Here is a 55,780-nt window from a genome sequence, read left to right as displayed (position 1 = left end):
CCAGGAGGCGAGGAAGCCGAAGGCGAGGCGGCCGCCCGCGGGGACCGAGGTGTTGTAGGCGGTGGCCGTGGCGGTGGCCCGGGGGCCGCTCTGGGAGTGGTCCGCGTCCCACATCTGGCTGATTCGCTGGCCGTCGGGGAAGGTCCAGGCGACGTGCCAGGAGTCGAGGGCGCTGCGGGTGGTGACGGTGACGGTGGCCTGGAAGCCGTCGGGCCACTGGTTGACGAGGTCGTAGCGGACGCGGCAGGTGGCGGGGGCGGCCGTGCCGGGGTCCGGGGCGGGGTACCGGTCGTGGCCCGGCGGGTCCTCGGTGCTCGCGGTGGGCGTGGCGGTGCCCTGGGGTTCCGGGTCGGGTGGGCCGGGGTCCTCCCGCCCCCGGGTCCTGCCGGCCGCGGGGGTGGTGCTGTCGGCAGGCGGTCGTGACGCGTCCGGCGGCGGCTGTGCGTCCGTCGTCGACTGCGGGTCCGCCGTCGGTGCGCGGTCCGGGGCGGCGGGCGGGCGGCGGTCCACGGTGTCGGTGGGTGCCGCGGTGTCCTCGGTGGTGTCGCCGAAGGGCATCAGGGAGGCGGTGAGCGCCAGCAGGGAGACCAGGACGGCGGTGGCGAGGAGGCCGCCGCTGACGACGCGGGCCTTGTGGCCGCCGTCCGGCGGCTCGTCGGCGCGGTCGTCTTCGGCCGGTGCGGGGCGCCCGGCGCCGAGGCGTACTTCGGCGGCGCGGCGGCGGCGTTCCAGGTAGGCGAGGCCGCCCCAGCCGATGACGCCGGCGGCGAGGGCCGCGGGCAGGCCGCCGCCGTGCGGGCGCAGACAGGCGGCGGCCTCGGCGCAGTCGGGGCAGGTGGCGAGGTGGCGGGAGAGGTCTTCGGGGGTGTCGGCGGCCGGCGACCTGGTCACCGCGTCCAGCAGCCGGGCGTAGCCCCGGCACCGCGCCTCCGGCGGCGCGTCGAGGTGGCCCCGGCGGCAGCGGTCCCGGAACAGTTCACGCACCTGGGCGAGTTCGTCGGACGCGGTGGCCGGGTCGAGGCCGAGCCGGCGGGCCACCACGGGCAGCGGCAGGGCCTCCACGTCGGCCAGCCACAGCAGTTCCGCGTCCGGTGCCTGCATGTCCTTGAGGCCGCGCAGTGCGAGCGGCCGGCGCGGCGGCGGTCCGGCGTAGCGGGCGGCCCGGTCGGAGCCCAGCCACAGCCGCAGCTCGGAGTCGAGTTCGTGGCCCCGTCCGTCGTCCTCCCAGGCCGTCGCGGTGGTGCGTACGGCGGTCAGGAGCAGCGGGATGCGGGGCAGCCGGGACGGGCGGCGGGCGGTGCTGCGCGCCTCGGCCGCGTCGGCGGCGCGGACCTCGCGCATGCCGTGGGCGAACGCCTCGGTGGCGAGCCGGACGGCGGCCTCCGAGCCGGCGGTGCACAGGTCGGCGTAGGAGAGCACCGTGTCCCAGCACTCGTCGAGCAGCGCGGCCTCGGCGGCGTCCCGGGAGCTCGGCAGGTCGGGCATCGGACTCCTGCATCCACTGCGGCCACGGGCGGGGCCGACTCACCGCACCGGCGAGGGAGTTGGGGCGGGGCCGCACGGCAGGCGCAGAGCTTCGCACGTCTCCGGCGCAACTGACAAGCGCCGTGTTCACAAGCGGCGCCCGAGGCGCGGGGCCGCCGGCCGGGAGCCCGCCCGGCCCCCTGGGGAGTCATACGGAAGCCGGGCCCGGACGTCTCGACTCGCGGCTCACACCTCGACGGGTTCGTCCTCCGGCAGGCTGTCCATGAAGGAGCTCACCGAGAAGACCGCACGGCCGGCGCCGGGCAGGCCGTAGCCGGGGGGCGAGGACAGGCCGAACTCGTCCATCGTGGCGCGGTAGGCCTCCAGCAGCCGGATGTGGTACTCCAGCGGCGCGCCCTGCGGGTTGGCCTTGCCGAGCGGGGTGGTGGGCTCGGGGCACCAGGTGGTGAAGCGGGGCGTGATGCCGTGCGACATGAAGAAGCGCAGGCCCTCGGTGGTGGAGGCGATGGCCTCGTCGACCGTCTTGAAGCCGAAGGGCTCGGCCATCTCGACGCCCGCGACGAAGTTCGGGATGACGTTGCGCGCGCCGAAGACGTCGGTGGAGTCCAGGATGCGCTTGTGCCACTCGTCGCGGCCGACGTACCGCTCCTTGCCGGGGCAGTACATCTTGAACAGGTACTCGTCCCACACCTCGTAGTTGGGGTGGTAGATCTGGACGCCGTAGTCCTTGAAGCGCTGGACGTCGTCCTTGGGCAGGGCCTGGGCGACGACCTTGCCGATCCATCGGCCGGGGAAGTGCTCCTCGATGGCCTTGGCGTAGCGCCCGTAGAAGTCCGCCTCGTCCAGGCCCTGGACCTTCGACGTGATGGCGCCGCCGGTGAGGGTGTAGGCGGTGGACGTCCTGGCCGTGTCGTAGGTGTTGATGATGTCCAGTGCCTCGAGGACCTCGTCGACGTCCTTCACGCCCGTGTACGGGCGGCCCGCCGCCTTGTGCTGGCGCCAGTTGTGGTTGATGTCGCAGTACTGGCACTCCTCCTTGGCGCCGAAGTACTGGCAGACCCGGAAGGCGGTCAGGTAGATCAGGTAGCCCCACTGGATGGTCGGGGCCACCTCCATGACCGACTTCCCGTTGGCGAGCTTGTGGCGGTAGTACTCCGGCATGGGCGGCACGCCGACGTCGGAGATCCGCTTGCCGTCGAGGTAGAGACCGAGCTGTCCGTGCTCGTCGGCGGCGACCCGGTAGGGGGAGGCCGGGTTCACGCGGACCGAGACGACGGTGCGGCGCAGGTCGTAGGGGCCGCCGGTGAGGATGATCTCCTCGGGCGGGCGGCGCAGCGCGGCCTCGCCCAGCTCCGGCAGGGTGCCGTGGTCGAAGGAGAAGATGAAGTACGACTTCGGCTTGACCTCGCCGTCCTCATTGTCACTGAGTGCGGAGGGGTCGAAGGCCACCCCGCCGCGGAGCAGGTCCTCCTTGAAGACGGCTTCCCGCGGCACATGCGGAAAGCGCTCCATAAGATCCTCGACCAGCGCGGTGCGGCTGCCCATCCGTGTCTCCTCCCGGCTCAGGCGTTCGACTTCTCACGGTATGCCCCCGCCCGTGCGGCTTCCCGCCCGGGGGCCCCTCAGGCGCGCCGGGTAGGTTTCCGCGGTATGACCGACATCACCGTGACCAATTGGGCCGGCAACATCACCTACACGGCCAAGGAGCTGCTGCGGCCGCACTCACTGGACGCGCTGCGGGCCCTGGTGGCGGACAGCGCGCGGGTGCGGGTGCTGGGCAGCGGGCACTCCTTCAACGAGATCGCCGAGCCGGGCCCCGAGGGCGTACTGCTGTCGCTGGCCGCGCTCCCGGCCGAGGTGGACGTCGACACGGCGGGCCGTACGGTGCGGGTGGGCGGCGGCGTCCGGTACGCGGAGCTGGCCCGGCTGGTGCACGGGCGAGGGCTGGCGCTGCCGAACATGGCGTCGCTGCCGCACATCTCGGTCGCCGGGTCGGTGGCGACCGGCACGCACGGTTCCGGGGTCGGCAACGGCTCGCTGGCGTCGGCGGTGCGCGAGGTGGAGCTGGTCACGGCGGACGGCTCGACGGTGACCGTCGAGCGCGGCGACGAGCGGTTCGGCGGTGTGGTGACCTCGCTCGGCGCGCTGGGCGTCGTGACCGCGCTCACCCTCGACCTGGAACCGGCCTACGAGGTGGAGCAGCACGTCTTCACCGAGCTGCCGCTCGCCGGACTGGACACGGTGACCTTCGACACGGTGATGGCGGCGGCGTACAGCGTGAGCCTCTTCACGGACTGGCGGGCCCCGGGATTCCGGCAGGTGTGGCTGAAGCGGCGCACCGACCAGCCGCTGCCCGGCTTCCCGTACGCCGTTCCGGCCGCCGAGAAGATGCATCCGGTGCCCGGCATGCCCGCCGTGAACTGCACCGAGCAGTTCGGGGTGCCGGGGCCCTGGCACGAGCGGCTGCCGCACTTCCGCGCCGAGTTCACGCCCAGCAGCGGCGCCGAGCTCCAGTCGGAGTATCTGATGCCGCGCGAGCACGCGCTGGACGCCCTGCGCGCGATGGACGCGATACGGGAGACCGTCGCGCCGGTGCTGCAGACCTGCGAGGTGCGCACGGTGGCCGCCGACGGGCAGTGGCTGAGCCCGGCGTACGGGCGGGACACCGTGGCCGCGCACTTCACCTGGGTCGCGGACACGGCGGCGGTGCTGCCGGTGGTGCGGCGGCTGGAGGAGGCGCTGGCCCCGTTCGCGGCCCGGCCGCACTGGGGGAAGGTGTTCGCGACGCCGACGGGCGAACTGCGCGCGCTCTACCCGCGGCTGGCCGACTTCCGGGCGCTGACCGAGGCGCTGGACCCGGCGGGGAAGTTCACCAACGCGTTCGTGCGCGGGGTGCTGGCGGGCTGAACCCGGCCGCCCTCCTTTGGCGGCGACGGCGCGTGCGCCCTCGCGCCGTCCTCGCAGCTCGCACCGTCCTCGCGGCCCTCGCATGCCGGTCGCCTCCCCCTCCTGCCGGGTCGGCGACCACCTTGCGGACGGGTCAGTGGTCCGCGCAGCACGGCGTCGGGTCGGGGTCCTCGAACGGCACCAGGGTGCCGCCCGCGGCGGGCATGGCGGCCAGGACGAGGCGGCCGTTCTGCCATTGGGGGCGGACGTGTTCCCGGGTGACCAGCCGGGCGTCCGGGGCCGGTTCGTCCGCGGTGCCCAGCACCGTCACCCGGTCGATCGCGGAGCGCGTGAGCAGTTCCGCGAGTGTCAGCGTGCCGGTGAGGGCGTCCGCGCCCGGGTAGAGGACGGCGCGGCCGACCTCGTCCGGGGCGCCGTCGCGGACCTCGTACCCCTGGGCGGTGAGCCGGTCCCGGGCGGTGCGCAGGACCGGCTCCGCCGCCACGGTCTCCGCCGCGAGCGACAGGGCGACGCGCGGACGGCCGTCCCGCACCAGGTGTGTGCAGCCGAAGACGCCCTCGGGGAGGCCGAGTTCGGCGGCGAGCGCCTGGAGCAGGTGATCGGCCTCGCGCAGCGTCGTGGCGTCGGTGTCGATGCCGATGGCGTACGGCACGGAGGGCGGCGTCACGACGGCAGGATCCACACCGGGTTGGAGTAGAACCACAGGTCGCGCCACGGGTCGGCGTCGCCGACGACGTCGATGGCGGGGCCCGCCGGGTCGACCTTCGCGCCCAGGGCGCCGACGGCGGACCGGTTGCCGTCGGTGCCGCGGGTGCGGAGGTAGACGGGGTGGTCGACGCGGCCGAGGTCGTAGGTGAGGCGGACGGTGCCGGTGTCCTTGTTCACCTCGTACGACTTGACCACCCGGGCCGTCGGCGCGGTGAAGGTGTCCTTGTCGGCGACCGTGCCGGTCACGTCGCCCTGGATGACGTCGACCCGGGCCAGCTTCGGGGTGAACCCTGCCCAGTTGGGGCCGCCAGCCAGGGCCACGTCCATCGACAGGGTGACCCGCGTGCCCTTGCGGACGTGCAGGGCGCCGCCGAGGGTGGCCCAGCGGCCGCCGCCGGAGACGCGGACGTCGAGGCCGCTGATGAGCCGGCCGTGGTCGACCCAGATGCGTCCGGCGCGGATGCCGTCCATGACGGCGCCGTAGGAGAAGCCGTCGGAGCCGACGTGGGTGCGGCTGTACTGGCCGGGCCAGAAGTCGCCCTGGGTGACGTCGATCCGTCCGGCGTAGACGGGGTCGTCGTAGCGGCCGTTGGCGTTGAAGTCGCCGCCGCCGCGGGCGGCGGTGTCGGCGTACACCTGGTGTGAGTCGGAGTTGGCGGTGATCCACCAGGGGCGGCCCTCGGCGATGAGGCTGTCCCAGAGGCCGCCGACGGTGGCGGTCATCCAGTCGAAGCCGCCCCAGGTGCGGTAGCTCTCCAGCGGGTAGCCGGGGAAGGAGTTGGCGCCGGGGCTGCCGTCGTAGATGCCGCGGGCGCGGCCCATGCCGAGCGGCTCCGGGAGGCCGGCCGCCTGGTGGCCGGGGGCGCCCTCGAAGCCGACGGCGATCTGGCGGCGCTCGGGGGTGGCGTCGCGCCAGGCGCGGATCTCGTGCGGGGAGTCGATGCCCTTGCGCGCCGGGTGGTTGGCGAGCATCAGGGCGTCCTTGACCTTGCGCCGCTTGACCTGGTCGGCGAGGAAGGAGAGTCCGGCGACGGCGAGGGCCTCGTTGGCGGGCGTGGAGTCGCCGGCGCCCTTGACGCTGCCGTCGTAGTCGGTCTCGAACTGCTTGAGGACGGAGACCTCGTGGCGGCCGGGGTGGACGAAGACGGTGCCGTGCTCGGCGGCCGGGATGTTCCACTCCAGGCCCTGGAAGACGAGGGTGTCCTCGTGGGCGTCGCGGGCCTCGCGGATGTCCGGGTTGACCTTCTCGACACCGATCTTGGCGTGGGTGACGTTGCCGTGGTCGGTGATGACCAGCCAGTCCATGCCGTGCCGGGCGCCCTGGCGGACCTGGTCGACGACGCGGTACTTGCCGTCGCTGCTGTACTGGGTGTGGATGTGGTGGTCGCCGGCCAGCCAGAGGAAGCCCTTCCTGCGGCTGCCGTTGCCCGCGGCCTGCGCGGGGGCGGCGGTCGCGGTCTGGGCGAGGACGGTGCCGGCGGCGAGTCCGGCGCCGAGCAGGCCCGCGCGGCGCAGCAGGCCACGGCGCGACTGCTGTTCGGGGCTCAGGGCCTCGTCGGGGACGCTGGTGTCGAAGGCGGAGGGCAGGAGCTGCGCGGCCTCGCGGTCGTGGTCGTGGTCGTGGGTGTGTGCGTGTCCGTGGTGGTGATGGCCGTGCGCGTGCCCGTGTCCGTGCCCCATGAAGTTCCTCCTGGATACCGCCGCCGTGCGCGGCTGTGAGGAGAATCGAGGCAGAAGATGAACGTTTAACGACTCAGAGGTGAGCCCCGACTGCCGCCCGGCCTGCCCTAGCATGAAACCTAGGAGCCTTAGGAAGCCGGGAAGGTGGCCCATGCCCCGAGCGGGTCTCACAACCGGCCGCGTCGTCGCGGCCGCCGCCGACCTCGCCGACGCGGCCGGGTTCGAGAGCGTCACCGTCTCGGCGCTCGCCCGGCACTTCGGGGTGAAGGACGCCAGCCTCTACACGCACGTCAGGAACCTCCAGGACCTGCGCGTCCGGGTCGCGCTGCTGGCCGGCGGCGAGCTGATCGACGAGATCGCGACGGCGGTGGCCGGCCGGGCCGGGAAGGAGGCACTGGCCGCCTACGCGGGCGCCTACCGGGCGTACGCCCTGCGCCACCCCGGCCGCTACGCCGCGACCCGGATCCGCGTCGACCAGGCCCTCGTCGCCGACTCCCCCGCCCTGCGCCGCACCGCCGAGATCACCTACGGCATGCTCCGCGCCTACGGCCTGGCCGAACCCGACCTCACCGACGCGGTACGCCTGCTGCGCAGCACCTTCCACGGCTACTGCGCCCTGGAGACCACCGGCGGCTTCGGCGCCCCGCGCGACGTACAGGCGTCCTGGGACAAGGCGGTCGACGCGCTGCACGTGGCGCTGGCGAACTGGCCCCGGGAGACGGACGGCTCCCGCGGCCACTGACCGTACGGCAGCCCGCCGGCGCGCGGGCGCTCGAACCACTGCGCCGCGCCACTGCGGTCGAACAGGACCACGACGGCGATCGCGCCGAACCGCGGGAGGCCTCCGCCCCCGTTCCCCTGGGCGATCCCGCCGAGCGACAGCGGAGGCGTGGTCCCAGGCGCAGGGCAGCAGCAGGGGCTCACCGGCACGGTGGAGGTCGGCGAAGGCGGTCACGACAGGTCACCCACCGCGTCGGCGTAGTAGGGCCCTCGCCCTCGCGGTGGCCACCAAGGGCTGGCTCACCTGGTTCAACCTCCGTTTCGACCGCCGTCTGTCGCAGATGCGGAGCCGGCTGCGGGGCTGAGTCCCGCCCGTACGGCGCCGCCCGGCACCAGGTGCTGGTCGACGAGCCCGTCCCGGACCAGGCCCGCGTAGACGGTGGCGCCGTGCGCGGAGGTGTGGGTGTTGTCCCGCTTCTCGTCGTAGAGGTAGAGGGCCTTGGACCCCTCCACGCCCAGGGACTCCACGAGCGCCTTCGTCTTCGCGGTCAGGTCGATCAGCGGCACGTCCTCGGCGGCGGCGACCGAGCGGACGACGGCCGGGTGGTCGACGCCGAGACCGTTGACGAGCAGCGCGGTGCCGTTGTTGAGGGTGCCGTCGGCGTTGAACCAGCGGCGCACGACCGGTGTCACCAGGACGGGCCGGCCGCCCCGCTCCCGTACACCCGCCACCAGCGTCTGAAGGTTGGCCCGGTAGGTGGCCTCGTCCGTCGTCTTGTCGTTGTGGGCGAGTTGGACGAGCACCAGGTCACCCGGGTGAATCCGCGACCGGACGGTACCCCAGAGCCGCTGGTCGGCCAGGTAACTGACCGTGCTGTCCCCGGAGTCGGCGTGGTTGGCGACGGACAGGCCCTTGCGGAGGTACCGCGGCAGTTGCTGGCCCCAGCCGGAATACGGCTCCCCCGGCTGGTCGCAGACCGTGGAGTCCCCGACGAGGATGATCTGCCGCGCGTGCCGGGCCGGGGTCACCCTGATACCGGCCAGGGCGGGCGCCGGACCGCCGATCGTCAGGTCCAGGCCCGGGCTGCCGTCGGGCCCGGTGGGCTCGCCCTCGGGTGTGCGGACGTCCACGGTGAAGCTGCGGGCGACCCGCTCGCCGGCCGCCGTGGCGGTCTCGGGAAGCAGGGCCCGCCTGCTCTCGCCGCCGATGGCGGTACGGGCGGCGTCCTCGCCGCCGAGCAGCACCTTCACGTCGTACGTACCCGGCGGGATATCGAAGTGGCAGGCCGTAGCCGTGCAGTTGGCCATCCCGGACGGCCGGTCCGGCGCCTGGTCCTGGGCCCGGGCCTGAGCGGGTACGACCGTCAGGGCACCGGCGGCCAGCGTGACGGCCACCGCCGATGTGGCGGCGAAGCGTCTCACGCCCGTCCCCTCGCCGTGTCGGCGACCGGGACGCCGAAGTCCGGGGTGCCGTCCGCCTTCCAGCCGAGCTTCTGGACGCGGGTGTGCCGGTTGGGGTCGTTCAGCGGGTCGCCGTCGATCTCCTTGTACTGGCGGGCGTGGTAGACGAGGACATCGGTGCGGCCGTCCCGGTCGACGGTGAAGCAGTTGTGGCCGGGACCGTACTGACCGGTGGTGTCGTTGCTCGTGAAGACGGGGGTCGGCGACTTCGACCAGTTCGCGGGGTCCATCAGGTCGGCGTCCGCGTCGACGGTCAGCAGGCCCATGCAGTAGTTGGCGTCGGTGGCGCTGGCCGAGTACGTCATGAACAGGCGGCCGTTGCGGGCGATGACCGACGCGCCCTCGTTGACCTTGAAGCCGACGCACTCCCAGTCGTACTCGGGCGTGGAGAGCCGTATCTGCCGGCCCTTCAGCGTCCAGGGGTTCGCCATCTCCGACAGCCACAGGGCGGTGTTGTTGTCCATGCCGGGCTCGTACTGGGCCCAGGCGAGGTAGCGGGTGCCGCGATGGGTGAAGGTGGTGGCGTCGAGGGAGAAGGTCTCCCATGCCGTCCTCACCTGGCCCCGCTCCACCCAGGTGCCCCGGAAGGGGTTGGGGTGGGAGTTCTCCAGGACCCAGATCCGGATGTCCCAGACGCGCTCGGCGGGCGCGGCGGCGAAGTAGACGTACCACTTGCCGCCGACGCGGTGCATCTCCGGCGCCCAGATGTGCGCGCCCATGTCGCCGGTGGCGTGCTTGCGCCAGATCACGGACTCGTGGGCGGTCGCGAGGCCGTTCAGGGTGCGGGAACGGCGCAGGATGATGCGGTCGTACTCGGGGGCGGTCGCCGTGAAGTAGTAGAAGCCGTCGGTGTGCCGGCGGATGTGCGGGTCGGCACGGTTGCGGACGAGCGGGTTCACGTACGGGGCCGGCTTGCCGGGGGCGGCGGACGCGGCGGGGGCGAGGGCGGGGACGGCGGGGACGGCAGCCAGGGCTCCCGCGACCGCGGCACCCTTCAACAGCAGGCGTCGGCCGGGTGCCGCGGGCTGGGCGGGCTGGGCGGGCTGGGCGGGCTGATCGTCGGCGCGGCTCATGCGGGGCCTCTCGACGGGGTGCGCGACACATCTCGTTCGTGATGTCGAACACCATCTGTGATTACGAACGTCGAAAAGGTAAGGGTGTGACGTGGAGAGGTCAACGGGTTCGACACCGCCGCTTGCGCGGCGCGCGCGTCGGGCCACCGGCCCGTGCCGGTAGGCGTGGACGACGGCCTGGACGCGGTCCCGCAGGTCGAGCTCGCCGGACCGCCGACCTCCGTCCCGTTGCCGCGCAGCCCCGGCAGGAACTACACGAGGAGGAGCAGCACCCCGGACGGGAGGTCCCGGACCGCGACGTCGAGCCGGTGCCGCGGCTCCGGCCCGGGGAAACACCGTGATCAGGACCGCGGCCGGAGTGCCGCGGACTGCACTGGACGCTACGGATCCGGCGACCGAGGATCGTCAGCTCACGGTGGACACCCGGCTGTAGCTCGCACGGGGGCGAGCCTCCCGCGTTCTCGCGCGTACTGGCTAGCCTGGCGGCATGACCAGCGACTTCGCCGACGCCCTCGCCTCCGGCCGCCCGCTCGTGCTCGACGGCGGGCTGTCCAACCAACTGGAGTCGGCCGGGCACGACCTGAGCGACGGACTGTGGTCGGCCCGGCTGCTCGCCGAGGCGCCGGACGCGATCGCCGAGGCCCATCTCGCCTACTTCGAGGCGGGGGCGGACGTGGCGATCACCTCCAGCTACCAGGCCACCTTCGAGGGCTTCGCCCGGCGCGGCGTCGGGCGGGAGCGGGCCGCCGAACTGCTCGCTCTCAGCGTGGAGCTGGCCCGGGACGCGGCCCGCCGGGCAGGAGCGGCCCGTCCGCTGTGGGTGGCGGCGTCGGCCGGCCCGTACGGGGCGATGCTCGCGGACGGCTCCGAGTACCGCGGCCGGTACGGGCTCGGCGCCGGTGAACTGGAGCGCTTCCACCGGCCGCGCCTCGAGGTCCTGGCCGCCGCAGGCCCCGACGCCCTCGCGCTGGAGACGGTCCCCGACACCGACGAGGCGGCGGCACTGCTGAGGGCGGTGCGCGGACTGGGCGTGCCGGCCTGGCTGTCGTACACCGTCGCGGGCGACCGGACCCGCGCCGGTCAGCCACTGGAGGAGGCCTTCGCCCTGGCGGCGGACGCGGAAGAGGTGATCGCGGTGGGCGTGAACTGCTGCGCCCCCGAGGACGTGGCCGGTGCGGTCGAGACCGCGGCCCGGGTCACCGGCAAGCCGGTCGTCGTCTATCCCAACAGCGGTGAGCTGTGGGACGCGCAGGACCGGGCGTGGCGGGGGCGTTCCTCGTTCGACGCCGATCAGGTGCGTGGCTGGCGGGCCGCCGGGGCCCGGCTCGTCGGCGGGTGCTGCCGGGTGGGCCCGGACGCGATCACGTCGATCGCGTCGGTGCTGTCGTCGCCGTGACCGGTGGCCGTGCCCGGGCGGCACCCACCTCGCACCACACGATCTTGCCGGGGCCCCGCTCCCCCACGCCCCACTTGTCCGCCAGCTCCGACACCAGCAGCAGCCCGCGCCCGCCCTCTCCGGGCTCCCGTTTCCTCCGCCTGCGGCATCGCCGGTACGCCGTCCCCGCTGTCGTGCACCTCGACGCGGACGCCGACACCGTCGCCGTACGGCAGCAGGCGCAGCAGGAAGCCCCGGCCGGGCGGTACGCCGTGCAGCAGGGCGTTGGTCGCCAGTTCGCTGACGCACAGCACGACGTCGTCCGCACGCTCGCGCATGCCCCACTCGGCGAGGGCCTCCCCCGCGAACGCCCGCGCGGCGGGGACCGACCGGCGTTCCCGGCGGTAGAGGCGTTCACGTGGGGACGGGGGTTGAGTTTCCTTGTTCACGTGACGATGGTCATGCTCCGTGGCCATGATGAGACACAGCGCGCTGCCGTACGGCCGGTCTGTACGGGTGCGCGGCGGTGAACGTACGCGCGCGGGTGGGGAGTTCGACCTCAGGGAGCGGGAGGCCTTCGCGATCTCGTGGTATGAGGGTTCGGCCATTCCCGGTCTGCTGCAAACAGAGGCCTACGCCCAAGCCGTCTTCCGGAGCCGGGTACCGGTCTATGACGACGACTCGATCGCGCAGTTGGTCGCTGGTCGCATCGACCGTCAATCAATTCTTCACCGCAAAGTGCCGCCCACCGTGAGCTTCGTCATCTGGGAGGCCGCGCTGCGAGACCACTTGGGCGGACGCGACGTATACGCCGAGCAGGTGCGGAAGCTGCGGGAGCACGTCGACGTACCTGGAATCACCCTCCAGGTCCTGCCACTCGGCCGAACCTCCCACGCCGGACTCGATGGCCCGTTCATCCTCCTCGAAACACCCGAATACCAGCGGCTCGCCTACATGGAAACTCAGCGGGGCAGCCAGTTGATCGCCGATCCCGATGGGGTGGGGATCCTGACCCAGAAGTATGCGACGCTGCGAACGCAGGCCCTCAACACCGAGGAGACGAGGGCCATGTTGGATCGTCTTCTGGGAGAAGCATGAGCGGCACCGACCTCAAGTGGTTCAAGTCCAGCTACAGCGGAAGCGAAGGCGGCGCCTGCGTAGAAGTCGCCATCCAACCCACCACCATCCACATCCGCCACTCCAAAACAACCGTCGGCGACACCATCACCGTCGAACCAGCCGCCTGGACCGCATTCCTCGCATGGTGACGTCGGCCTGCCACAGGTCGAACTCGGCGTCGCGCGGACCGTACGCCGTGTGCGGGGCGCCGTCTCCGAAGACCCGCACGGGATGCGTGGCGTCCCACGCCGTCCACCCCGGGACCCCGGACTCCGCGAACCGCACCCACGCCCCGTGCATCGCGTCGGTCAGCTCCTGCGGAGCCCCGTCGCCCGCGAGCCTGCGCGAATCGGGCGTGTCCCCGGAGTCGATGCGAAGCCCAGTTCCAGGGCGTGGCAGGCGCCGAGGTCGGGCAGGCCGGACGGCCAGGCGAACTCGTAGACGTACGACGATCCCGGCCGCGCGTCGGCCAGGCGGTGCATCGGGATGCGGAGCAGGTGGTCGGTGACCAGCTGACCGACGGTCTCGGCGGCGCCGGCGTGCACGGCGCGGTAGCCGCGTACGACCTCGTTGCCGCAGTGGACGCGGGCGCGCGCACCGGCGAGGGTGACGGCGCCGAGCCGGTCGACGCGTTCGAGGAGGCCGCCGGGTACCAGCCACAGCCGGTACTCGTCCCGCGTCCAGCCCATCATCAGGTCGACGCCGGGTGCGGCCCCGCCCTCGACCAGCGCCTCCAGCGGGTCGCGGGGAAGCACGTCCCCGTCGACGACGATGTCGAAGGCGGGTCCGCCGAGCACGGGGCCGCTGAGCCTGCCCACCTCGGCCTGGGCGCGCAGCAGCCGGCCGCGGTCGGTGGCGGCGAAGGCCTCGGCGGTGGCGGGGATCTTGAGGCGGGAGGCCATGCGGCGGACCATCCGCCGGACCTTGTCGCGGTCGGCGGCCTCCGGGGCACCGCTCTGCAGCACGGCCCGCCGGATGAGGCCGTGGGCCTGCGGGGCGGCGAGGAGGGCGCCGGTGCTGATGGCTCCGGCGGACTGCCCGGCGAGGGTGACCCGGTCGGGGTCGCCGCCGAAGGCCGCGATCGACTCGTGCACCCACTTCAGGGCGGCGAGCTGGTCGCGCAGGCCGGCGTTGGCGGGGGCGTCGGGGAACAGTCCGTAGCCCTCGACGCCCAGCCGGTAGTTGACCGACACACAGACCACGCCGTCCCGGGCGAAGGTGCGGCCGTCGTAGACGGGGACGGCGGAGGAGCCCCTGGTGAGGGCGCCGCCGTGCAGCCAGACCAGGACCGGCAGGCGGGCTCCGGGGGGCCGGCTCGGGGGTCCAGACGTTGAGGTTGAGGCAGTCGTCGCCGGGGATGGCCGGGTCGGAGAGGTACTGGGCGAATGCCTCGGAGTACGGCGGTTTCGGCGCCGTGGGGCCGAAGGAGCCGGCGTCGCGTACTCCGTCCCAGGGCTCGGGCGGCACAGGCGGCCGGAACCGGCGCGGTCCGAAGGGGGGCGCGGCGTACGGGATGCCCCGGAACACAGCGATGCCGTGCTCGTATCTGCCGCGTACGGCCCCGTGCGGCGTACCGACCACAGGGTTCGTCCGGCCTGCCATCACGCGCTCACCAGTCCTTCGCCGCACTGATGCACTGCGCATGTCATAGCGGCACGGCGAGCCGGTCTATTCCGGTGATCTGTTCCAGTGATCAGTTCCCGCGCTCAGTTCCGGCGGTCTGTTCCGGCGGTCAGTTCCGGCGGTCTGTTCCGGCGGTCTGTTCCGGCGGTCAGTTCCCGCGGTCAGTTCCCGCGGTCAGTTCCCGCGGTCAGTTCCCGCGGTCAGTTCCCGCGGTCAGTTCCCGCGGTCAGTTCCCGCGGTCAGTTCCGGCGGTCTGTTCCGAGAGTCCCGCTCGACGCCACTGGGGGACAATGGAAGTCACGTACGCCCGCCATGCGCCGCCGAGGAGGCCGTCGTGACCGTCGACCCTCACCGCCCGAGCCAGCCCGCCCCCGTGAGGATCTCCGAGGCCGACGGGCAGCACGCAGTGCTGGCCTTCTCCGGCGACCTGGACGCTCCCGCGCTGCGCGTACTGGAGGAACTCCTCCTCGACCACCGTCTGCGGCAGCCCGGCACGTGGACGCTGGAGATGAGCGACCTGCACCACATCGACCTGGCCTGCGCCTACGCGCTGCTGCGAGCGGTCACCCGGGCCCCGGAGCCGGCCGCCATCACCGTCCGCGGGGCCCGCCCGGCCGTTCACCGGACCCTGCGGCACGCCGGTCTCGAAACCGTCGCCACCTTCGAGGAGTAACGACCGGCGACGCCCTTGCCGACCGCGGAACGCCCTGACTTGCCTTCTGGGAAAGTCAGGGCTAGCTTTCCCATCAGGAAAGTAGATTCCGTCACGGGGAGGCAATGGTCTTGAGCACGCCGGTGGACGCCGAACAGGCGTGGAGGGATCTGCAGCGCATCCGGGTGCCGCAGGAGCGCGTGTACGACGAGTTCGAGCGGACCGTGTCCGGCCGTCCGGGTGCGAACTACGTCACGGCCGCGATCATGTGGGTCTTCCTGGCCGGACTGGGCCTGGATCTGCCCCGGTGGGGCGTCTGGCTGGTCCTGGCCGCGTACGTCGGGCTGCTGAGCGCGCTGGCCGTGGTGCACAGCCGCAGGAGCCGGATGCGACTGCACCACTCCCGCTCCGACTGGCGGATGCTCGCCGCGTTCGTCGCGGCCGCGGTGGTGACCGCCGGGACCGTCGTGCTCTCCGGCCGCCTGGTCGAGCCACTGGAGCCGATGTTCGCCGGTCTCGTCCAGGCCACGGTCTCGGCGGCCGTGTTCCTGGTCTTCGTCGGGCCGACGAACCGCTGGGCGGCGGGCTCGCTGCGGGGCGGCGGCGAACGGGCGGCCCGCGCGGGAGCCGCCCGATGAGCATCCCCACCGGCTTCGACGAGCTGATCCATCCCGCCACCCGGCTGTCGGTGGTCGCGCTGCTCGCCACCACCGAGTGGGCGGACTTCGCGTTCGTCCGCGACAGCCTCTCGCTCAGCGACTCGGCGCTCTCCAAACAGCTGCACACCCTGGAAGAGGCCGGATACCTGGAGATCCACAAGGAGGGCGGCGGCCGCAAGCGGCGCACGAAGGTACGGCTGACCGACCGTGGCCGCACCGCCTTCGAGGGGCACGTGGCGGCGCTCCGGGCGATCGTCGAGGGCGCCGGGCCCGCTACGGCGGCCGAGGAGGCACCACGGCCACAGCGGCAGCACCACCCGGAGGCAGCACGATGACGCGGTTCGAGCACTCACCCGCCCAACCTGTGATCCGGGTACGCGACCTGACCATGTCGTACGGGGCCGTCGACGTCCTCCACGGCATCGATCTCGACGTCCACCGCGGCGAGGTCTTCGCCCTGCTCGGGCCCAACGGTGCCGGGAAGACCACCACCGTCGAGATCCTGGAGGGCTTCCGGCAGCGCTCCGCCGGCGAGGTCCGCGTCCTCGGCGCGGATCCGGAGCGGGGCGACGACACCTGGCGCGGCCGCATCGGCCTGGTCCTGCAGTCCTGGCGCGACCACCCCCGCTGGCGGGTCGCCGAGCTGCTGACGCACTTCGCGACGTACTACCCCGACCCGCGCGACCCGGCCGAACTGCTTGCCCTGGTCGGCCTCACCGACCGGGCCGACCGGCAGGTGAACCGGCTGTCCGGCGGCCAACGCCGACGGCTGGACGTCGCGCTCGGCATCGTCGGCCGCCCCGACCTCCTCTTCCTGGACGAGCCGACCACCGGCTTCGACCCCGAGGCGCGGCGCGAGTTCCACCTCCTGGTCGAACGGCTGGCCCGCGACGAAGGCGTCACCGTCCTGCTCACCACCCACGACCTGGTGGAGGCCGAGCGGCTCGCCGACCGGATCGCGATGCTGGTCGGCGGCCGGATCCGGGCCTGCGGCACCCCGTCGGAGCTGGCCCGTCGGGCCGCCGCCCGGGCCGAGGTCCGCTGGACGGCCGACGACGGGACGCCCCGCCGCGAACGCACCGACGACCCCTCACAGCTGGTCTGGGAGCTCCACCGGAACGCCGACGGCCCGATCGCCGGCCTGGAGGTCCGCCGTCCGACGCTGGAGGACACCTATCTGCACATGGTGCACCGGGCGGCCGACGGCACGGACGAGGCCGTGGACCGGGAGGCACGGGCGGCATGAGGGGGACACACATGACGAACGAGACGAGTACGGCCGACAAGGCGGAGACGACGGACGAGACGCCCGGAGGGTCGAAGCGGCCGGGCCGCACCGCCCGCCACTGGCGGGCCGGCTTCCTCCGCGGCGGCATCGAGCTGCGGCACCTCCTGCGCAACCCCAAGGAGATGTCCGGACATCTGAGCAACGTGGTCGTCGCACTGCTGATCGGCGCCTACATCAGCGACGACGTTCCCGGTACCCACACCCCGATGGCCCACCTGGTGCTCGCCGGCTTCGCCGCCTACCTGCTGTTCCAGATCGGGCTGATCAACCTCCCGCAGATACTCGTGACCGAGCGGGAGGAGGGCGCCCTGCTGCGACTGCGCGCGACGCCCGGCGGAATACCGGCCTACCTCATCGCCAAGTGCCTGCTGGTGGTCGTCATGGCGACCGGCACCCTGGCCCTGCTCCTGGCGGCCGCGGCGCTGCTGGTGGACGGGCCGCTGCCGCGCGGGCCGGGCGACTGGCTGACGCTGCTGTGGGTGACCACGCTGGGGCTGCTCGCCGTCGTGCCGCTGGGCGCGGCCATCGGCGCCGTGCTGCCCAACCCGCGCGAGGCGCTGGCGTTGATCATGCTGCCCACGATGGCGCTGCTGTTCACCTCCGGAGCGGTCTTCCCGATCACCTCGCTGCCCGTGCCGGTCCAGCAGGTCGCCTCGGTCTTCCCGCTCAAGTGGATGGCGCAGGGGCTGCGTTCGGCGCTGCTGCCGGACTCCGCACGGGCCGCCGAGGTCGCGGGCTCCTGGGAGCTGCCCATGGTCGCCCTGGTACTGACCGCCTGGACGGTCCTCGGGTTCCTGCTCGCCGTACCCCTCCTGCGCCGCGCGGCCCGCCGCGAGTCCGGCTCCCGCCTGACCGCGCGCCACCGCAGGGCGGCACGGAGCGGGGCGATGCCCGCCTAGGAAGTGTCGTCCGGGCCCTGCCGGAGTCGCAAGGCACCGCCGCCCGGAGCCGGCCCGATCCGAACGACACCCCCTAGCGGATCCGGGCCGCCCAGTCGATGCCGCCCCGCAGATGGGCGCGGAAGTCCGGGTCGGTGTAGGCGTCGGCGGCGTGGCCGAGGGCCGTGTAGAAGACGCGGCCCGCGCCCTGGTCGCGGCACCAGACCAGTGGATGGTCGTCGCCCATGCCGCCGCCCTCGTACGACGACTCGTCGGCGCGGGCGAGGACGCGGACCGCGCCGCGCGGGTTGGTGCGGAAGTCGTACCACTCGTCCGTGAACTCCCAGACGGCGGGCAGGTCCCGGGTCGCGGGGTGATCGCGGTCCTCGACGACCACCCGGCCCGGCTGGTGGGCGGGGTGCCGGTCGAAGCGGGCGCCGAGCAGTTCGCCGTAGTACGGCCAGTCGTCCTCGGTGCAGGCCGCCGCGTGGACGCCGACGAAGCCGCCGCCCGACTCGACGTACTCGGCGAGCCGGGTGCGCCCGGCCGGGGTGAGCACCTCGCCGCTGGTGGAGAGGAAGACGACGGCGGCGTAAGGGGCGAGGGGCCCCTCCAGGACCGCCGGGTCCTCCGTGTGGTGGGTCTCGAACTCCCCCAGCGTTCCCACGGCGTCGACCGCGTCCGGGATGGAGTCGTGGCGGTAGGCGGTGGTGCGCGTGAAGAGGAGCACTCGGGGGGCCATGGCGCCGACCCTAGACGGCCGGACCGGGCGGTGGGACCGGGTCAGCCGCCCACGCCCACACCGTTGTCGGGTGCCCCGTCGCCGAACGAGGGCAGATCGCCGCGCTCCACCGGTGCGCTGGGCGCGGGTCCGGCCGGAGGCAGGAGGGCGGCGGCCTCGGAGGTGTCGGGGCGGTGGGCGGCCAGGGCGGCCTCGCGCAGGACGTCGCGCGGCACGGCGTCCGCCTCGCCGGAGACGCGCACGACGTGCCCCTCCTCGGGCACGGCGTACTCGTGTCGTCCGGCGCCGGTGCGGTACCAGGCGTCGCCGTCGCGCTCGCACGTCGTGCGCTCGCCGGACATGTCGCCGACCGGCTGCTCGGGGCAGGTGGCGCCGGTGATCGAGCCCCGGTCGACGGAGAGGCGCAGGTGGGCGGCGGTCTCGCGGGAGACCCAGGTGGCGGAGAAGCCGTCGTCGCCGAGTACGCCGACGGACTGCTGGGCCAGGGTGAAACCGGGGGATCCGATGACGCGGACCAGCTCGGGCGCCACGCCCAGCGCCTGTGCGCGGGCCTCGAGTTCACCCTGGCCGGTGGCCTCGGTGACGCTTGCGGAGGAGCCGGCCGCGGGGTCGGCGTCCGCCTTCTCGGAGCCGCAGGCGGTGAGCAGCAGCGGGGCCAGCAGCAGCACCGGCAGGTGGCGCGTGGGACGAATCATGCGGCCATCCTGCCGTACAGGTGTTCCACAGCGCGCCCGGCGAGCGCCTGACGGATGCCGTGGGCGATGACGTCCGCGTCGCGCAGGACGAGGACGTTGAGTTCCGGTCGCCTGCCGCGTCCGAACATGGAGCCATGGTCGTTGCCGTGGCCGGTGCGGTTCGAGTGACTTGAGGGGCTTCTGAGACAAGGCCCTCCCGGCACGTCCCACAGGAACGCCGCCGTCATGTCCGTTTCCTTCAAGACCGGACTGCCGGGCCCTGCCTACCGTGGCCCCATGACCGCACGATTCAACGCCATCGGCCTCGTCGTCTCCGACATGGCCGCGTCCGTGACCTTCTACCGCCGGCTCGGTTTCGCGTTCCCCGAGGGCGCCGGGGACCAGCCGCACGCCGAGGCCGAGCTGCCGGGCGGGATCCGGCTGCTGCTCGACACCGAGGAGACCGTCCGCTCCTTCCACCCCGGATGGCAGCCACCGGCCGGTGGCGGGCGGCACTCGCTCGCCCTGCTGTGCGACACACCCGCCGAAGTCGACGCGCTCTACGGGGAGCTGACCGGCGCCGGGTGCCACGGCGAACTCAAGCCCTGGGACGCCGTCTGGGGGCAGCGGTACGCCGTCGTGAACGACCCGGACGGCCACGGCGTCGACCTGTTCGCGCCGCTATCCACGCCGGCCGAGTAGTTCCCCGGGTGACACGCCCGCCAACCGCCGCACGTCCCGCGTCAGGTGGGCCTGGTCCGCGTAACCGGACCGGACGGCCGTCTCGGCGAGGGGCGTGCCCGCGCGGGCCAGGGCGAGGGCGCGCTGCAACCGCAGTACGCGGGCCAGCGTCTTGGGGCCGTAACCGAAGGCGGCCAGTGAGCGGCGGTGCAACCGGCGGGCTCCGATGCCGAGTTCGTCGGCGGTGCCGGCCACCGGGCAGCCGGCGTCGAGGGCGGTCACGATCCGGCGCAGCATCGGGTCGGCGGGCTCGGTGTCGGCCGCCCGGGACAGCGCCGCCTCCTCCAGGCCGTTCGCCGGGTCGAGGGCCGCGTTCACCCGCGCGGTCAGCCGCCGCACCCGGGGGGCCGGCCAGAGGTCGGCGAGTTCGACGCGCCGGTCGCGCAGTTCGTGGGCGGGGACGCCCAGGAGGGCGGGCGCGGTGCCGGGGTAGAAGCGGACGCCCGCCCAGGGACCCGGGGCGCCCTCGGTGACGTGGGCGCGGGTGTCGGGGCCCGCGACGAGCAGCCGGCCGTCGTGCCAGAGCAGGTCCATGCAGCCGTCGGGCAGGACGCGCCCCGGGCCGCCGGGTGCGGTCGGGGTGTTGGTCCACACCACCGCGCCGGTCAGCCGGGACGCCCGTTCCGCGTACACGCCTGCCAGGCTACGCCGGTGCGCGGTGCTCCTGCGGGCTGACGCCGTACACCCGCTTGAAGGCCGTGGACAGGGCGAACGCGCTGCCGTAGCCGACCTGGCGGGCGATCACGCCGAGCGTGTCCTCGGTGTCGCGCAGCCGGTCGGCGGCGAGGGCGAGGCGCCAGCCGGTGAGGTACCCCATCGGGGGCTCGCCCACCAGGCCGGTGAAGCGCCGGGCGAGCGCGGCGCGGGAGACCCCGGTCTCGGCGGCGAGCGACGCCACCGTCCAGGGGCGCGCCGGGTCGTCCTGGAGCAGCCGCAGCGCCCGGCCGACGACCGGGTCCCCCAGCGCCCGGTACCAGGCGGGCGGCTCGGCCCGCGGGCCGGCGAACCAGGCCCGTAGCGCGGCGATGACCAGCAGGTCGAGGAGCCGGTCCAGGACGACCTCCTGACCCGGCTCGTCCCGCGTGACCTCCGTCGTGAGCAGGGGCGTCAGCGGGCAGTCCCACTGGTCGGAGGTGAGGGACAGCAACGGCGGCAGGGCGTCCAGCAGCCGGCCGCCGATCTCGCCCCGGACCAGGTAGGTGCCGATCAGCAGCACCGCGCCGCCGTCGGGTCGGTCGCCCCAGGTGCGCACGCCGAGGTCCATCGAGCCGTTGAGGGGGCGTCCGTCGGGGTAGCTGCACACGCCGCCCGGAAGGATCACCGCCTGCGGCGGGGTGCCGGGGTCGTCGGCGCAGGTGTACGGGTCGGGGCCGCGCGCGATGGCGAGGTCGCCGGCCCGCAGTCGCAGCCGCTCGCCCGTGTCCGGAACGATCCAGGCGTCGCCGCGGGCCATCAGCATCACCGTCAGCGGCGCCCGGTCCTCGATGCGCACGGCCCACGGCGGGTCGAAGCAGGCGCGGATCATGAACGCGCCCCGGGCGCGGGGGCCCTCCAGCAGACCGGCGAGTGCGTCCATGGCGCCACAGCGTAGCCGCACGTGTATGGGAAGAGCCGTGCGGCGATGGGAACGTACGGCGCCCGGCAGTTGGCTGAAGCCATGACAGACATGGCAGGCACAACAGACACGGCAGACACGGCAGACATGAACACGGAAGCGGGCATGACGGTCGTCGTGACGGGGCGTCCGGTCGCACCGGGCGGCGGGTGGCCGAGGCGGCGCGGGCGGCCGGGCTGACCGTGCGGGCGGCCTCCCGGGCGACCGGCTCCGACTGGCGGGACCGGTCGACCTGGGCGGACGTCCTGCGCGGTGCCGACGCCGCCTGCCTGGCGCACTCCACCGACGTCGGCGCACCCCACGCCGCCGGGGCGGTCGGGGCGCTGGCGCGGGAGGCGGCCGGGCTCGGCGTGCGGCGGCCGGTGCTGCTGTCGGCGCGCGGCGAGGAGCGGGCGCGGCCCGCCGAGGAGGCACGCCGCAAGGCCCGCCCTCCGGGCGGACGACGGGAGTCCGACGACAGGACCTGGGCGGTCCGGTTACGAGGCCTCGGGCTTGTTGTGGTTCGCGGGCGGCGTGTTCTTCACGTGGGTGCGCAGGCGGGAGGTGACGTCTTCCGGGGGCAGGAAGCGGGACCAGCGTTCCGGGAACTCGGAGGGCATGTCGGGGTCCGCCTCGCCGCTCGCGGCGGTGCGGGCCACGTACTCGGCGACCTGGGCCTGGCGCAGCCGCTCGTTGGCCTCACGGGCGGCCGCGGTGGCCGCGGCCGGCCAGACGCGGTCGATGGCCGCGTTGACCGCGGCCCCGACGAGCACGGCGAACGCGGACACGCCGATCCACAGCAGCACGGCGACGGGCGCGGCCAGCGAACCGTAGATGGTGGGGCCCTCGACGGTGCTGGTGAGGTAGATGCGCAGCAGGAAGCTGCCGAGCACCCACATGCCGAGGGCGACCAGCGCGCCGGGCACGTCCTCGATCCACGGGGACCGTACGGGCACGGAGACGTGGTACAGCGTGGTCAGGAACACGATGGACAGGATGATGACGACCGGCCAGTAGAGCACCTGGACGACCGTCGTCGACCAGGGCACGATCCGCACCACCGCATCCGGACCGGCCACCATCAGCGGCAGCGCGACCGACCCGATCAGCAGGGCCACCAGGAACAGCAGGAAGGCCATCAGGCGGGTCTTGACGATGCCCCGGACGCCGTCCAGGCCGTACATCACGGTGATGGTGTCGATGAAGACGTTCACCGCGCGGGAGCCCGACCACAGGGCGAACAGGAAGCCGATGGAGATGACGTCGGGCCGGCCGCCCTTCATCACGTCGTCCAGGATCGGCTCGGTGATCTGCTGGACGCCCTTCTCGGAGAGCACCGCGCGGGAGGCGTCCAGGATGTTGGTGCGCAGGCTCTCGGTGGTGTCGGCGCCGATCCACGCGTCGACGTATCCGAGCAGGCCCAGGAGGCTCAGCAGCAGGGGCGGCACCGACAGCAGCGTGAAGAACGCGGCCTCGGCGGCGAGGCCGAGGATGCGGTACTCCATGCCCGAGTTGACCGTGTCCTTGAGCAGCAGCCAGGCGGTCCTGCGTTTGGAGACGTTGCGGTACAGGACGCGGGCGCGATGAAGCCGGCCGGAGGGCCGTTCGGGGGATTCACTTGCTGGCTGCACGACCTAAAGGTATCCGTCGCCGGGGGTCGCACTCATCCGCGGACGCCCGCCGTCCGGTGCCGGCTCCCGGCGGGTCCCCGGCACGGTAGGTTCACGGTCATGGCAGGCAGCTCCCACACCGTGACGAATCAGGCGCCGCCGCTGGTCGGCTACGACGTCTTCACCGCCGACCGGGCCCTGACGGCCGCGGTCGAGCGGCATCTGGCACCGGAGCTCCACGAGGAGGCGCTGGAGGAGCTGTCGGGGCTCGGCCGCGGCTGCGGATCGGTCCAGACCCAGGAGTGGGGCGCGCAGGCCAACGAGAACCCGCCGGTCCTGCGCACCCACGACCGCTACGGCCACCGTGTCGACGAGGTCGGCTTCCACCCGGCCTGGCACCGGCTGCTGGGCAAGGGCGTCTCGGCGGGCCTGACCGCGGCCTGGTCCCGGCCGGGCGGGCATGTGCGGCGTGCCGCCGCCTTCCTCATGTGGACCCAGGTCGAGGCCGGGAACTGCTGCCCGCTGTCGATGACCCACGCGGCGGTACCGGCCCTGCGCGCCGACCCGGGGCTCGCGGCGCAGTGGGAGCCCCGGCTGGCCTCCCGCGTGTACGACCGGGAGCTGCGGCCCGCCCACCTCAAGGCCGGAGTGCTGTTCGGGATGGGCATGACGGAGAAGCAGGGCGGCAGCGACGTACGGGCGAACACCACCTCGGCGCGCCCGCTGGCCGAGGACGGCACGTACGAGCTGACCGGGCACAAGTGGTTCTGCTCGGCGCCGATGTCGGACGGCTTCCTGGTGCTGGCGCAGGCCCCGGGAGGGCTGACCTGCTTCCTGGTGCCGCGGGTGCTGGCGGACGGCACCCGCAACGTGTTCCTGATCCAGCGGCTCAAGGACAAGCTGGGCAACCGGTCCAACGCCTCCGCCGAGGTCGAGTTCGCGGGGACCTGGGCGCGCCGGGTCGGCGAGGAGGGGAGCGGGGTGCGCACCGTCATCGGCATGGTGGCGGCGACCCGGCTCGACTGCGTGCTGGGTTCGGCGGGTCTGATGCGGCAGGCCGTCGCCCAGGCGGTGCACCACTGCGCCTACCGGGAGGCCTTCGGCGCGAAGCTGGTCGACCAGCCGCTGATGCGCAACGTCCTGGCGGATCTCGCGGTCGAGTCGGAGGCGGCCACCACGCTCGCGGTGCGGCTGGCGGCGGCCTACGACGCCGCCGAGGGCGGCGACGAGCGGGAGCGTGCGCTGCTGCGGATCGCGGTGCCGGTGGCCAAGTACTGGGTGACCAAGCGGTGTGCGCCGGTGGCGGTGGAGGCCGCCGAGTGCCTGGGCGGCAACGGGTACGTGGAGGAGTCCGGGATGCCCCGGCTGGTGCGCGAGTCGCCGCTGAACTCGATCTGGGAGGGCGCCGGCAACGTGCAGGCGCTGGACATCCTGCGGGCGCTCGGGCGGGAGCCGCTGGCGCTGGACGCGTATCTCACGGAGGTGGGTCTGGCGCGCGGCGCCGATCACCGTCTGGACGCGGCGATCAGGGGCCTGCTGACCGAGCTGGCCGATCTGGGGGCCGCCGAGGGGCGGGCGCGGCGGCTGGCGGAGCGGCTGGCGCTGGTGCTCCAGGGCGCGCTGCTGGTCCGGTACGCGCCGCCGGAGGTCGCCGACGCGTTCTGCGCCGCGCGACTGGGCGGTGACGGGGGCGCGGCCTTCGGCACGCTGCCGCCCACACTGGACCTGGCGTCGGTGGTGGAGCGGGCCCGGCCGCCGACAGCGGCCTGATCCCGCCGGGTGGCACGGGGGTGGTGCTGCGCCGACACGGCACCACCCCCGCCACACCGGCCCGTTCAGGCCGCGTACGCCGCTCGGGGCGACGTGGTTCAAGTTTGGACACCGGTACGGCCGTCCACCAGGGTTGCAGGGGGTTGCAACTTGCTGCCGACTGTGTGCGGACTGTGTCCTCCCGTCACGGGCATCCGGTCACTATCAGACGAACATCCGAGTATCCGCACATCCGGCTTCCGGGAGGACGGGGACCAGTGGCTCTCTCGCCGATGGACGTGACGCAGTTCGCCGCCGTCGACACGGCGCGTGCGGCGCGGACGCTCAACGAGGTCCGTTCCGCGAAACTCTCGGGCGGACGGGCTCCGGTGGCGCCGCGTCCGGTGATCGAGCAGTCCTGGGAGCGGGTGCTGCGCAGGGGGGTCGATCCCGAGCACGACTTCCGCTCCGGGCTGCTGTCCCCCGAGGAGGTGCAGCGACGGCGGGAGGCCTCGGGGCTGCGGCACGTGTTGCCGGTGCTGCGGGAGGGTCTGCTGTCGGTCGCGGACGTCGCGCACCACATCATGGTGGTGGCCGACGACGAGGGCCGGGTGCTGTGGCGGGAGGGCAGCGCGCCGGTGCTGCGCAAGGCCGACGGTCTCGGCTTCGAACTCGGGGCGGACTGGCGCGAGGAAGTGGTCGGCACCAACGGCGTGGGCACGCCGGCGATCACCCGGCGGCCCGTACAGGTCTTCGCCTCCGAGCACTTCGTTCGGTCCCAGGCGACCTGGACCTGCGCCGGGGCGCCCATCACCGATCCGCGCAGTGGCCGGCTGCTCGGCGTGGTCGACGTGAGCGGGCCGCTGGAGACGATGCACCCGGCGACGCTCGCCTGGGTCGACTCGGTGGCCAAGCTCGCCGAGGCCCGGTTGCGCGAGTTGCACGTGCTGACGCTGGAGCGGCTGCGTGCGGTGGCCGCGCCGGTGCTGGCCCGGCTCGGCGGGCGGGCGCTGGTGACGGACCGTGACGGCTGGACGGCGGCGGTGACGGGGATGCCGTACCTGGAGCGGGTGACGCTGCCCAAGTCCTTGGCGGCGGGGCCGAGGTGGCTGCCGGCGTTCGGGGCGTGCACCGTGGAGCCGCTGGGCGAGGGCTGGCTGGTGCGGGCCGCCGAGGAGCCGGTGCCGCAGGGAGCGGTCCGGATCGTGCTGGACCTCGGGCAGCCGCGCCGCTGGTCGGTCCGGGTGCTGGGCGGCGCGGAGGCGTGGGCCCGGGAACTGAGTCCCCGGCATGCCGAGTTGCTGTACCTGCTGGCCGTGCACCGCGCCGGCCGCAGCGCGTCGGGGCTGGCCGAGGACATGTTCGGCGACCCGGCCCGCACGGTGACCGTACGGGCCGAGATGTCGCGGGTGCGGAGGTATCTCGGGGCCTACCTGGAACACCGGCCGTATCGTTTCTGCGAGGACGCGGAGATCGAGGTGGTCCTCCCGGACGACCCGCGCGACCTCCTCCCCCACTCGACGGCACCGGCGGTGGCGGAACGCAGGGCGTCGCTGCCGGCGCACTGAACGGCCGCGGGCTCCTTCGGGGGCCAGGGGAACTGGGTGGCGGGCCGTCCGGGGTGGCCGGTAAGACGGCGCGTTCTCGCATATTTGCATCGTCCGCCTCCGCGAACCCGTCCGTCTGCCGTAGCATCCTCCAGGGACCGCCCCATCCGCTCCTCGGTCAACATGGCCACCGTCGAGCCCAGTTGGTCCGGTGTCCGTGGAGGTTCTATGAAGCAGCGCGGCAGACACCGCCGACGCAGGCGGGGCAGGGCCTTGCGCGCGGCCCTGGCCGGGGCCGCCCTCGCACTGACGGGTGCCGCCACGCTGATCAGCGCCTCGCAGGCCACGGTCGCCGACGACCCCGGCGCTCTCGAACCCCTCACCTCCGCCGTCGGGACCGACGCGCTGCGGCTGACGGAGCACCGCGTGCCGCGACCCTGGCTCGACCGGCTCTCCACCGCGATGGGCGACCCGGTGGGCGTCGACGCCGTCCTCGGCTCCGCCGACCGCACGCTGCGCGACGCCGCCGACTGCACGGCCGGGGAACGCGAAGACCTGCCGGTCTCCCCCGCGGCCACCCGGGCCTACTGCTGGGAGGAGGGCGACACCGAGGGCTGGCGGCCCGGCGCGGTCACCACCTCCGGGGACGCCGACGAGGACGGGCGCTGGGGCGCCCACCGCGTCATCGTGTCCGCCTGGGCCCGCGACGACGGGACGCCCGAGGGCGGCCTCGCCCGGGTCTCCTTCGTCGACGCCGACGACCCCGGCCACCTGAGCTACACCTCGGCGCTCCTCGCCGTCCCGGTCGACGGCGGCCACGACTACCGGGGGCTCGCCTCGCCCGTCTCCGGCATGGTCTGGTACCAGGACAAGCTGCTGGTCACCGCCGGTGCCGGGGACCGCGACGCGCTGTACGTGTACGACGTGGACCGGGTCCAGCGCGCCACCACCGACGCGGACGCCGTCGGGCGGGTGCCCGGGGGCTGGGCGGCGGACGGCCACCCGTACGTGCTGCCCGCCGTCGCCTCGTACCGGCTGGCCGACACCGACGGGGCCGCCCGCCCCGGCGCGATCTCCCTGGACCGCGGCACGGTCCCCGACAGCCTGGTGGCGAGCGAGCGGGTGCCCGCGGGCGACGACCGCCCCACCCGGCTGTGGCGCTACGCGTTCGGCACGGACCCGGCCCGCACCGGACTGCCGGCCACCGACCCCTTCGGACATGTCGACGCGGTGGAGGCGTACGAGACCGGGGCGGCCGAGGTCGGAGGCGTACTCTCGCACCGCCCGGCCGGCGCGGCACGCCCCGACTGGTACCTGGGACGCGCGGCCGGCGGGCACGACGGGCGCGGGACCCTGTGGCGCCAGGACACGGAGGGCGCCCGGGCCACGGAGTGCGGGGCGGACCGCTCGCAGCGGTGCTGGAGCGGACAGGCGGGCTCCCTGTCGTACTGGGCGCAGACCGGTGAGGTCTGGTCCCAGTCGGGCCGCATGCTGTTCGCACTGCCGCTGTCCTCGATCGAGGACGCGCTCGACTGACGGCCACGGGTCCCGGCAGTGCGCGCGGGCGGGGATCGACAGACCCGCGGACCGGATGGTTCCCTGACCGGCATGACCAACATCGCCGTGACCACCTGGTCCCTGGAGCAGACGGCGCCGACCGATCTGCTGCCGGCCGCCGCACCGGAGGGGGACGTCCGGATCGTCCGCGCCGAGGTGCCCTCCCCCGAGTTCAGCCGCTTCCTGTACGCCTCGGTCGGCGGCGACATCCGCTGGACGGACCGGCTGGGCTGGAGCTACGCGCGGTGGCAGGAGCACCTGGAGCGGACCGGCGTGGAGACCTGGGTCGCCTACGACCACGGCACGCCCGCCGGGTACGTGGAGCTGACCCCGGGGGACGACGGGGCCGTGGAGATCGAGTACTTCGGCCTGATCCCGGCCTTCCGGGGCCGGCGCATCGGCGGCCACCTGCTCTCGTACGGCGCTGCCCGTGCCTGGGACCTGGCGGACCGGTGGCCGGGGCTGGCCACGACCAAGCGGGTGTGGCTGCACACGTGCAGCAAGGACGGCGAATTCGCGATGGACAACTACCAGCGCCGGGGCTTCCGCCTGTTCGACACCAAGGTCGAGGAGGAGGCGGAGGCGGCCGCTCCGGGACCCTGGCCCGGAGCGTTCCCCGCCTGACCGACCGCCGCTCCACTGTGATCCACAACACCCTTGTCTCGCTGCACGAGACAAGGGTGTCCGCATTTTGGACGAAGCTGGACTGTGTCCAGATCGCCGTGCCAGGCTTCCGCCATGCCTGGAACTGGAATTGCCTTGGTGAGTCGGCGGCACGTCGACCTCGGCCGCATGTCCAGCGCCATCTGTCCGGGCCGCTGAGAGCGCCCTCCAGCACCTCCGGATTCCCCCCATTCGCCTGATCCCCGCGCAATGAAGCGTACGCGCCCACACGTATGCCGTGCGCCTGCGCGCGCAGGTCAGAGCCCCCTCCCGGCACCGACGGCGCTCCGCGCCGACCCAATCCATCGCTGTCCCGAAGGACGTGTCACACCATGGCCGCCACGCCGCCGAATCCTGCTGCCGCGACCCCCCGCCGCAAGGTGAGCCGTCACCGCGGCGAGGGTCAGTGGGCGGCCGGTCACTTCACCCCGCTCAACGCCAACGAGCAGACCAAGAAGGACGACGACGGTCTCAACGTACGGACACGTATTGAGACGATCTACTCCAAGCGGGGTTTCGACTCGATCGACCCCGGCGACCTGCGTGGCCGGATGCGCTGGTGGGGGCTGTACACCCAGCGCAAGCAGGGCATCGACGGCGGGAAGACGGCCGTCCTGGAGCCGGAGGAGCTGGACGACAGCTACTTCATGCTGCGCGTCCGCATCGACGGCGGGGCGCTGACCACCGCACAGCTGCGGGTCATCGGCGAGATCTCGCAGGAGTTCGCGCGCGGCACGGCCGACATCACCGACCGGCAGAACGTCCAGTACCACTGGATCCGCATCGAGGACGTCCCCGAGATCTGGAACCGCCTGGAGGGCGTCGGCCTGTCCACGGTCACCGCCTGCGGCGACACGCCCCGCGTGATGATCGGCTCCCCGGTCGCGGGCATCGCCGAGGACGAGATCATCGACGGCACGCCGGCGCTGGAGGAGATGAAGCGCCGGGTCCTGAACAACCCGGCGTACTCGAACTTGCCGCGGAAGTTCAAGACCGCGATCTCCGGGTCGCCGGTGCTGGACGTGGTGCACGAGATCAACGACGTGGCGTTCGTCGGCGTCGAGCACCCCGAGCACGGGCCGGGCTTCGACCTGTGGGTCGGCGGCGGCCTGTCCACCAACCCCAAGCTGGGCGTGCGCCTCGGCGCCTGGGTGCCCATCGAGGACGTCCCCGACGTCTACGAGGGCGTCATCTCGATCTTCCGCGATTACGGATACCGGCGGCTGCGCAACCGCGCCCGCCTGAAGTTCCTGGTCGCCGACTGGGGCGCGGAGAAGTTCCGCCAGGTGCTGGAGGACGAGTACCTGAAGCGGAAGCTCACCGACGGCCCGGCACCCGCCGACCCGACCAGCCGCTGGCGTGACCACATCGGCGTGCACCGGCAGAAGGACGGCCGTTACTACGTCGGCTTCGCCCCGCGCGTCGGCCGCGTCGACGGCACGATCCTGACCAAGGTCGCGGACCTGGCGGAGGCGCACGGCTCGGGCCGGGTGCGCACCACCGTCGAGCAGAAGATGATCGTCCTCGACGTCGAGGAAGGGCAGGTCGACTCGCTGGTCGAGTCTCTGGAGGCGCTGGACCTCACCGCCCGGCCCTCCACCTTCCGGCGCGGCACCATGGCCTGCACCGGCATCGAGTTCTGCAAGCTCGCCATCGTCGAGACCAAGGCGCGCGGCGCCTCTCTGATCGACGAGCTGGAGCGTCGCCTCCCGGAGTTCGACGAGCCCCTCACCATCAACCTGAACGGCTGCCCGAACGCCTGCGCCCGCATCCAGACCGCGGACATCGGCCTCAAGGGCCAGCTGGTCCTGGACGACCGGGGCGAGCAGGTCGAGGGCTACCAGGTGCACCTGGGCGGCGCGCTCGGCCTGGAGCCCGGCTTCGGCCGCAAGGTGCGCGGCCTGAAGGTCACGGCGGAGGAGCTGCCGGACTACGTGGAGCGGGTCCTGACCCGCTACCAGGCCGAGCGCGAGGACGGCGAGCGCTTCGCCACCTGGGCGGCCCGCGCCTCCGAGGAGGCCCTGTCATGACGGAGCGCGCCGCGCCGTTCTACTGCCCCTACTGCGGGGACGAGGACCTGCGTCCGCACGAGGAAGGTCACGGCGCCTGGGAATGCGGGGCATGCAACCGCGCATTCCAGTTGAGGTTCCTCGGGCTCCTCGCCCGGGGTCTTCAGCCCAACTCCACGGGAGGGGAACCGATATGACGGCGGTTCAGGAAGAGCGTACGACCGAGGAACTCAAGGCACTCGCCGAGCGGGCGGGCCGCGAGCTGGAGGACGCCTCCGCGCTGGAGATCCTCCGGTGGGCGGCCGACACCTTCGGCAGCCGCTTCTGCGTGACCTCCTCGATGGAGGACGCGGTCGTCGCCCACCTCGCCTCCCGCGCCCTGCCCGGCGTGGACGTGGTGTTCCTCGACACCGGCTACCACTTCCCGGAGACCATCGGCACCCGGGACGCGGTGGAGGCCGTGATGGACGTCAACGTCATCACGCTCACCCCGCGGCAGACGGTCGCCGAGCAGGACGCCGAGTACGGGCCGAAGCTGCACGACCGCGACCCCGACCTGTGCTGCGCGCTGCGCAAGGTGAAGCCGCTGGAGGAGGGCCTGAAGGGCTACCAGGCCTGGGCCACCGGCCTGCGCCGCGACGAGTCCGAGACCCGCGCGAACACGCCGGTGGTCGGCTGGGACGAGAAGCGGCGGAAGGTGAAGGTCTCTCCCATCGCCAAGTGGTCACAGGAAGATGTGCAAACGTACGTCGACGAGCACGGTGTCCTCACCAACCCGCTGCTGATGGACGGCTATGCCTCCGTGGGCTGCGCGCCCTGCACCCGCCGTGTGCTGGAGGGCGAGGACGCCCGCGCCGGCCGCTGGGCGGGCCGCTCGAAGACCGAGTGCGGGCTGCACGGCTGACATGACGACGACCACTGAGATTCAGGAGAACCCTGTGACGACCGGAGCCACCGTCTGGCTCACGGGTCTGCCCAGCGCCGGCAAGACCACCATCGCCCACGAACTGGCCGGCCGGCTCCGCGAGCAGGGCCGCCGCGTCGAGCTCCTCGACGGCGACGAGATCCGCGAGTTCCTCTCCGCGGGCCTCGGCTTCAGCCGCGAGGACCGGCACACCAACGTGCAGCGCATCGGCTTCGTCGCCGAACTGCTCGCCCGCAACGGCGTCACGGCGCTGGTGCCGGTGATCGCCCCGTACGCGGACAGCCGGGACGCGGTCCGCAAGCGGCACGAGGCGAACGGCACGGCATACGTGGAAGTACACGTGGCCACCCCGGTCGAGGTGTGCTCGGTGCGCGATGTGAAGGGCCTGTACGCCAAGCAGGCCGCGGGTGAGCTGACCGGGCTCACCGGGGTCGACGACCCGTACGAGGAGCCCGTCGCGCCCGACCTGCGCATCGAGTCGCAGGACCAGACCGTCCAGGAGTCCGCCGCGGCGGTCCACGCCCTGCTCACCGAAAGGGGACTGGCATGACGACGTCCGTGGCCACAGTGGCGGAGGGTACGGACAGCCCGTACGCCCTCTCCCACCTCGACGCCCTGGAGTCCGAGGCGGTGCACATCTTCCGCGAGGTGGCGGGCGAGTTCGAGCGGCCGGTGATCCTCTTCTCCGGCGGCAAGGACTCGATCCTGATGCTGCACCTGGCGCTGAAGGCGTTCGCCCCCGCGCCGGTCCCGTTCTCGCTGCTGCACGTGGACACCGGGCACAACTTCCCCGAGGTCCTCGACTACCGCGACCGCACGGTCGAGAAGCACGGGCTGCGCCTGCACGTCGCCTCCGTGCAGGACTACATCGACCGCGGGGTACTCAAGGAGCGCCCGGACGGCACCCGCAACCCGCTGCAGACGCTGCCGCTGACCGAGAAGATCCAGGCGGAGAAGTTCGACGCCGTCTTCGGCGGCGGGCGCCGCGACGAGGAGAAGGCCCGCGCCAAGGAGCGGGTGTTCTCGCTGCGGGACGAGTTCTCCCAGTGGGACCCGCGCCGCCAGCGCCCCGAGCTGTGGAACCTGTACAACGGCCGGCACGCCCCCGGCGAGCACGTCCGCGTCTTCCCGCTCTCCAACTGGACCGAGCTGGACGTGTGGCAGTACATCGCCCGCGAGTCCATCGAACTGCCGGCGATCTACTACGCCCACGAGCGCGAGGTCTTCGGACGCGGCGGCATGTGGCTGACCGCCGGCGAGTGGGGCGGCCCGAAGGACGGCGAGACGGTGGTCGAGCGGCGGGTCCGCTACCGCACCGTCGGCGACATGTCCTGCACCGGAGCCGTCGACTCGGACGCCGACTCCATCGACAAGGTGATCGCGGAGATCGCCGTCTCCCGGCTCACCGAGCGCGGCGCGACCCGCGCCGACGACAAGATGTCCGAGGCCGCGATGGAAGACCGCAAGCGCGAGGGGTACTTCTAGCCATGACCAGCACCACCGAACCCACCGAGCCGCTGGCGGCCTGGCAGCTGTCGGAGACGACCCTGCTGCGGTTCGCCACCGCCGGGTCCGTCGACGACGGCAAGTCCACCCTGGTCGGCCGGCTGCTGCACGACTCCAAGTCGGTCCTCGTCGACCAGCTGGAGGCCGTGGAGCGCGCCTCCGCGAGCCGCGGCCAGGAGGCCCCGGACCTCGCGCTGCTCACCGACGGCCTGCGGGCCGAGCGCGAGCAGGGCATCACCATCGACGTGGCCTACCGCTACTTCGCCACCCCGCGCCGCCGGTTCATCCTGGCCGACACCCCCGGGCACGTGCAGTACACCCGGAACATGGTCACCGGCGCCTCCACGGCCGAGCTGACGGTGATCCTGGTCGACGCCCGCAACGGCGTCGTCGAGCAGACCCGCCGGCACGCCGCGATCGCCGCCCTGCTGCGCGTCCCGCACGTCGTCCTCGCCGTCAACAAGATGGACCTGGTCGACTACAAGGAGCCCGTGTTCGCCGCCATCGCCGAGGAGTTCACGGCGTACGCGACCGAGCTGGGCGTCCCGGAGGTCACCGCGATCCCGATCTCGGCGCTCGCCGGCGACAACGTGGTGGAACCGTCGGCGGTCATGGACTGGTACGGCGGCCCGACCGTCCTCGAACACCTGGAGACCGTCCCGGTCAGCCACGACCTGGCACACTGCCACGCCCGGCTGCCCGTGCAGTACGTGATCCGCCCGCGCACCGCCGAGCACCCCGACTACCGCGGCTACGCGGGCCAGATCGCCGCCGGCACCTTCCGCGTCGGCGACGAGGTCACCGTCCTGCCGTCGGGCCGCACCTCGAAGGTGTCCGGCATCGACCTGCTGGGCGAGCCGGTCGACGCCGCCTGGACGCCGCAGTCGGTGACGCTGCTGCTCGAGGACGACATCGACGTCTCGCGCGGCGACCTGATCGTGCCCCGCAAGGACGCGCCGGCCACCACCCAGGACGTCGAGGCCACGGTCTGCCACGTCGCCGACGCGCCGCTCACCGTCGGGCACCGGGTGCTGCTCAAGCACGGCACCCGCACGGTCAAGGCGATCGTCAAGGACATCCCGGCCCGGCTCACGCTGGACGACCTGTCGCTGCACCCGCACCCCGGGCAGCTCGTCGCGAACGACATCGGCCGGGTGAAGATCCGTACGGCCGAGCCACTGCCCGCCGACTCCTACGCCGACTCGCGGCGCACGGGTTCGTTCATCCTGATCGACCCGAGCGACGGCACCACGCTCACCGCGGGCATGGCCGGCGAGTCCTTCGCCACACCGAAGCCGGTCAACGACGAGGCGGACGACGACGGGTGGGACTTCTAGCCATGGGCTCCCCCGACTTCTACTCCACGTTCGCGAAGGAGGGCGGCCGCGTCGGCAGCGGCGCCCTGGGGAGCGGGCAGGGCGGCGTCGGGCGATGTGCGCGGTGACGTACGCGCACCGCTCGCGCGCCCTCACCCCCCACCGCCACAGACGCGAACCCGCCGATCTCCCGGCCACGACCTGACACCTCGGACCAACCGACAGGCGTGACCGCCGGGCCAACGAGAGGAACACCTCCCGTGCCTGCCACCACCGCCCTGCGCCGCGCTCTCGCGGTCCTGGCCGCCCTCCCGCTGCTGGCGCTCGCCGGCTGCGGGTACGGCTCCCAGGCCAAGGACGACTCGGGCGCGGAGATCGCCGCCGGGGCCGAGAAGATCGACGGTCTCGACTCCGTCCGGATCGGCTACTTCGGCAACGTCACCCACGCCACCGCGCTGGTCGGCAACCAGAAGGGCTTCTTCCAGAAGGAGCTGGGCGCCACCGAGGCCAAGTACGCGGTCTTCAACGCGGGCCCGTCCGAGATCGAGGCGCTGAACTCCGGCTCCGTCGACATCGGCTGGATCGGCCCCTCCCCGGCGATCAACGGCTACGCCAAGGCGGACGGCAGGAACCTGCGGGTCATCGGCGGTTCGGCCTCCGGCGGGGTGAAGCTGGTGGTGAACCCGGACAAGATCAAGTCGTTGGAGGACGTCAAGGGCAAGCGCATCGCGACCCCGCAGCTGGGCAACACGCAGGACGTGGCGTTCCTCAACTGGGTCGCCGAGCAGGGCTGGAACGTCGACGCGCAGAGCGGCAAGGGCGACGTGACGGTCGTCCGCAGCGACAACAAGGTGACGCCGGACGCCTTCAGGTCCGGTTCCGTCGACGGCGCGTGGGTGCCGGAGCCCACCGCGTCCAGGCTCGTCGCCCAGGGCGGCAAGGTGCTGCTGGACGAGTCGACGCTGTGGCCGGACGAGAAGTTCGTGATCACGAACATCATCGTGTCGCAGAAGTTCCTCAAGGAGCACCCGAAGGTCGTCGAGGCGGTGCTGAAGGCCTCGGTGGACACCAACGAGTGGATCGAGGCCAACCCCGACGAGGCGAAGGCCTCGGCGAACAGGCAGCTGGAGAAGGACACCGGCAAGGCGCTGCCCGCCGACGTCCTGGACCCGGCGTGGGAGTCGATCCGGCTGACCGACGACCCGCTGGCCGCCACCCTCGACGCCCAGGCGGACCACGCCGTCAAGGCGGGTCTGCTTGAGCAGCCCGACCTCAAGGGCATCTACGACCTCACGCTGCTCAACAAGGTTCTCGAGGCCAAGGGCGAACCCGCGGTCGACGACGCCGGCCTCGGCGTCCAGTAGGCCCGGATCCCGACCATTCCCAGGAGGTGACGACCATGGCCACGACCACGACCCTCGCCAAGGCCGACGAGGGCACCGAGGCGGCCTCGCACGCCGCGCGGATCGAGCACGTCTCGAAGTCGTTCGGGGGCCCCGCCGGGCAGCAGCTCGTGCTGGACGACATCAGCCTCGATGTCGCGCCCGGCGAGTTCGTCACCCTCCTGGGGGCCTCCGGCTGCGGCAAGTCCACACTGCTGAACCTCGTGGCGGGCCTGGACAAGCCGAGCGCCGGGGCGATCACCACGGACGGGCGGCCGGCCCTGATGTTCCAGGAGCACGCCCTGTTCCCGTGGCTGACCGCCGGCAAGAACATCGAACTCGCCCTCAAGCTGCGGGGCGTGCCCAAGTCCGAGCGCCGCGACAAGGCGGAGGAGCTGCTCGAACTCGTCCGGCTGAAGGGCGCGTACGGCAAGCGGGTGCACGAGCTGTCGGGCGGTATGCGCCAGCGGGTCGCGATGGCCCGTGCACTCGCCCAGGAGAGCAAGCTGCTGCTGATGGACGAGCCGTTCGCGGCGCTGGACGCCATCACCCGGGACGTGCTGCACGACGAGCTGACCCGGATCTGGCGCGAGACGCGGCTGTCCGTCCTCTTCGTCACGCACAACGTCCGCGAGGCCGTCCGGCTCGCGGAGCGCGTGGTGCTGCTCTCCTCCCGCCCCGGACGCATCGCCCGCCAGTGGACGGTCGGCATCCCGCATCCGCGCCGCATCGAGGACACCGCCGTGGCGGAACTGTCCGTCGAGATCACCGAAGAACTGCGTGGGGAGATCCGCCGACATGGCCAGCACTGAGACCACCACGCCCGGCAAGGAAGCGGGCGACCTCGCCGGTCTGGAGGCGGGTCTCGACGCTTTGGAGACCCAGCAGAGGGGCCGTACGCCCTTCCGCCAGACGCTCACGCAGAAGATCCTGCCGCCGGTCGCGGCCGTGCTGCTGGTGCTGGCGGTCTGGCAGGCACTGGTCTCCTTCAAGATCGTCGACGACCCGACCAAGCTGCCCGCCCCGTCCGACGTCTGGGACGTGGTCCACCAGGCCTGGCTCCGGGGCGAACTGCTCGGCTACATCTGGACCAGCGTCTCGCGCGGACTTTCCGGCTTCCTGTTGGCACTGGTGATCGGCACGCCGCTGGGACTGCTGGTGGCCCGGGTGAGGTTCGTGCGCGCCGCGATCGGCCCGATCCTCTCCGGCCTCCAGTCGCTGCCGTCGGTGGCGTGGGTACCGCCGGCCGTGATCTGGCTGGGCCTGAACAACTCGATGATGTACGCCGTCATCCTGCTCGGCGCGGTCCCCTCCATCGCCAACGGCCTGGTCTCCGGCGTCGACCAGGTCTCCCCCCTCTACCTGCGCGCGGGCCGCACCCTGGGAGCGACCGGACTGAAGGGCACCTGGCACATCGTGCTGCCAGCCGCGCTGCCCGGCTATGTCGCGGGCCTCAAGCAGGGCTGGGCGTTCTCCTGGCGCTCCCTGATGGCCGCCGAGATCATCGCCTCCTTCCCCGACCTCGGTGTCGGCCTCGGGCAGTTGCTGGAGAACGGCCGCAACGCCAGCGACATGGCCATGGTCTTCGAGGCGATCCTCCTCATCCTGATCGTCGGCATCGCCATCGACCTGCTGATCTTCAGCCCGCTGGAGCGGTGGGTGCTGCGCAGCCGCGGTCTGCTGGTGAGGAGCTGACAGCCATGACGTCCCCGCCGGTCCTCCTGGTCATCGCCCACGGCAGCCGCGACCCGCGGCACGCCGCGACCGTGCACGCCCTGGTGCGCCGGGTCAGGGCGGTGCGCCCGGACGTACGGGTGGAGACCGGCTTCCTGGACTTCAACGTGCCCTCGGTGCAGGGCGTGCTGGAGTCCCTGGAGACGGAGGGTGTGCGGGACGTCGTGGCACTCCCGCTCCTGCTGACCCGTGCCTTCCACGCCAAGGCTGACATCCCGGCGGTCCTCGCGGACGCGCCCCCGCGGCTGCGGATCCGGCAGGCCGAGGTGCTCGGCCCGTCGCCGCTGCTGCTGTCGGCGCTGGAGCGGCGCCTGTACGAGGCGGGCCTCACCCCCGCCGACAAGTCCTCGACCGGGGTCGTGCTGGCCTCGGCGGGGTCCTCCGACCCGGAGGCGATCGCAGTGATCGCAGAAATCGCGCGGGAGTGGCGGCACACCGGTTGGTGCGCCGTGCGGCCTGCGTTCGCCTCCGCATCCCTTCCGCGCACCGAGGACGCGGTGCGCGAGCTGCGGGAGCTGGGCTGCGCGCGCGTGGCCGTGGCGCCGTACGTCCTGGCCCCCGGTCACCTGCCGGACCGCATCGCACGGGGCGCGGAGCGGGCGGACGTGCTGGCGGACGTCCTGGGTCCCTCGCCGGAGGTGGCGCGGGTGCTGCTGGAGCGGTACGACGAGGCGCGGACGCCGGTGCTGGCGGCGGCGGTTGGGGCCTGACCGCCCCGCGCCGGTCGGTCAGGGGGCGGTCAGCTCCACGAGCTTGGTGACGGTGTTCCAGTTGCGGGAGGTGGCGACCACGCCCTTGTTGACCCGGGGCTTGGCGAGGGCCTCGGCGAGCTTGGAGCGGCCGAGGCCGTCCGGCGCGTACAGGTACAGGGCGCGGTCGCCGAGGCGGAACTCCTCCGGGAGGAACGCCGGCCGGTCGATCGCCGCGAAGCGTTCCGCGTCGACCGGCGCGGAGAAGTACGTGACGTGCAGCTGCTTGGCCTCCAGGTCGGCGGCCGGGAACGGGCACTCCTCGGCGACCGCCCGCAGATAGGCGTGGTCGCGCACGATCACGTCCACCGCGAAGCCGAAGCGCTCCTCGATCGCCCGCGTCAACTCGGCGGCCAGGGACTCCTCGTCCCCGCGGCCGGACGCGAACACGGCCTGGCCGCTCTGGAGATGTGTGCGCACGGCGTCATGGCCGAGGCCTTCCAGGAGAGCGCGCAGTTCGGCCATCGGGACCTTCCTCGCGCCGCCCACGTTGATCCCGCGCAGGAGCGCCGCGTACATCGTCGTCATGCGCACACCATAGGACGGCCGTCGTGCCCCGTGGGGGTGGGCACGACGGCCGACGTGCGCGCCACTCTCGCCGATGCGGTGTGCGCGGTTCAACCACTACACACTCCTGTGACTTATTCAACAACTCTGCGGAAGACTCCGGGTACCGCGTCGCACCCTGATCACGACTTTCGGGTAACCCCGGTAGGTGTAGGGGCCCGAGTCCTCCTCAGCGGTGAGGTACGGCGATACGGAGGGATGAGCCGACACCGGCGCACGTCACCGAAGAGGCCGACGAGACGGGGGTGACCACGCCGTACGAGGCCAGGACCATCTCGAAGGACGGCCGCAGCGCGCTGGTGCAGTTCGACATGCGCGGCGAGGCGGACACCGCGGGCGAGCGGGTCGAGCCGGTGCTGAAGGCCGTCGAGGGCGTCCAGAAGGAGCACGGGTCGCTGCGGATCGAGGAGATCGGCGGCGCCAGCATGATGAAGACGTTCGACGACGCGTTCGGCGACGATTTCAAGAAGGCCGAGTACTCCGCGGTCCCGGTGGCCCTCGGCATCCTGCTCGTCGCGTTCGGCGCGCTGGTGGCGGCGCTGGTGCCGGTGGCGCTGGCGATCACCGCGATCATGGCGACGATGGGCCTGGTCAGCCACTTCCAGCCGATGAGCGAGACCGCCAACTCCGTGATGCTGCTGGTCGGTCTGGCCGTCGGCGTCGACTACTGCCTGTTCTATCTGCGCCGCGAGCGCGAGGAGCGCGCCGCCGGGCGGGACGCGCAGACCGCGCTCAGGATCGCCGCCGCCACCAGCGGCCGGGCGATCGTCGTCTCCGGTGTCACGGTGTGCGCGGCGATGGCGGGCATGCTGTTCACCGGCATCGCCGAGTTCGAGGCGATGGGCCTGGCCTCGCTGATGGTGGTCGCGGTCGCCATGGCCGGCTCGGTGACGGTGCTGCCGGCGCTGCTGTCCCTGCTGGGCGAGCGGGTCGAGAAGGGACGCCTTCCGTTCCTGCGCCGGCGCCGGAAGAACGGCGCCTCCGAGGGCAGCCGGTTCTGGACTGCCGTCCTTCGGCGCGTGCTCGCCAAGCCGCTGCTCGCCGCCGCGGTGGCGACCGGCGCACTGCTGGCCGTCGCCGCGCCCGCCATCGGCATGAAGACGGAGAACCTCACGCTGGACCAGGAGTTCGGCGGCTCGCTGCCGATCGTGCAGACGTACAACCGGGTCAACGAGGCGTTCCCGGGCGGGTCGGACCCGGCCGAGGTGGTCGTGAAGGCCGACGACATCAACGCGCCCGAGGTGCGGGCCGCACTCGCCGACTTCCGGGAGCGGGCGGTCAGTTCCGGCGCCTCGCGCGGGCCGGTCGACGTCACGCGGCACGACGAGCAGAACGTCGCCCTGGTCCACGTCCCGCTGGTGGGTGGCTCCGACCAGGACAAGGCGGGCGAGAGCCTGGACAAGCTGCGCGACGACGTCCGGCCGGCGACGCTCGGCAGGGTCGACGGCGTCGAGGCCCCGATCACCGGACAGGTCGCGGGGTCCAAGGACTTCAACGACCAGCTCGTCGGGTCGGTCCTCCCGGTCTTCGTGTTCGTGGTGGTCTTCGCCTTCCTGCTGATGCTGCTGTCGTTCCGCTCGCTGACGATCGCGCTCACCTCGATCGTGCTGAACCTGCTGTCGGTGGGCGCGGCGTACGGCATCCTGGTCGCCGTCTTCCAGCACGGCTGGGGTGCCTCGCTGGTGGGCGCCGAGGGGGTGGGCGCCATCATCACCTGGCTGCCGCTGTTCCTCTTCGTGATCCTGTTCGGCCTGTCGATGGACTACCACGTGTTCGTGGTCTCGCGGATCCGCGAGGCGCGGCTGCGGGGACGGACCACCAGGGACGCGATCCAGCACGGCGTGGTCACCACGGCGGGTGTCGTCACCAGCGCCGCCGTCATCATGGTCGCCGTCTTCGCCATCTGCGGCACGCAGTCCATGCAGTCCATGAAGCAGATGGGCGTGGGCCTGGCGGCGGCGGTGCTGATCGACGCGACGATCATCCGGGGCGTGCTGCTGCCGGCCGTGATGGCCCTGCTCGGCGAGCGCAACTGGTACCTGCCGAAGTGGCTGCACCGGCTGCCCGACCTCACCCACGACGAGACGCCCGAGGCGATCGTGCCGGCGGCCCGGGACGACGAGGGCGAGCGGGTCGGGGTGTGAGCGACCGCCGCTGCGGCTGACAGCCCAAGGGCCCGTCGGTTCCGGGAACTCCTCCTGGAACCCACGGGCCCTTCGCCGTCGTCCGCTGCCGACGGGCCCTTCGCCGTCGTCCGCTGCCGACGGGCCCTTCGCCGTCGTCCGCTTCGGTGCGGTCAGGCCCGCGCCGCCGCCAGCTCCGCCTCGATCAGGTCCGCGGCCCGTCGAGTGCCACCCTCCTGTGCCATCTGTGCCTGGAACTCCTTCAGCCGCCCGGCCACCTCCGGGTCACCGACCAGGGCGAGGGCAGCGGTGCGCAGCGCCTCGGCGGTGGCCTCCCCGGTGGGGAGGTGGCGGGCGACGCCGAGCCCCTGGAGCATGTCCGCGTTGCCGAACTGGTCCACGGCCTGCGGTACGGCGATCATCGGCGTGGCGGTGGCCAGTCCCTCCTGACTGCCGCCGGCGCCCGCGTGGGTGACGAACAGGTCGGCCTGCTGGAGGATCGCCAACTGGGGAACCCACGAGCGGACTTCGACGTTCTCCGGTACGTCGCCCAGTTCGGCGGCGTCGACGTGCTTGCCGATCTGGAGCACCACGTGCCAGCCGGGCAGCCCTGCGAAGGCCTCGACGCACGCCCGGTAGAAGGCCGGCTGCTTGGTGAACGCCGATCCGAGGGACACCAGGACGACCTTCTCGGCCCCCTCGGGACGCTGCCAGTCCCCCTCGGCGGCGCGGTCGCCCTGGCAGGCGCCGACGAAGGTGTACGTCTTCTCGTCGACCCGGTCCGCGTTGGGCTGGAGCGCCTTGGGGATCAGCACCAGGGACCGGTCGGGGCGGCCGGCGAACGGGTCGGGGTGCTGGGTGATCCCGTTCTCCTCCAGCCAGGCGTGGAAACGTGCGTAGTACGCCTGGCCGCGCTCGGTCTTCAGGGGCTCCTCCCACATCGGCTCGCCGACCTCCTGCTCGTACCCCTCCCAGGCGACCATGCACGGCGAGAGGGAGACCACGGGCACGCCCCAGCGGTGGCCGAGGACCCGGGCCGGGTAGGCGGCGATGTCGTGCAGGATCAGGTCCGGTTCGTCTCCCTCGTACGCCTCGACGAGTTGCGGGAGCGCCTGGATCGCGTCGTCGAGGAACGGCTCGACGTTGTCCAGCAGGGTGGTCCCCCACGCTTCCGGGTCGGCGTCGGGGCCGGGCAGCGTGCTGTCCCACAGCTTGGGTTCGGCACCCGCCTCGGCGACCTTCTCCGCGAAGAGCGGCGGGATCGCGTACGTCACCCGGTGCCCTCGCGCGACGAGCTCGCGGATCACCTCCAGGCTTGGGTTCACGTGGCCGTGCGCGGCGATGGAGAACATGGCGATGTGTGCGGGAGCGGTCATGTGCCGAAGGTACGCGAGACGAGACGTCTCGTGCAACCTCTTTTCCTCTCTCCCCCTCATGCCGCCAGCTCCTCGTGCGGCCGCAGCCGGCGCGTCGGCGCCACCTCGCCGACGAGCACGCCACAGGTCCGGACCGTCAGCAGGCTCCAGCGGCCGTAGTCGCCGGTGCGTTCGCGGGCGTACTCGAGCTGGGTGAGCTGTGTGGCGTCGGCGAGACCGGCTGCGGTGAGGCACCAGTCGACGATGTCCGCGGTACGCGAGAAGGGCGCGTTCCCGGCGACGGAGAACGGCGTGCGCGGGGGCCGCGCGGCGAGGAAGCCACCGGCGACGACGTGGACGTGGGGCGTGCCCGCCAATCGGGCACGGAGCCCGGGGAGGAGCCGGGGGCCGGGGAGGAGCCGGGGGCCGGGGAGGAGCCGGGGGCCGGTCTCGTAGGCGCGCAGCTCCCGGCTGCGGCGGGCCGGCGGCTCGGTGAGGGCGCCCTTGCCGGCGCCCACTTCGAGGACGAGGGGCGGGTTCCGGCGGTCGGGGACGGCGAGCCGGGCGACGTGCTCGGCGGTGGCGCGGTCGGCGAGGTAGTTCTGCGAGAGCGTGCGGGCACGCGGGGTGGGGCGGGCCATGGCCTGCGGTCCTTGTCTTCCGTGAAGGGGGAAAGGGCGGCCGAAGGCCCTGACCGGAAGACGAAGGCGAGAAGAGGATGCGGAGGCTCAGCCCCGCCGCGCATGGGTCACACGCGTCAGCACGTGTGTGACATGCGTCAGCGCGCGTGTGACCGCGTCAGCGCGCGTGTCAGCGGCGGCGGGCCCCCGGGCCGGTCGGGCTCCGGGGCCACGACGCATCCTGATGGAGTACGTGCAGCCCCGGCCGAGACCGGAGTTGTGGATCGCGTCGAAAGCTGCCACGGAGACGACGCCAGGGGCCCTGGCGCCGGGTGCGCAACGGGTTTTGGGTCTTCCGCCCGCCCGGCGCGAGCGCCGTCAGCGCTGGTAGCGGGCGAGGACGAGGTTTCCGTCCTTCTCCAGGCGGTCGTGCAGCTCTTCCATGCCGATCGCTCCGCTGTAGTACTCCTGGAGTGCGGGGGTGGCCACCTTGTCCTTCCACTCGGGATAGCCCCGGACGGACTGCGCGGGCGCCAGGCGCAGGTGTTCGGCGAGGGCGGTGCCCGTGGCCCAGCCGTGCTCGGCCGTGTGCAGGGCGGGGTCCCTCAGTGCCTCGGTTCCGGTGGGCAGCATCCAGTCGCCGATGGCGAGGCGCGTCATGTTGTCCGGCTGGAGGAGGAAGTCGAGGAACGCGGCGGCTTCCTTCTTGTGCGGGCTGTCCTCGGCGATCGACAGGGTCTGCGGGCTGACGCCCTGGGTGAGTCCGTCGGTGCCGGCCGGGGCGGGCAGCACCTGCCAGTCGAAGCCCTCGGGTGCCTGCTGCTCGATCTGCTGGCGGTAGGAGAACCCGAGCGGCACCATCGCGTACTTGCCCGCGAAGAAGCCGGGCAGGGTGTCGGAGCCGCCGCTGCCGAGGGTGGCGGAGGAGGCGCTGTGGTCCGTACCGACCTGGTCGTGGATGGTGCGGGGCACCACCTGGTCGCCCTCCTCGAACCGGACGGTGACCTTCCCGTCCGCGTCGCGGTGGAACAGCTGTCCGCCGGTGGACAGGGACAGGTTGAGCGTGGCGGACACGGGCTCCTTCAGCGGCCAGGCCACCCCGTACTTCCCGTCGCCGCTCAGCCGCTTCGTCACCTGCCGGAACTCCGCCCAGGTCCAGGGGCGTCCGGGCGTGGGAATCCGGACGCCGGGCTTCTTCAGCAGGTCGGCGTTGGCGATCAGCACGCGGGGTTCCTGGAGGAACGGCACACCGTAGACGCCGTCGCCGAAGGTGACGGTCTCCCAGCTGCGCTGCGGGATGTCCGACTTCAGCCGCTCGGACAGCAGGCCGGTCAGGTCGGCGAGGTAGCCGCCGTAGGCGAAGTCCGCGAGGTCGTCGGAGGCGTCGTGGATGATGTCGGGCGCCTCGCCGCCCTCGAAGGAGGTGAGGAGCTGGTCGTGGACGCTGTCCCAGCTGCCCTGGACGTACTCGACGCGCACGTCCGGGTGGGTGGCGTTCCACTCCCGCACCAGTTCCTTGTTGGCCGCCACGGACTCGTCCTGCCAGGCCAGGGACTGGAAGCGCAGGGTGATCCGGCCGTCGTCCGCTCCGCCGCCACCGCCCGCGCAGCCCGCGAGCAGCAGGGTGAGGGAGACGAGCAGGGTCACGATCCTCGTACGCGTCGTCATCAGCTCTTCACCGCCCCGGCGAGCATGCCGCCCGTGATCCGCCGCTGGATGAGTGCGAAGACCACCAGCGAGGGCAGCGTCGCGAGGAAGGCCGCCGCGGCGAGCGGTCCGAGGTCCGCGACGCCCTCCGCGCCGATGAAATGGGTGAGGATCACCGGCAGCGTCTGTTTCTCCGGTGTCTTCAGCAGCACCAGCGCGAAGAAGAACTCGTTCCACGCGGTGACGAACGCGAACATCGCCGTCGCCACGATCCCCGGCGCGAGCAGCGGCGCGGTCACCGAGACCAGGATGCGCAGCCGTCCGGCGCCGTCGACCGCCGCCGCCTCCTCCAGCTCGGCCGGCACGGCCCGGACGTACCCGGCGAGCATCCACAGCGCGAACGGCAGCGACCACACGACGTAGACCATCACGAGTCCCGGCACGGAGTTGATCAGCTGGAGGTTCTTCAGGACCAGGAAGAGCGGGATGATCAGCAGGACGAAGGGGAAGGCCTGGCTGACCACGACCCACCCGGTGGCCGCCTTGGTGAGCCGGCCGCGGTGCCGGGCCATGACGTAGGCCATCGGGGTCGCGACCAGCACGGCGATCACGGCGGCGCCGAGCGCGGCGAGCAGGGAGTTGAGGGCGGCCCGCAGCAGCGGCTGCTCGTCGAAGGCCTGCCGGAAGTTGTCGAGGGTGGGGTTCCCGGGGATCCAGGTGGGGTGGAGGCTCGCCAGCTCCTGCGGCGGTTTGAACGCGGTGGAGATCAGCCACAGGAACGGGAAGGCCAGGAAGACGAGGTACGCGAGCAGCGCGGCGTACTGACCCACGCGGGCCCCTGTCGAGGTCCTCATGCCTCGTCACCTCCCCTGAGCCGGCCGACGAGGAGGACGGCCAGCAGGATCGAGACCACGGCGACCATGACGCAGCCCATCGCCGCCGCGTAGCCGAACTGCCCGTAACGGAAGGCCTCCTCGTAGGCGAAGAGCATCGGCAGCCGGGTCCGGCCGCCGGGGCCTCCGTTGGTCAGCACGTAGACCAGGGCGAAGGCGTTGAAGTTCCAGATGAGGTTGAGCGCGGTGATGGCGAGCGCGACCGGTCTGAGGGCGGGCCAGGTCACCGTGCGGAAGCGGCGCCATGCTCCGGCGCCGTCGACCGCGGCGGCCTCGTGCAGCTCGCGCGGGGTGTTCTGGAGCCCGGCGAGCAGGGCGACCGTCGTCTGCGGCATGCCGGCCCAGACGCCGACGACGATGACGGCGGGCAGGGCGGTGGCGAGGCCGCTGAGCCAGTCGCGGCCGTCACCGAGGCCGAAGTCGCGCAGGGTCTCGTTGAGGATGCCCGCGTCCGGGTTGTAGACCAGCCGCCACATGATGCCGACGACGACCTCGGGCATCGCCCACGGAATGATCGCCAGTGCACGGGCCAGCCAGCGCAACCGGAGCTTCTGGTTGAGCAGCAGGGCGAGGCCGAGTGCGAGCAGGAACTGCGGCACCGTCACCCCGACGGCCCACACCAGCCCGATCCTGAACGACTCCCAGAACAGCGTGTCGTGCATCAGGTCCTGGAAGTTCAGGGTGCCGATCCACCGGGTGGGCTCCGTCCTGCCCGACTGGGCGTCGGTGAACGCCAGCATGATGCCGTAGAGCAGCGGTCCCACGCTGAGCACCAGGATGGGGATCAACGCGGGCAGCACCAGGAACCAGGCGCCGTGGTCGGGGCCGCGCCGTGGCCGGTCCGTACCGGGCGCGCGGTGCGCCGGCTTTCTCGACTCGGTCACCAATGTCACGTAATCAGCCCCTTTGCACGGCTCGAACGGGCCTGGTCATGGTCGTGAAGGCGCCGTGCCCCGTCAAGAGCCCGCGCACACGCTCCCACCTGTGCGAATGCGACACTGGCCGACGGATGGCGGGAACCCGGCGGACATGACGGGCACGACCGGACGACCGGCACCACGGACACGACCGACACGGAGGCAGGCGACGATGGACGAGGCACGGGCGCGGGAGGTGCTGGCCGCGGCGGGGGTGCTGCCCGGCCCGGCGCGGGAGGCGCGGCTGCTCGCCCTCGGCGAGAACGCGGTGTTCGCCGCCGGTGACCTGGCGGTCAAGGTGGGCCGCGACGCCGAACTCCTCGACCGGGCGCGCCGGGAACTGGCCGTCGCGGTGTGGCTGGAGGAGGCCGGTGTGCCGGCGGTGCGGGCGGCCGCCCCCTCCGCGCTGTTCGTCGAGGGGCATCCGGTGACCGTGTGGCGGCGGCTGCCCGAGCCGGTGCGGCCCACCGAGCCCCGGGACGTGGCCGCGCTGCTCCGGCTGGTCCACGCACTGCCCTCCCCCTCCTTCGAGCTGCCGCCCCGCGAACTGCTGGGCGGCGTGGAGCGCTGGCTGCGGCTCGCGGGCGACGCGATCGACCCGGCGGACGCCGCGTATCTGCGCGAGCGCCGCGACGGCTTCGCGACGGCCGCCGCCGCGCTCACCCCCCACCTGGCGCCCGGCCCGATCCACGGCGACGCGCTGCCCCGAAATGTGCACGTCGGTCCCGACGGACCGGTCCTGATCGACCTGGAGACCTTCTCCGCCGACCTGCGCGAGCACGACCTGGTGGTGATGGCGCTCAGCCGGGACCGCTACGGTCTGCCCGCCGAGGCGCACGACGCGTTCACCGCGACCTACGGCTGGGACGTGCGCGAGTGGGACGGCTGTGCGGTGCTGCGCGGCGCCCGGGAGACGGCCAGCTGCGCGTGGGTGGCCCAGCACGCGCCGAGCAACCCGAAGGCACTGGCGGAGTTCGAACGCCGGGTGGCGTCGCTGCGGGACGGGGATCCGACCGTGCGGTGGTATCCGTTCTGACCGCGCGTCGCCTCTGACCCCGCGTCCGTCCGGTGCCCGGTCAGACCCGTTCGTCGGCCGGTTCGCGCAGCGGCCACGTCCCGTCGACCACGGCCGTGGCGTCGCCCTTGCGGCGCAGGAAGCTCTGGAAGTCCGCCGCCCACTCGGCGTACCACTCGGTCTGGCGGTGGTGCAGGTCCGCCGGACCGAGGGACGCGACCTTGGGGTGGCGGCCGGCTATCGCGCAGGCCAGCTGGGCCGCGGCGAGGGCGTCGGCCGTGGCGTCGTGGGCGGCGTCGAGCGGGACGCCGTACTCCCGGCAGACCGCTTCCAGGTTGCGCTTGCCGCGGCGGTAGCGGTCGACGGACCGGTCGATGGTGTAAGGGTCGATGACCGGGGCGGGGTCCAGGCCGCCGAGGCGGTCGCGCAGGGACGGCAGTCCGTAGCGCCGCAGTTCGGCGGAGAGCAGGGTGAGGTCGAAGGCCGCGTTGTAGGCGACGACCGGGACGCCCGTCTTCCAGTAGGCCGCGAGCACACCGGCGACGGCGTCGGCGACCTGGTCGGCGGGGCGGCCCTCGGTGGCCGCCCGCTCATTGGTGATGCCGTGCACCGCCACCGCGTCCGCCGGGATCTCCACGCCGGGGTCGGCCAGCCACTCCCGGCGTCCTCGCGGCTCCCCGCCCATGACCTCGATCACGGCACCCGTGACGATGCGCGCCTCGCGCGGATCGGTGCCCGTCGTCTCCAGGTCGAAGCCGATCAGCAGCTCCCGGTGCCAGCCCATGGGCGGTCCCCCTTCTTGGTGCGTTCCCCCAGTGGTCCCCACCTTCCCATGGCCCACTGACAATCAGAGGATCGCATTCCGCTTACGCCCGCCCGACCCGGCGCCGGCGCTCACGACACGGGCCGCGAATCCGCCCACATCAGCTCGAACTCCTCGCGATAGGTGGGGAAAAGTCCGCCTTCGTCGAGCTGGTCCGACTTCACGACCTTGCCGCCGTTGCGCCCGTTCCGCAGGACGAGCACCGGCGCCTCCATCCCCCGCGTCCGGCGCAGATAGGACTGCACGACCGCGATGCCGTCGGCACCGTCCCCGTCGACGAGGTAGGCCGTGAAGCGGGGCGTCTCGTCGAAGACCTGGATCTCGAACGCGCCCGGGTCCCGCAGCCGGGAGCGCACCCGGCGCATGTGCAGGATGTTCATCTCCACGGCGCGGCTCAGTTCGCCCCGCTTGATGCCCAGTTCGCGCTCGCGGCGCTTGATGGCGCTGGAGGCCGGGTTCAGGAAGAGCAGCCGCACCCGGCCACCGGACTCGGCCAGCCGCAGCAGGCGGCGGCCGGAGAAGTTCTGCACCAGCAGGTTGAGGCCGATACCGAGGGCGTCCACGCGCCGCGCGCCGCCGAAGAGGTCCTCCGCCGGGAACTGGCGCAGCAGCCGCACCCGGTCCGAGTGCACGGCGACCACGTCGGCGTACCGGTCGCCGACCAGGTCCTCCACCGCGTCGACCGGCAGCCGGCGCGTGGACGGCACGTCACCGCCCGCGCCGAGGACCTCGAGGAGCCGGGCCGAGGCCCGCTCCGCCTGGTTCAGGACCGCCTCGGACAGCGCCCGGTTGCGGGAGACGACGTTGCGGGTGACCTCCAGCTCGTCCAGGGCGAGTTCCACGTCGCGGCGCTCGTCCACGTACGGCTCGAAGCAGGGCCAGTGCTGCACCATCAGCTCGCGCAGCTGCGGCAGCGTGAGGAAGCTGAGGACGTTGTCGTCGGCCGGGTCGAGCAGGTAGCCCTTGCGGCGGCTGACCTCGCGGACGGCGACGGCGCGCTGCACCCACTCCTGGCCGGCTGGCCCGGCCGCGGCGACCACCCATTCGTCGCCGTGGACGGGTTCGTAGACCGGCCGCAGAACGGCGGCGACGACCGCGCGCAGCCGCTGTTCGACGAGGTTGAGCCAGATGTAGGCCCGGCCCGCCCGCTGCGCACGGGTGCGCACCTCGTGCCAGGCGTCGGTGTCCCAGTCCAGTTCCGGACCGATCGCGCCCGCGCTCATCGGCCGCGCCAGGGACACCGCACCGGGCGGGACGTCCGCGGAGTTCCCCTGGTGACCGTCGTCACCAGGAGGCAGCTCCAGCCCTCCCGAGCCCACCCGCGCACCGCCTTCCGCTCCCCCGGAGCACTCCCGGGGAGACCCCGTCCCAACGATCAAGGAAGGGTACTCCGCGAGCGGTCCGCGGTGCAGCCCGATGGACGGGCCGGTTTTCCCAACATCCGTGATCCACAAGCCCGTTCCGGTCGGCCCGACACCGGGGAGTGAGCGGATTCATAGCGGTGACACGGCCCGGTACGGGGAAGGATCCCTCGCACCCCGCAGCGGGGCGCATGCGGCACAGAACGCCGAAGGGTGGGTAGGAGGACGTACGTGCTAGGTGGTCACCTCACTTTCGGGGAGACTTCCCGGAGACTCGGAGCCAAGGCGTCCGCACCGGCGCCGTACACCTGAAAGAGTCGTGTCCATGCAGGTCTGGCCTGGAGAGGCGTATCCACTCGGTGCCACGTACGACGGCGCCGGCACCAACTTCGCGGTCTTCACGGAGGCCGCCGACCGAGTAGAGCTGTGTCTGCTGCACGACGACGGTTCGGAGGCCGCGGTCGAGCTGCGGGAGAGCGACGCGTTCGTACGGCACGCCTACGTGCCGGGCGTGATGCCCGGGCAGCGGTACGGCTACCGCGTGCACGGCCCGTACGCCCCGGAGCGCGGGCTGCGCTGCAACAGCGCCAAGCTGCTGCTCGATCCGTACGCGCGCGCGATCAGCGGCTCGATCCAGTGGGGCGAGGAGGTGTACGGCTACCACTTCGGCGACCCCGGCCGGCGCAACGACCTCGACTCGGCTCCGCACATGATGTCGTCGGTCGTGGTCAACCCCTACTTCGACTGGGGCGACGACCGGCGCCCCCGGACGGAGTACCACCACACGGTGCTCTACGAGGCCCACGTGAAGGGCCTGACCATGCGGCACCCGGGCCTCCCCGAGGAACTGCGCGGCACCTACGCGGCCCTCGCGCACCCGGCGCTCATCGAGCACCTCACCGGGCTGGGGGTGACCGCGCTGGAGCTGATGCCGGTCCATCAGTTCGTCAACGACCACCGCCTGGTGGACATGGGCCTGAACAACTACTGGGGCTACAACACGATCGGCTTCTTCGCCCCGCACAACGCGTACGCGTCGTGGGGCGACCGCGGCCAGCAGGTGCTGGAGTTCAAGTCGGCGGTGAAGGCGCTGCACGAGGCGGGCATCGAGGTCATCCTCGACGTGGTCTACAACCACACCGCCGAGGGCAACCACCTGGGCCCGACGCTGTCCTTCAAGGGCCTCGACAATCCCTCGTACTACCGGCTGACCGACGACCCCCGCTACTACATGGACACCACGGGCACCGGGAACTCCCTGCTCATGCGCTCCCCGCACGTCCTTCAAATGATCATGGACTCACTGCGGTACTGGGTCACCGAGATGCACGTCGACGGATTCCGCTTCGACCTCGCCGCCACCCTGGCCCGGCAGTTCCACGAGGTGGACCGGCTGTCGTCGTTCTTCGACCTGGTGCAGCAGGACCCCGTGGTCTCGCAGGTGAAGCTGATCGCCGAGCCGTGGGACGTGGGCGAGGGCGGCTACCAGGTGGGCAACTTCCCGCCGCTGTGGACCGAGTGGAACGGCAAGTACCGGGACACGGTGCGGGACCTGTGGCGCGGTGAGCAGCGCACGCTGGCGGAGTTCGCGTCCCGGCTGACCGGATCGTCCGACCTCTATCAGGACGACGGCCGCCGCCCGCTGGCCTCGATCAACTTCGTCACCTGCCACGACGGTTTCACCCTGCACGACATGGTGGCGTACAACGACAAGCGCAACCACGCCAACGGCGAGGACAACCGGGACGGCGAGAGCCACAACCGGTCCTGGAACTGCGGGGCCGAGGGCGAGACCGACGACCCGGCGGTACTGGAGCTGCGGGCGCGGCAGATGCGGAACTTCATCGCCACCCTGCTGCTCTCGCAGGGCGTGCCGATGATCAGCCACGGCGACGAGTTCGCCCGCACCCAGCGGGGCAACAACAACGCCTACTGCCAGGACAACGAGCTGTCGTGGGTGGCGTGGCCGGACGGCGACGGCGACGGCGACGTCACCGCCACCGGGCTGCTGGAGTTCACCCGCGCGATGGTGTGGCTGCGCAAGGACCACCCGGTCTTCCGCAGGCGGCGCTTCTTCCACGGACGTCCCGTGGAGGGCACCCACGACGAACTGTCGGACATCGCCTGGTTCACCCCCGAGGGTGCGGAGATGACCCAGCGGGACTGGAACTCGGCGCGGGCGTCGGCCCTCACGGTGTTCCTGAACGGCAACGCGATCTCCGAGCCCGGCGCGCGCGGGGAACGCATCTCCGACGACTCGTTCCTGCTGATGTTCAACGCCTCGCCCAAAACGCTGGACTTCGTGGTACCGGTCGACCACGGCCGCCAGTGGGAGGTGATCGTGGACACCGCCCGCACGGAGGGGGCCCCCTCGGACACCGGCCCGAAGGTGCAGGCCGGGGACCGGCTGACGCTGGTGGACCGGAGCATGACGGTGCTGCAGCGGCCGGTCTAGGAGGCCCGTCCTGCGGCTTCATCCGCCGGTCGGGCCATTAGGGCACCGTGTTGCCGGAGCGGTCCTCCACACGCGCGTGGAGGACCGCTCCGCTGCCCGGCGCCGGGCGCGCCGCCAGGGCGATCACGCAGGCGAGCGCTGCGGTCACACGCGCCGCCGCGGACGCCGCGACCGGGCCGTGGGACTCGGCGAGGCGGCCGGTGACGGCGACCGCGAGGGCCTGACCGCCGACGATCGCGCTGGTCGCGAAGGCCATGGCCTCGGCGAGCCGGGCCCGCGGCACCGTCCGCTCGTGAGCGCGAACACGGTGATCAGGTGAGGGGCGCGGGCGATGCCCAGGACGGTGACCACCACGTACAGGCCGGTCAGGCCGTCCGTCCACAGCAGGAGCAACGACAGGGCGCACGCCGTCGCGGTGGCCGCCCACCGGCGCGCCCGCAGTCCCACCCGGGCGGGCAAGACGGCCATGGCGAGACCCGCGATCGCGCTCATCACTCCCCTCGCGGCGTAGACGAGCCCCGCCTGCTCCGGCTGCCCGAGCCGCTCGGTGAGCGCGGTGAGCCCCGCCTGGCAGGCCCTGAACATCGCCCTCCGGAGGGCGAGCGAGGCCCGCAGGGCGTGCACCGCGCGGGGCACGCGGGGGCGGCCGCGGAAGCCGCCCGGCGTGCCCGTCGCCCCGACGGCCGAGGTCGCCGCCGCGCGGGCCGTCGGATGCAGGGCGAAGGCGGTGCCGCACACCGCGACGAGTACGGCGGCGCCGGTCAGGGCGTACGCCGGGTGGGCGAGGATCGCCGCCAGGCCGACCAGGGCCGGGCCGACCAGGACGACGGTGCGCCGGCCGCGCCGGTCCGCGAGCCGGCCGACCAGCGGGCCGCAGGCGACCTGACCGAGGGCGAGCGCTCCGCCGGTCAGCCCCGCGACGGCCGGCGAGCCGCTCGTGCGGGCGACCAGCAGGACACTGCCGAACTGGATCGTGGCCGTCGGCAGCCGTCCCAGGAAGGACACCACCGGCAGCAGCGGCCCGGTCAGGTCGATCACCTCTCGGTACGTCTCCAGCGCGCCTCCCCGTCCGGTGTCCCCACTGCTCCCCATCGCTCGAAGCCAGCCACGCGCGCGTACGCCCGTGGAGGGGCCGATGACACGAAAGGCGGCGAGGCGGGTACGTAGGTTTCCATGACACCTGAGCGACCCGACCCGGCGGTGCCAGCGATCTCCACGGCCCCCACGGCCCCCACGGCCCCCATGACCCCTCTGGCCACGTATCGGCTGCAGTTGCAGCCCGAGTTCCCCTTCTCGGCCGCGGCGGCGGCCGTACCGTACCTGGCCTCGCTCGGCGTCACGCACCTGCATCTGTCCCCGGTCCTGGAGGCGGTGCCGGGCTCGCTGCACGGCTACGACGTCGTGGACCACGCGCGCGTGCGCGAGGAACTGGGCGGCGAGGACGGACTGCGGGCACTGGCGCGCACCGCGCGGAAGCACGGTCTCGGCCTGGTGGTGGACATCGTGCCGAACCACATGGCGATGTCGCCCCGGCACAACCGCGCCCTGTGGGAGGTGCTGCGGGAGGGGCCGAAGTCGCCGTACGCGCGGTGGTTCGACATCGACTGGGAGGCCCAGGGCGGCCAGGTGCTGATGCCGGTGCTCGGCGCCCCGGTCGGCGAGGTGCTGGACGAGCTACGGGTCGACGGCGACGTACTGCGCTACCACGACCACGCGTTCCCCCTGCGGGACGGCACCGGTGACCTGCCGCTGCCGCAGCTGCTGGACGCGCAGTGGTACCGCCCCGTGTGGTGGCGGCTCGCCCGCACCGACCTGAACTACCGGCGCTTCTTCAGCATCTCCGAGCTCATCGGCGTACGCGTGGAGGACCCGGAGGTGTTCGAGGCCACGCACGCCACGGTTCTGCGGCTGCTGCACGAGGGCGTGATCGACGGCCTGCGCGTCGACCACCCCGACGGCCTCGCCGACCCCGACACCTACCTCGGGCGGCTGCACGAGGCGAGCGGCGGCCGGTGGACGGTCGTGGAGAAGATCCTCGCGGACGGCGAGCGGCTGCCCGCCGCCTGGCCCGTCGCGGGCACGACCGGCTACGACGCGCTGCGGCACATCGACGGGCTCTTCACCGACCCGGCCGGGTACGGGGAACTCCTCGGCCAGTACCGCAGGTTCGCCGCCCCGCAGACGGACCGGGGCGGCGACTGGGCGGCGACGGTGCGGCGGGCGGCGTACAAGGTGCTCACGCACGAGCTGGCCACCGAGATGGACCGGCTGACCCGGGTGGCCCATCGCCTGTGCGTCGCCTCCCCGGACGCCGCGCTGCGCGACCGGGCGCCGTGGGCGCTGCGCACGGCGCTGCGGGAGCTGCTGGTCCGGCTGGAGGTGTACCGGCCGTACGCGTCGGTGGACGCGGCGGCGGTCGTCACCGAGGAGGCGGCGGACGAGGCGCGGCTCGCCTTCGCGGTGCCGGAGGAGGCCGGCGCGGTGGACGTCGTGCGGGGCCTGGTGCTGGGGCGGTTCGGGGACGGGCCGGAGCACGTGGAGTTCCGTACGCGGTTCGCGCAGACGGCGTCGGCGCTGCGCGCCAAGTCGGTGGAGGACACGGCGTTCTACCGCTACGTGCCGCTGCTTTCGGCGACCGAGGTGGGCGGGAACCCGGGGAGTCCGGCCCTGTCGCCGGAGGAGTTCCACGCGTACTGCGCGCGCGTGCAGCGCGACTGGCCCGCGACCGGCACGGTGGTCTCGACGCACGACACCAAGCGCAGCGCCGACGTGCGCGCCGCGCTGGCGGTGCTCACGGAGTGCCCCGAGCGGTGGGCGGACGTCCTCACGGAGGTCACCCGCACCGGCGAGGGCGTACCGGACGCGCAGCTGGCGTGGGCGGCCTGGCAGACGGTGTTCGGGCTGGGGCCGGCGGCGGGCGAGCGCGTGCGGGAGGCGCTGCTGAAGCATGTGCGCGAGGCGGGGATGTACACCAGCTGGACGGAGCAGGAGCCGCCGTACGAGGAGGCGGTGGCCCGGTTCGTGGCGGCGGGGCCGTGCGGCGCGCCGGGCGAGCGGGTGGTCGCCTTCCGCGACGCCCTGGAGCCGCACGTCCGGGCCAACGTCCTCGGTACGGCCCTGACGCACCTGACGATGCCGGGGGTGCCGGATCTCTACCAGGGCACGGAGGGCGAGTACCTGGCCCTGGTGGACCCGGACAACCGCCGTCCCGTGCGGTTCGGAGAGGGCGGCGAGGGCGGCGAGGGCGGTGAGAAGGGCGCGGTGACCCGGGCGGCGCTCGCGCTGCGGGCGCGGCGACCCGGCGCGTTCGGCGACGCGGCGACGTACGAGCCGCTGCCCGCCGAGGGTCACGCGGCGGCGCACTGCGTGGCGTTCGTCCGCTCCGGGGACGTCGTGACGGCCGTGACCCGGCTGTCACTGCGGCTGGCCGAGGCAGGAGGCTGGCACGGCACGACGCTGCCCCTGCCGCCGGGCCGGTGGGCCGACGCCCTGACGCCCGGGCGCGAGTTCACGGGGCACGCGCGCGTGGAGGACCTTTTCGCGGGGGTGCCGGTGGCGCTGCTGGAGCGGGTGGGGACGGAGGAGGGGGGCGGGGGCTGAGCGGCGGGGCGCGCCGTCCGCGCCCGTCGACTACGCGGCCGTGCCCCGGGTGACGTACTCGGCGCCGCAGACCGCGGCCGTGGGCCTGCCCTGTCGGACCGCGGACTGCGGACTGCGGACTGCGGACTGCGGACTGCACCAGCAGTGACGCGGCCGGCGGGGGGGGGGGGGGGGCCCGCCCCCCCCCCCCCCCCCCCCCCCCCCCCCCCCCCCCCACCAACCCCCCCCCCCCCCCCCCCCCCCCCCCCCCCCCCCCCCCCCCCCCCCCCCCCCCCCCC

At 72.8% G+C, this 55,780-nt stretch carries 49 protein-coding genes and 5 pseudogenes (1 of these 54 only partly in view); 30 read left to right on the top strand and 24 right to left on the bottom strand.

What is annotated here, in order from left to right; translation table 11 throughout:
- Positions 1-1,485 carry the 5' portion of a cellulose binding domain-containing protein gene (locus tag ACIQ1J_RS14560; protein WP_403557039.1) on the bottom strand. Its footprint begins 63 nt before the window's first position, so the window shows 1,485 of its 1,548 coding nt (coding positions 1-1,485); its start codon is at positions 1,483-1,485; the stop codon falls past the left edge of the window.
- 225 nt (positions 1,486-1,710) lie between these two features.
- Entirely contained in the window at positions 1,711-3,030 is a 1,320-nt protein-coding gene (locus ACIQ1J_RS14555; RefSeq protein WP_345626627.1) for a radical SAM protein, read from the bottom strand.
- A 105-nt stretch (positions 3,031-3,135) separates the two neighbouring features.
- Here ACIQ1J_RS14555 and ACIQ1J_RS14550 point away from each other — a divergent pair, with 105 nt between their 5' ends.
- Positions 3,136-4,392: an FAD-binding protein gene (locus tag ACIQ1J_RS14550; RefSeq protein WP_403557038.1), complete on the top strand. Its 1,257-nt coding sequence runs from the start codon at positions 3,136-3,138 to the stop codon at positions 4,390-4,392.
- Between the two features lie 133 nt (positions 4,393-4,525).
- On the opposite strand, the gene ACIQ1J_RS14545 is transcribed toward ACIQ1J_RS14550, so the two are convergent.
- A complete protein-coding gene (locus tag ACIQ1J_RS14545) occupies positions 4,526-5,059 on the bottom strand; it encodes a hypothetical protein (RefSeq protein ID WP_403557037.1) in 534 nt (177 codons plus the stop codon).
- A complete protein-coding gene (locus ACIQ1J_RS14540) occupies positions 5,056-6,780 on the bottom strand; it encodes a PHP domain-containing protein (protein ID WP_403557036.1) in 1,725 nt (574 codons plus the stop codon). The genes ACIQ1J_RS14545 and ACIQ1J_RS14540 overlap by 4 nt, the downstream gene beginning before the upstream one ends.
- A gap of 151 nt (positions 6,781-6,931) precedes the next feature.
- On the opposite strand from ACIQ1J_RS14540, the gene ACIQ1J_RS14535 reads away from it, so the two are divergent.
- A complete protein-coding gene (locus ACIQ1J_RS14535) occupies positions 6,932-7,522 on the top strand; it encodes a TetR/AcrR family transcriptional regulator (protein ID WP_403557035.1) in 591 nt (196 codons plus the stop codon).
- A 132-nt stretch (positions 7,523-7,654) separates the two neighbouring features.
- On the opposite strand, the pseudogene ACIQ1J_RS14530 reads toward ACIQ1J_RS14535, so the two are convergent.
- From ACIQ1J_RS14530 to ACIQ1J_RS14520, 3 genes and pseudogenes are all read right to left on the bottom strand, one after another.
- Positions 7,655-7,735 (bottom strand): annotated as a pseudogene (locus ACIQ1J_RS14530) (isocitrate lyase/phosphoenolpyruvate mutase family protein); the annotation flags it as partial.
- Positions 7,736-7,809: 74 nt separating this feature from the next.
- The gene (locus tag ACIQ1J_RS14525; protein ID WP_403557034.1) at positions 7,810-8,922 is read right to left on the bottom strand and encodes a rhamnogalacturonan acetylesterase; all 1,113 of its coding nucleotides are present in this window, start codon (positions 8,920-8,922) and stop codon (positions 7,810-7,812) included.
- On the bottom strand, positions 8,919-10,034 hold the full coding sequence (locus tag ACIQ1J_RS14520; protein ID WP_403557033.1) for a family 43 glycosylhydrolase: 1,116 nt from the start codon (positions 10,032-10,034) through the stop codon (positions 8,919-8,921). The genes ACIQ1J_RS14525 and ACIQ1J_RS14520 overlap by 4 nt, the downstream gene beginning before the upstream one ends.
- Before the next feature lie 487 nt (positions 10,035-10,521).
- On the opposite strand from ACIQ1J_RS14520, the gene mmuM reads away from it, so the two are divergent.
- Positions 10,522-11,430 carry a homocysteine S-methyltransferase gene (gene mmuM, locus ACIQ1J_RS14515; RefSeq protein WP_403557032.1) on the top strand — a complete coding sequence of 303 codons (909 nt, stop codon included), beginning with the start codon at positions 10,522-10,524 and terminating at the stop codon, positions 11,428-11,430.
- Here the strand turns inward: mmuM and ACIQ1J_RS14510 are convergent.
- Positions 11,396-11,858 (bottom strand): annotated as a pseudogene (locus ACIQ1J_RS14510) (ATP-binding protein). The gene mmuM and the pseudogene ACIQ1J_RS14510 sit on opposite strands and share 35 nt — an antisense overlap.
- A gap of 25 nt (positions 11,859-11,883) precedes the next feature.
- Between ACIQ1J_RS14510 and ACIQ1J_RS14505 the strand changes: the two are divergent.
- Positions 11,884-12,507: a DUF5753 domain-containing protein gene (locus tag ACIQ1J_RS14505; protein WP_403557197.1), complete on the top strand. Its 624-nt coding sequence runs from the start codon at positions 11,884-11,886 to the stop codon at positions 12,505-12,507.
- On the top strand, positions 12,504-12,677 hold the full coding sequence (locus tag ACIQ1J_RS14500) for a DUF397 domain-containing protein (RefSeq protein WP_403557031.1): 174 nt from the start codon (positions 12,504-12,506) through the stop codon (positions 12,675-12,677). The genes ACIQ1J_RS14505 and ACIQ1J_RS14500 overlap by 4 nt, the downstream gene beginning before the upstream one ends.
- On the opposite strand, the pseudogene ACIQ1J_RS14495 reads toward ACIQ1J_RS14500, so the two are convergent.
- Positions 12,634-14,130, bottom strand: a pseudogene (locus ACIQ1J_RS14495) (carboxylesterase/lipase family protein). The gene ACIQ1J_RS14500 and the pseudogene ACIQ1J_RS14495 overlap by 44 nt on opposite strands.
- A gap of 355 nt (positions 14,131-14,485) precedes the next feature.
- On the opposite strand from ACIQ1J_RS14495, the gene ACIQ1J_RS14490 reads away from it, so the two are divergent.
- The 5 genes from ACIQ1J_RS14490 (at position 14,486) to ACIQ1J_RS14470 (ending at position 17,649) form a co-directional block, all read left to right on the top strand.
- On the top strand, positions 14,486-14,824 hold the full coding sequence (locus ACIQ1J_RS14490; protein ID WP_403557030.1) for an STAS domain-containing protein: 339 nt from the start codon (positions 14,486-14,488) through the stop codon (positions 14,822-14,824).
- A 104-nt stretch (positions 14,825-14,928) separates the two neighbouring features.
- Positions 14,929-15,441 carry a hypothetical protein gene (locus ACIQ1J_RS14485; RefSeq protein WP_403557029.1) on the top strand — a complete coding sequence of 171 codons (513 nt, stop codon included), beginning with the start codon at positions 14,929-14,931 and terminating at the stop codon, positions 15,439-15,441.
- Positions 15,438-15,797 (top strand): transcriptional regulator, encoded by a 360-nt coding sequence (locus ACIQ1J_RS14480; protein WP_403557028.1) that lies wholly within the window; start codon positions 15,438-15,440, stop codon positions 15,795-15,797. The genes ACIQ1J_RS14485 and ACIQ1J_RS14480 overlap by 4 nt, the downstream gene beginning before the upstream one ends.
- Positions 15,794-16,708 (top strand): ABC transporter ATP-binding protein, encoded by a 915-nt coding sequence (locus ACIQ1J_RS14475; protein ID WP_403557027.1) that lies wholly within the window; start codon positions 15,794-15,796, stop codon positions 16,706-16,708. The genes ACIQ1J_RS14480 and ACIQ1J_RS14475 overlap by 4 nt, the downstream gene beginning before the upstream one ends.
- An 11-nt stretch (positions 16,709-16,719) precedes the next feature.
- Positions 16,720-17,649: an ABC transporter permease gene (locus tag ACIQ1J_RS14470; protein WP_403557026.1), complete on the top strand. Its 930-nt coding sequence runs from the start codon at positions 16,720-16,722 to the stop codon at positions 17,647-17,649.
- A gap of 73 nt (positions 17,650-17,722) precedes the next feature.
- Here the strand turns inward: ACIQ1J_RS14470 and ACIQ1J_RS14465 are convergent, their stop codons facing one another.
- The 3 genes from ACIQ1J_RS14465 to ACIQ1J_RS14455 are packed head-to-tail and all read right to left on the bottom strand — an operon-like array spanning position 17,723 to position 19,193.
- Positions 17,723-18,370, bottom strand: coding sequence for a ThuA domain-containing protein (locus ACIQ1J_RS14465; protein ID WP_403557025.1), 648 nt, complete (start codon positions 18,368-18,370; stop codon positions 17,723-17,725).
- A gap of 41 nt (positions 18,371-18,411) precedes the next feature.
- Positions 18,412-19,065 (bottom strand): hypothetical protein, encoded by a 654-nt coding sequence (locus tag ACIQ1J_RS14460; protein WP_403557024.1) that lies wholly within the window; start codon positions 19,063-19,065, stop codon positions 18,412-18,414.
- A complete protein-coding gene (locus tag ACIQ1J_RS14455; protein WP_403557023.1) occupies positions 19,062-19,193 on the bottom strand; it encodes a hypothetical protein in 132 nt (43 codons plus the stop codon). The genes ACIQ1J_RS14460 and ACIQ1J_RS14455 overlap by 4 nt, the downstream gene beginning before the upstream one ends.
- A 148-nt stretch (positions 19,194-19,341) precedes the next feature.
- On the opposite strand from ACIQ1J_RS14455, the gene ACIQ1J_RS14450 reads away from it, so the two are divergent.
- Positions 19,342-19,746, top strand: coding sequence for a VOC family protein (locus tag ACIQ1J_RS14450; protein WP_403557022.1), 405 nt, complete (start codon positions 19,342-19,344; stop codon positions 19,744-19,746).
- Here the strand turns inward: ACIQ1J_RS14450 and ACIQ1J_RS14445 are convergent.
- The 3 genes from ACIQ1J_RS14445 to ACIQ1J_RS14435 all read right to left on the bottom strand — a co-directional run bounded on the left by ACIQ1J_RS14445 (position 19,726) and on the right by ACIQ1J_RS14435 (position 23,010).
- Positions 19,726-20,418, bottom strand: coding sequence for a helix-turn-helix domain-containing protein (locus tag ACIQ1J_RS14445; protein WP_403557021.1), 693 nt, complete (start codon positions 20,416-20,418; stop codon positions 19,726-19,728). The two genes, ACIQ1J_RS14450 and ACIQ1J_RS14445, sit on opposite strands and share 21 nt — an antisense overlap.
- Before the next feature lie 10 nt (positions 20,419-20,428).
- Entirely contained in the window at positions 20,429-21,361 is a 933-nt protein-coding gene (locus ACIQ1J_RS14440) for an AraC family transcriptional regulator (RefSeq protein ID WP_403557020.1), read from the bottom strand.
- Positions 21,362-21,876: 515 nt separating this feature from the next.
- Entirely contained in the window at positions 21,877-23,010 is a 1,134-nt protein-coding gene (locus tag ACIQ1J_RS14435) for a YihY/virulence factor BrkB family protein (RefSeq protein ID WP_403557019.1), read from the bottom strand.
- Positions 23,011-23,109: 99 nt separating this feature from the next.
- Here ACIQ1J_RS14435 and ACIQ1J_RS14430 point away from each other — a divergent pair, with 99 nt between their 5' ends.
- From ACIQ1J_RS14430 to ACIQ1J_RS14360, 15 genes are all read left to right on the top strand, one after another.
- A complete protein-coding gene (locus tag ACIQ1J_RS14430; RefSeq protein WP_403557018.1) occupies positions 23,110-24,759 on the top strand; it encodes an acyl-CoA dehydrogenase family protein in 1,650 nt (549 codons plus the stop codon).
- Between the two features lie 257 nt (positions 24,760-25,016).
- Positions 25,017-26,306, top strand: coding sequence for a GAF domain-containing protein (locus ACIQ1J_RS14425; protein WP_403557017.1), 1,290 nt, complete (start codon positions 25,017-25,019; stop codon positions 26,304-26,306).
- 207 nt (positions 26,307-26,513) lie between these two features.
- Entirely contained in the window at positions 26,514-27,821 is a 1,308-nt protein-coding gene (locus ACIQ1J_RS14420) for a hypothetical protein (RefSeq protein ID WP_403557016.1), read from the top strand.
- Positions 27,822-27,893: 72 nt separating this feature from the next.
- Complete coding sequence (locus ACIQ1J_RS14415; RefSeq protein ID WP_403557015.1) at positions 27,894-28,466, top strand: GNAT family N-acetyltransferase; 573 nt, start codon at positions 27,894-27,896, stop codon at positions 28,464-28,466.
- Positions 28,467-28,580: 114 nt separating this feature from the next.
- Complete coding sequence (locus ACIQ1J_RS14410) at positions 28,581-28,664, top strand: putative leader peptide (RefSeq protein ID WP_309475039.1); 84 nt, start codon at positions 28,581-28,583, stop codon at positions 28,662-28,664.
- 173 nt (positions 28,665-28,837) lie between these two features.
- A complete protein-coding gene (gene sirA / locus ACIQ1J_RS14405; RefSeq protein ID WP_210963028.1) occupies positions 28,838-30,535 on the top strand; it encodes a sulfite reductase SirA in 1,698 nt (565 codons plus the stop codon).
- On the top strand, positions 30,532-30,711 hold the full coding sequence (locus ACIQ1J_RS14400; RefSeq protein ID WP_403557014.1) for a hypothetical protein: 180 nt from the start codon (positions 30,532-30,534) through the stop codon (positions 30,709-30,711). Before sirA ends, ACIQ1J_RS14400 begins: the two co-directional genes overlap by 4 nt.
- Positions 30,708-31,418, top strand: a complete 711-nt coding sequence (locus tag ACIQ1J_RS14395) for a phosphoadenylyl-sulfate reductase (RefSeq protein ID WP_383552552.1) — start codon at positions 30,708-30,710, stop codon at positions 31,416-31,418. The genes ACIQ1J_RS14400 and ACIQ1J_RS14395 overlap by 4 nt, the downstream gene beginning before the upstream one ends.
- A 1-nt stretch (position 31,419) precedes the next feature.
- Positions 31,420-31,989, top strand: coding sequence for an adenylyl-sulfate kinase (cysC, locus tag ACIQ1J_RS14390; protein ID WP_121749830.1), 570 nt, complete (start codon positions 31,420-31,422; stop codon positions 31,987-31,989).
- On the top strand, positions 31,986-32,924 hold the full coding sequence (gene cysD / locus ACIQ1J_RS14385; protein ID WP_403557013.1) for a sulfate adenylyltransferase subunit CysD: 939 nt from the start codon (positions 31,986-31,988) through the stop codon (positions 32,922-32,924). Before cysC ends, cysD begins: the two co-directional genes overlap by 4 nt.
- A gap of 2 nt (positions 32,925-32,926) precedes the next feature.
- A complete protein-coding gene (locus ACIQ1J_RS14380) occupies positions 32,927-34,282 on the top strand; it encodes a sulfate adenylyltransferase subunit 1 (protein WP_403557012.1) in 1,356 nt (451 codons plus the stop codon).
- Positions 34,283-34,521: 239 nt separating this feature from the next.
- Positions 34,522-35,625, top strand: coding sequence for an aliphatic sulfonate ABC transporter substrate-binding protein (locus tag ACIQ1J_RS14375; protein ID WP_403557011.1), 1,104 nt, complete (start codon positions 34,522-34,524; stop codon positions 35,623-35,625).
- A gap of 35 nt (positions 35,626-35,660) precedes the next feature.
- Positions 35,661-36,455, top strand: a complete 795-nt coding sequence (locus tag ACIQ1J_RS14370) for an ABC transporter ATP-binding protein (RefSeq protein WP_310870481.1) — start codon at positions 35,661-35,663, stop codon at positions 36,453-36,455.
- Positions 36,442-37,338 (top strand): ABC transporter permease, encoded by an 897-nt coding sequence (locus ACIQ1J_RS14365; protein ID WP_210963021.1) that lies wholly within the window; start codon positions 36,442-36,444, stop codon positions 37,336-37,338. The genes ACIQ1J_RS14370 and ACIQ1J_RS14365 overlap by 14 nt, the downstream gene beginning before the upstream one ends.
- A 5-nt stretch (positions 37,339-37,343) precedes the next feature.
- Positions 37,344-38,087 carry a sirohydrochlorin chelatase gene (locus ACIQ1J_RS14360; protein ID WP_403557010.1) on the top strand — a complete coding sequence of 248 codons (744 nt, stop codon included), beginning with the start codon at positions 37,344-37,346 and terminating at the stop codon, positions 38,085-38,087.
- An 18-nt stretch (positions 38,088-38,105) separates the two neighbouring features.
- Here the strand turns inward: ACIQ1J_RS14360 and ACIQ1J_RS14355 are convergent, their stop codons facing one another.
- Positions 38,106-38,654 carry a DUF1697 domain-containing protein gene (locus tag ACIQ1J_RS14355; protein WP_403557009.1) on the bottom strand — a complete coding sequence of 183 codons (549 nt, stop codon included), beginning with the start codon at positions 38,652-38,654 and terminating at the stop codon, positions 38,106-38,108.
- A 218-nt stretch (positions 38,655-38,872) separates the two neighbouring features.
- Between ACIQ1J_RS14355 and ACIQ1J_RS14350 the strand changes: the two are divergent.
- Positions 38,873-40,837: pseudogene (locus tag ACIQ1J_RS14350) on the top strand (MMPL family transporter); the annotation flags it as partial.
- A gap of 152 nt (positions 40,838-40,989) precedes the next feature.
- Here ACIQ1J_RS14350 and ACIQ1J_RS14345 read toward each other — a convergent pair.
- The 5 genes and pseudogenes from ACIQ1J_RS14345 to ACIQ1J_RS14325 form a co-directional block, all read right to left on the bottom strand.
- Positions 40,990-42,252, bottom strand: a complete 1,263-nt coding sequence (locus ACIQ1J_RS14345; protein WP_403557008.1) for a glycosyltransferase — start codon at positions 42,250-42,252, stop codon at positions 40,990-40,992.
- Positions 42,253-42,317: 65 nt separating this feature from the next.
- Positions 42,318-42,812, bottom strand: a pseudogene (locus tag ACIQ1J_RS14340) (rRNA adenine N-6-methyltransferase family protein); the annotation flags it as partial.
- 357 nt (positions 42,813-43,169) lie between these two features.
- Positions 43,170-44,459, bottom strand: coding sequence for an ABC transporter substrate-binding protein (locus ACIQ1J_RS14335; RefSeq protein ID WP_403557007.1), 1,290 nt, complete (start codon positions 44,457-44,459; stop codon positions 43,170-43,172).
- Positions 44,459-45,292, bottom strand: coding sequence for a carbohydrate ABC transporter permease (locus ACIQ1J_RS14330; protein ID WP_403557006.1), 834 nt, complete (start codon positions 45,290-45,292; stop codon positions 44,459-44,461). Before ACIQ1J_RS14330 ends, ACIQ1J_RS14335 begins: the two co-directional genes overlap by 1 nt.
- Positions 45,289-46,224 carry a carbohydrate ABC transporter permease gene (locus tag ACIQ1J_RS14325; protein WP_403557005.1) on the bottom strand — a complete coding sequence of 312 codons (936 nt, stop codon included), beginning with the start codon at positions 46,222-46,224 and terminating at the stop codon, positions 45,289-45,291. The genes ACIQ1J_RS14330 and ACIQ1J_RS14325 overlap by 4 nt, the downstream gene beginning before the upstream one ends.
- Before the next feature lie 196 nt (positions 46,225-46,420).
- On the opposite strand from ACIQ1J_RS14325, the gene ACIQ1J_RS14320 reads away from it, so the two are divergent.
- Positions 46,421-47,284, top strand: coding sequence for a phosphotransferase enzyme family protein (locus tag ACIQ1J_RS14320; protein ID WP_403557004.1), 864 nt, complete (start codon positions 46,421-46,423; stop codon positions 47,282-47,284).
- Positions 47,285-47,324: 40 nt separating this feature from the next.
- Here the strand turns inward: ACIQ1J_RS14320 and ACIQ1J_RS14315 are convergent, their stop codons facing one another.
- Both ACIQ1J_RS14315 and ACIQ1J_RS14310 read right to left on the bottom strand, forming a co-directional pair.
- Entirely contained in the window at positions 47,325-48,047 is a 723-nt protein-coding gene (locus tag ACIQ1J_RS14315) for a 3'-5' exonuclease (protein WP_403557003.1), read from the bottom strand.
- Positions 48,048-48,157: 110 nt separating this feature from the next.
- Positions 48,158-49,405 (bottom strand): SAV2148 family HEPN domain-containing protein, encoded by a 1,248-nt coding sequence (locus tag ACIQ1J_RS14310; RefSeq protein ID WP_403557002.1) that lies wholly within the window; start codon positions 49,403-49,405, stop codon positions 48,158-48,160.
- 367 nt (positions 49,406-49,772) lie between these two features.
- On the opposite strand from ACIQ1J_RS14310, the gene glgX reads away from it, so the two are divergent.
- Positions 49,773-51,902, top strand: a complete 2,130-nt coding sequence (gene glgX / locus ACIQ1J_RS14305; protein ID WP_403557001.1) for a glycogen debranching protein GlgX — start codon at positions 49,773-49,775, stop codon at positions 51,900-51,902.
- Between the two features lie 144 nt (positions 51,903-52,046).
- On the opposite strand, the gene ACIQ1J_RS14300 is transcribed toward glgX, so the two are convergent.
- The gene (locus ACIQ1J_RS14300; RefSeq protein WP_403557000.1) at positions 52,047-52,994 is read right to left on the bottom strand and encodes a hypothetical protein; all 948 of its coding nucleotides are present in this window, start codon (positions 52,992-52,994) and stop codon (positions 52,047-52,049) included.
- 81 nt (positions 52,995-53,075) lie between these two features.
- Here ACIQ1J_RS14300 and treY point away from each other — a divergent pair, with 81 nt between their 5' ends.
- On the top strand, positions 53,076-55,502 hold the full coding sequence (gene treY / locus ACIQ1J_RS14295; protein WP_403556999.1) for a malto-oligosyltrehalose synthase: 2,427 nt from the start codon (positions 53,076-53,078) through the stop codon (positions 55,500-55,502).
- Positions 55,503-55,780: the final 278 nt, after the last annotated feature.

The sequence above is a fragment of the Streptomyces sp. NPDC097107 genome, from assembly GCF_044762405.1.
Classification (GTDB): Bacteria; Actinomycetota; Actinomycetes; order Streptomycetales; family Streptomycetaceae; genus Streptomyces; species Streptomyces thinghirensis.
The sequence above is the reverse complement of the archived record's forward strand: the minus strand, read 5'-3'. Positions and strand labels throughout refer to the sequence as shown.

Excerpts from the sequence above, each read along its gene's own strand:
- ACIQ1J_RS14300 (WP_403557000.1), bottom strand. The coding sequence starts at position 52,994 with ATGGGGAGCAGTGGGGACACCGGACGGGGAGGCGCGCTGGAGACGTAC.
- ACIQ1J_RS14505 (WP_403557197.1), top strand. The coding sequence starts at position 11,884 with ATGATGAGACACAGCGCGCTGCCGTACGGCCGGTCTGTACGGGTGCGC.
- glgX (WP_403557001.1), top strand. The coding sequence starts at position 49,773 with ATGCAGGTCTGGCCTGGAGAGGCGTATCCACTCGGTGCCACGTACGAC.
- ACIQ1J_RS14430 (WP_403557018.1), top strand. The coding sequence starts at position 23,110 with ATGGCAGGCAGCTCCCACACCGTGACGAATCAGGCGCCGCCGCTGGTC.
- ACIQ1J_RS14355 (WP_403557009.1), bottom strand. The coding sequence starts at position 38,654 with ATGACGACGATGTACGCGGCGCTCCTGCGCGGGATCAACGTGGGCGGC.
- ACIQ1J_RS14315 (WP_403557003.1), bottom strand. The coding sequence starts at position 48,047 with ATGGGCTGGCACCGGGAGCTGCTGATCGGCTTCGACCTGGAGACGACG.
- ACIQ1J_RS14365 (WP_210963021.1), top strand. The coding sequence starts at position 36,442 with ATGGCCAGCACTGAGACCACCACGCCCGGCAAGGAAGCGGGCGACCTC.
- ACIQ1J_RS14465 (WP_403557025.1), bottom strand. The coding sequence starts at position 18,370 with ATGGCCCCCCGAGTGCTCCTCTTCACGCGCACCACCGCCTACCGCCAC.
- ACIQ1J_RS14485 (WP_403557029.1), top strand. The coding sequence starts at position 14,929 with ATGGTCTTGAGCACGCCGGTGGACGCCGAACAGGCGTGGAGGGATCTG.
- ACIQ1J_RS14420 (WP_403557016.1), top strand. The coding sequence starts at position 26,514 with ATGAAGCAGCGCGGCAGACACCGCCGACGCAGGCGGGGCAGGGCCTTG.
- sirA (WP_210963028.1), top strand. The coding sequence starts at position 28,838 with ATGGCCGCCACGCCGCCGAATCCTGCTGCCGCGACCCCCCGCCGCAAG.
- ACIQ1J_RS14330 (WP_403557006.1), bottom strand. The coding sequence starts at position 45,292 with ATGAGGACCTCGACAGGGGCCCGCGTGGGTCAGTACGCCGCGCTGCTC.
- ACIQ1J_RS14540 (WP_403557036.1), bottom strand. The coding sequence starts at position 6,780 with ATGGGGCACGGACACGGGCACGCGCACGGCCATCACCACCACGGACAC.
- cysC (WP_121749830.1), top strand. The coding sequence starts at position 31,420 with ATGACGACGACCACTGAGATTCAGGAGAACCCTGTGACGACCGGAGCC.
- ACIQ1J_RS14500 (WP_403557031.1), top strand. The coding sequence starts at position 12,504 with ATGAGCGGCACCGACCTCAAGTGGTTCAAGTCCAGCTACAGCGGAAGC.
- ACIQ1J_RS14470 (WP_403557026.1), top strand. The coding sequence starts at position 16,720 with ATGACGAACGAGACGAGTACGGCCGACAAGGCGGAGACGACGGACGAG.
- ACIQ1J_RS14410 (WP_309475039.1), top strand. The coding sequence starts at position 28,581 with ATGCCTGGAACTGGAATTGCCTTGGTGAGTCGGCGGCACGTCGACCTC.
- ACIQ1J_RS14480 (WP_403557028.1), top strand. The coding sequence starts at position 15,438 with ATGAGCATCCCCACCGGCTTCGACGAGCTGATCCATCCCGCCACCCGG.
- ACIQ1J_RS14345 (WP_403557008.1), bottom strand. The coding sequence starts at position 42,252 with ATGAGGGGGAGAGAGGAAAAGAGGTTGCACGAGACGTCTCGTCTCGCG.
- ACIQ1J_RS14395 (WP_383552552.1), top strand. The coding sequence starts at position 30,708 with ATGACGGCGGTTCAGGAAGAGCGTACGACCGAGGAACTCAAGGCACTC.
- ACIQ1J_RS14320 (WP_403557004.1), top strand. The coding sequence starts at position 46,421 with ATGGACGAGGCACGGGCGCGGGAGGTGCTGGCCGCGGCGGGGGTGCTG.
- ACIQ1J_RS14555 (WP_345626627.1), bottom strand. The coding sequence starts at position 3,030 with ATGGGCAGCCGCACCGCGCTGGTCGAGGATCTTATGGAGCGCTTTCCG.
- ACIQ1J_RS14370 (WP_310870481.1), top strand. The coding sequence starts at position 35,661 with ATGGCCACGACCACGACCCTCGCCAAGGCCGACGAGGGCACCGAGGCG.
- ACIQ1J_RS14550 (WP_403557038.1), top strand. The coding sequence starts at position 3,136 with ATGACCGACATCACCGTGACCAATTGGGCCGGCAACATCACCTACACG.
- ACIQ1J_RS14400 (WP_403557014.1), top strand. The coding sequence starts at position 30,532 with ATGACGGAGCGCGCCGCGCCGTTCTACTGCCCCTACTGCGGGGACGAG.
- treY (WP_403556999.1), top strand. The coding sequence starts at position 53,076 with ATGACACCTGAGCGACCCGACCCGGCGGTGCCAGCGATCTCCACGGCC.
- cysD (WP_403557013.1), top strand. The coding sequence starts at position 31,986 with ATGACGACGTCCGTGGCCACAGTGGCGGAGGGTACGGACAGCCCGTAC.
- ACIQ1J_RS14460 (WP_403557024.1), bottom strand. The coding sequence starts at position 19,065 with ATGATTCGTCCCACGCGCCACCTGCCGGTGCTGCTGCTGGCCCCGCTG.
- ACIQ1J_RS14380 (WP_403557012.1), top strand. The coding sequence starts at position 32,927 with ATGACCAGCACCACCGAACCCACCGAGCCGCTGGCGGCCTGGCAGCTG.
- mmuM (WP_403557032.1), top strand. The coding sequence starts at position 10,522 with ATGACCAGCGACTTCGCCGACGCCCTCGCCTCCGGCCGCCCGCTCGTG.
- ACIQ1J_RS14455 (WP_403557023.1), bottom strand. The coding sequence starts at position 19,193 with ATGTTCGGACGCGGCAGGCGACCGGAACTCAACGTCCTCGTCCTGCGC.
- ACIQ1J_RS14360 (WP_403557010.1), top strand. The coding sequence starts at position 37,344 with ATGACGTCCCCGCCGGTCCTCCTGGTCATCGCCCACGGCAGCCGCGAC.
- ACIQ1J_RS14440 (WP_403557020.1), bottom strand. The coding sequence starts at position 21,361 with ATGGACGCACTCGCCGGTCTGCTGGAGGGCCCCCGCGCCCGGGGCGCG.
- ACIQ1J_RS14335 (WP_403557007.1), bottom strand. The coding sequence starts at position 44,459 with ATGACGACGCGTACGAGGATCGTGACCCTGCTCGTCTCCCTCACCCTG.
- ACIQ1J_RS14450 (WP_403557022.1), top strand. The coding sequence starts at position 19,342 with ATGACCGCACGATTCAACGCCATCGGCCTCGTCGTCTCCGACATGGCC.
- ACIQ1J_RS14475 (WP_403557027.1), top strand. The coding sequence starts at position 15,794 with ATGACGCGGTTCGAGCACTCACCCGCCCAACCTGTGATCCGGGTACGC.
- ACIQ1J_RS14535 (WP_403557035.1), top strand. The coding sequence starts at position 6,932 with ATGCCCCGAGCGGGTCTCACAACCGGCCGCGTCGTCGCGGCCGCCGCC.
- ACIQ1J_RS14520 (WP_403557033.1), bottom strand. The coding sequence starts at position 10,034 with ATGAGCCGCGCCGACGATCAGCCCGCCCAGCCCGCCCAGCCCGCCCAG.
- ACIQ1J_RS14415 (WP_403557015.1), top strand. The coding sequence starts at position 27,894 with ATGACCAACATCGCCGTGACCACCTGGTCCCTGGAGCAGACGGCGCCG.